60 protein-coding genes (2 of these 60 running past the window's edge) are annotated in these 53,798 nt (G+C 72.2%); 37 read left to right on the top strand and 23 right to left on the bottom strand.

The window, feature by feature from the left end; all coding sequences use genetic code 11:
• A protein-coding gene (locus RLT58_RS16265) for a response regulator transcription factor (RefSeq protein ID WP_311311106.1) crosses the window boundary here: on the bottom strand, positions 1-697 show its 5' portion. The gene continues 107 nt to the left of window position 1, outside the view; only the first 697 of its 804 coding nucleotides appear in the window; its start codon is at positions 695-697; its stop codon lies off the left edge, out of view.
• A gap of 301 nt (positions 698-998) precedes the next feature.
• Between RLT58_RS16265 and RLT58_RS16260 the strand changes: the two genes are divergently transcribed.
• From RLT58_RS16260 to RLT58_RS16230, 7 genes are all read left to right on the top strand, one after another.
• The gene (locus RLT58_RS16260) at positions 999-1,904 is read left to right on the top strand and encodes an alpha/beta hydrolase (protein ID WP_311311105.1); all 906 of its coding nucleotides are present in this window, start codon (positions 999-1,001) and stop codon (positions 1,902-1,904) included.
• Positions 1,905-1,957: 53 nt separating this feature from the next.
• On the top strand, positions 1,958-2,212 hold the full coding sequence (locus RLT58_RS16255; protein ID WP_311311104.1) for a MoaD/ThiS family protein: 255 nt from the start codon (positions 1,958-1,960) through the stop codon (positions 2,210-2,212).
• A 10-nt stretch (positions 2,213-2,222) separates the two neighbouring features.
• The gene (locus RLT58_RS16250; protein WP_311311103.1) at positions 2,223-3,494 is read left to right on the top strand and encodes a hypothetical protein; all 1,272 of its coding nucleotides are present in this window, start codon (positions 2,223-2,225) and stop codon (positions 3,492-3,494) included.
• A gap of 161 nt (positions 3,495-3,655) precedes the next feature.
• On the top strand, positions 3,656-4,345 hold the full coding sequence (locus RLT58_RS16245; protein WP_311311102.1) for an LmeA family phospholipid-binding protein: 690 nt from the start codon (positions 3,656-3,658) through the stop codon (positions 4,343-4,345).
• 533 nt (positions 4,346-4,878) lie between these two features.
• On the top strand, positions 4,879-5,724 hold the full coding sequence (locus RLT58_RS16240; protein ID WP_311311101.1) for a sulfurtransferase: 846 nt from the start codon (positions 4,879-4,881) through the stop codon (positions 5,722-5,724).
• Positions 5,725-5,774: 50 nt separating this feature from the next.
• On the top strand, positions 5,775-6,062 hold the full coding sequence (locus RLT58_RS16235) for a DUF1416 domain-containing protein (RefSeq protein ID WP_311311100.1): 288 nt from the start codon (positions 5,775-5,777) through the stop codon (positions 6,060-6,062).
• A gap of 132 nt (positions 6,063-6,194) precedes the next feature.
• Positions 6,195-6,515: a DUF3099 domain-containing protein gene (locus tag RLT58_RS16230; protein ID WP_311311099.1), complete on the top strand. Its 321-nt coding sequence runs from the start codon at positions 6,195-6,197 to the stop codon at positions 6,513-6,515.
• A gap of 28 nt (positions 6,516-6,543) precedes the next feature.
• Here RLT58_RS16230 and RLT58_RS16225 read toward each other — a convergent pair whose 3' ends face one another.
• On the bottom strand, positions 6,544-6,906 hold the full coding sequence (locus tag RLT58_RS16225; RefSeq protein WP_311311098.1) for a DsrE family protein: 363 nt from the start codon (positions 6,904-6,906) through the stop codon (positions 6,544-6,546).
• Between the two features lie 284 nt (positions 6,907-7,190).
• On the opposite strand from RLT58_RS16225, the gene RLT58_RS16220 reads away from it, so the two are divergent.
• From RLT58_RS16220 to RLT58_RS16210, 3 genes are all read left to right on the top strand, one after another.
• Positions 7,191-7,766: a heme-binding beta-barrel domain-containing protein gene (locus RLT58_RS16220; protein ID WP_311311097.1), complete on the top strand. Its 576-nt coding sequence runs from the start codon at positions 7,191-7,193 to the stop codon at positions 7,764-7,766.
• An 86-nt stretch (positions 7,767-7,852) separates the two neighbouring features.
• A complete protein-coding gene (locus tag RLT58_RS16215) occupies positions 7,853-8,317 on the top strand; it encodes a Fur family transcriptional regulator (protein WP_311311096.1) in 465 nt (154 codons plus the stop codon).
• A gap of 43 nt (positions 8,318-8,360) precedes the next feature.
• Positions 8,361-9,326, top strand: coding sequence for a CAF17-like 4Fe-4S cluster assembly/insertion protein YgfZ (locus RLT58_RS16210; protein WP_311311095.1), 966 nt, complete (start codon positions 8,361-8,363; stop codon positions 9,324-9,326).
• 15 nt (positions 9,327-9,341) lie between these two features.
• Here the strand turns inward: RLT58_RS16210 and dtd are convergent, their stop codons facing one another.
• Positions 9,342-9,791, bottom strand: coding sequence for a D-aminoacyl-tRNA deacylase (gene dtd / locus RLT58_RS16205; RefSeq protein ID WP_311311094.1), 450 nt, complete (start codon positions 9,789-9,791; stop codon positions 9,342-9,344).
• Positions 9,792-9,908: 117 nt separating this feature from the next.
• Here dtd and RLT58_RS16200 point away from each other — a divergent pair, with 117 nt between their 5' ends.
• From RLT58_RS16200 to RLT58_RS16190, 3 genes are all read left to right on the top strand, one after another.
• Entirely contained in the window at positions 9,909-10,541 is a 633-nt protein-coding gene (locus RLT58_RS16200) for an RsiG family protein (protein ID WP_311311093.1), read from the top strand.
• Between the two features lie 101 nt (positions 10,542-10,642).
• Entirely contained in the window at positions 10,643-11,626 is a 984-nt protein-coding gene (locus RLT58_RS16195) for an asparaginase (protein ID WP_311311092.1), read from the top strand.
• A gap of 85 nt (positions 11,627-11,711) precedes the next feature.
• The gene (locus RLT58_RS16190) at positions 11,712-12,965 is read left to right on the top strand and encodes a GNAT family N-acetyltransferase (RefSeq protein ID WP_311311091.1); all 1,254 of its coding nucleotides are present in this window, start codon (positions 11,712-11,714) and stop codon (positions 12,963-12,965) included.
• A 36-nt stretch (positions 12,966-13,001) separates the two neighbouring features.
• Here RLT58_RS16190 and RLT58_RS16185 read toward each other — a convergent pair whose 3' ends face one another.
• Positions 13,002-13,169, bottom strand: a complete 168-nt coding sequence (locus RLT58_RS16185; protein WP_311311090.1) for a hypothetical protein — start codon at positions 13,167-13,169, stop codon at positions 13,002-13,004.
• A 258-nt stretch (positions 13,170-13,427) separates the two neighbouring features.
• Here RLT58_RS16185 and RLT58_RS16180 point away from each other — a divergent pair, with 258 nt between their 5' ends.
• The 4 genes from RLT58_RS16180 to RLT58_RS16165 all read left to right on the top strand — a co-directional run bounded on the left by RLT58_RS16180 (position 13,428) and on the right by RLT58_RS16165 (position 16,798).
• Complete coding sequence (locus RLT58_RS16180) at positions 13,428-14,390, top strand: winged helix-turn-helix domain-containing protein (RefSeq protein ID WP_311311089.1); 963 nt, start codon at positions 13,428-13,430, stop codon at positions 14,388-14,390.
• A 14-nt stretch (positions 14,391-14,404) separates the two neighbouring features.
• Positions 14,405-15,181, top strand: coding sequence for an HAD family hydrolase (locus tag RLT58_RS16175; protein ID WP_311311088.1), 777 nt, complete (start codon positions 14,405-14,407; stop codon positions 15,179-15,181).
• Positions 15,182-15,246: 65 nt separating this feature from the next.
• Positions 15,247-16,086 (top strand): TetR/AcrR family transcriptional regulator, encoded by an 840-nt coding sequence (locus RLT58_RS16170; RefSeq protein WP_311314538.1) that lies wholly within the window; start codon positions 15,247-15,249, stop codon positions 16,084-16,086.
• A gap of 19 nt (positions 16,087-16,105) precedes the next feature.
• Positions 16,106-16,798 carry a TetR/AcrR family transcriptional regulator gene (locus tag RLT58_RS16165; RefSeq protein WP_311314537.1) on the top strand — a complete coding sequence of 231 codons (693 nt, stop codon included), beginning with the start codon at positions 16,106-16,108 and terminating at the stop codon, positions 16,796-16,798.
• 63 nt (positions 16,799-16,861) lie between these two features.
• Here the strand turns inward: RLT58_RS16165 and RLT58_RS16160 are convergent, their stop codons facing one another.
• From RLT58_RS16160 to RLT58_RS16150, 3 genes are all read right to left on the bottom strand, one after another.
• A complete protein-coding gene (locus tag RLT58_RS16160; protein ID WP_311311087.1) occupies positions 16,862-17,344 on the bottom strand; it encodes a TIGR03618 family F420-dependent PPOX class oxidoreductase in 483 nt (160 codons plus the stop codon).
• A gap of 95 nt (positions 17,345-17,439) precedes the next feature.
• The gene (locus RLT58_RS16155) at positions 17,440-18,912 is read right to left on the bottom strand and encodes an MFS transporter (protein WP_311311086.1); all 1,473 of its coding nucleotides are present in this window, start codon (positions 18,910-18,912) and stop codon (positions 17,440-17,442) included.
• A 132-nt stretch (positions 18,913-19,044) separates the two neighbouring features.
• A complete protein-coding gene (locus tag RLT58_RS16150) occupies positions 19,045-19,533 on the bottom strand; it encodes a MarR family winged helix-turn-helix transcriptional regulator (protein ID WP_311311085.1) in 489 nt (162 codons plus the stop codon).
• Positions 19,534-19,733: 200 nt separating this feature from the next.
• Between RLT58_RS16150 and RLT58_RS16145 the strand changes: the two genes are divergently transcribed.
• Positions 19,734-20,849 carry a DUF4037 domain-containing protein gene (locus RLT58_RS16145; protein WP_311314536.1) on the top strand — a complete coding sequence of 372 codons (1,116 nt, stop codon included), beginning with the start codon at positions 19,734-19,736 and terminating at the stop codon, positions 20,847-20,849.
• Positions 20,850-20,921: 72 nt separating this feature from the next.
• Here RLT58_RS16145 and RLT58_RS16140 read toward each other — a convergent pair whose 3' ends face one another.
• Positions 20,922-21,527 carry a sigma-70 family RNA polymerase sigma factor gene (locus RLT58_RS16140; RefSeq protein ID WP_311311084.1) on the bottom strand — a complete coding sequence of 202 codons (606 nt, stop codon included), beginning with the start codon at positions 21,525-21,527 and terminating at the stop codon, positions 20,922-20,924.
• A gap of 74 nt (positions 21,528-21,601) precedes the next feature.
• Here RLT58_RS16140 and RLT58_RS16135 point away from each other — a divergent pair, with 74 nt between their 5' ends.
• A complete protein-coding gene (locus RLT58_RS16135) occupies positions 21,602-22,444 on the top strand; it encodes an alpha/beta fold hydrolase (RefSeq protein WP_311311083.1) in 843 nt (280 codons plus the stop codon).
• A gap of 45 nt (positions 22,445-22,489) precedes the next feature.
• On the opposite strand, the gene RLT58_RS16130 is transcribed toward RLT58_RS16135, so the two are convergent.
• The gene (locus RLT58_RS16130; protein WP_311311082.1) at positions 22,490-23,191 is read right to left on the bottom strand and encodes a class I SAM-dependent methyltransferase; all 702 of its coding nucleotides are present in this window, start codon (positions 23,189-23,191) and stop codon (positions 22,490-22,492) included.
• 55 nt (positions 23,192-23,246) lie between these two features.
• Positions 23,247-24,080, bottom strand: a complete 834-nt coding sequence (locus tag RLT58_RS16125) for an NAD(P)H-binding protein (RefSeq protein WP_311311081.1) — start codon at positions 24,078-24,080, stop codon at positions 23,247-23,249.
• A 155-nt stretch (positions 24,081-24,235) separates the two neighbouring features.
• Between RLT58_RS16125 and RLT58_RS16120 the strand changes: the two genes are divergently transcribed.
• The 4 genes from RLT58_RS16120 to RLT58_RS16105 all read left to right on the top strand — a co-directional run bounded on the left by RLT58_RS16120 (position 24,236) and on the right by RLT58_RS16105 (position 26,724).
• Positions 24,236-25,036, top strand: coding sequence for an aminoglycoside phosphotransferase family protein (locus tag RLT58_RS16120; protein ID WP_311311080.1), 801 nt, complete (start codon positions 24,236-24,238; stop codon positions 25,034-25,036).
• A gap of 92 nt (positions 25,037-25,128) precedes the next feature.
• Positions 25,129-25,560: a helix-turn-helix domain-containing protein gene (locus RLT58_RS16115; protein ID WP_311311079.1), complete on the top strand. Its 432-nt coding sequence runs from the start codon at positions 25,129-25,131 to the stop codon at positions 25,558-25,560.
• Between the two features lie 70 nt (positions 25,561-25,630).
• The gene (locus tag RLT58_RS16110) at positions 25,631-26,272 is read left to right on the top strand and encodes a hypothetical protein (RefSeq protein WP_311311078.1); all 642 of its coding nucleotides are present in this window, start codon (positions 25,631-25,633) and stop codon (positions 26,270-26,272) included.
• A gap of 119 nt (positions 26,273-26,391) precedes the next feature.
• Positions 26,392-26,724 carry a DUF2516 family protein gene (locus RLT58_RS16105; protein WP_311311077.1) on the top strand — a complete coding sequence of 111 codons (333 nt, stop codon included), beginning with the start codon at positions 26,392-26,394 and terminating at the stop codon, positions 26,722-26,724.
• Here RLT58_RS16105 and RLT58_RS16100 read toward each other — a convergent pair.
• The 3 genes from RLT58_RS16100 to RLT58_RS16090 all read right to left on the bottom strand — a co-directional run bounded on the left by RLT58_RS16100 (position 26,706) and on the right by RLT58_RS16090 (position 30,369).
• On the bottom strand, positions 26,706-28,028 hold the full coding sequence (locus RLT58_RS16100) for a PP2C family protein-serine/threonine phosphatase (protein ID WP_311311076.1): 1,323 nt from the start codon (positions 28,026-28,028) through the stop codon (positions 26,706-26,708). The genes RLT58_RS16105 and RLT58_RS16100 overlap by 19 nt on opposite strands.
• A gap of 269 nt (positions 28,029-28,297) precedes the next feature.
• Positions 28,298-29,362: a C40 family peptidase gene (locus RLT58_RS16095; protein WP_311311075.1), complete on the bottom strand. Its 1,065-nt coding sequence runs from the start codon at positions 29,360-29,362 to the stop codon at positions 28,298-28,300.
• 230 nt (positions 29,363-29,592) lie between these two features.
• Entirely contained in the window at positions 29,593-30,369 is a 777-nt protein-coding gene (locus RLT58_RS16090; protein WP_311311074.1) for a class I SAM-dependent methyltransferase, read from the bottom strand.
• 203 nt (positions 30,370-30,572) lie between these two features.
• On the opposite strand from RLT58_RS16090, the gene mshA reads away from it, so the two are divergent.
• The 3 genes from mshA to RLT58_RS16075 all read left to right on the top strand — a co-directional run bounded on the left by mshA (position 30,573) and on the right by RLT58_RS16075 (position 34,415).
• Complete coding sequence (gene mshA, locus RLT58_RS16085) at positions 30,573-31,937, top strand: D-inositol-3-phosphate glycosyltransferase (protein ID WP_311311073.1); 1,365 nt, start codon at positions 30,573-30,575, stop codon at positions 31,935-31,937.
• A gap of 86 nt (positions 31,938-32,023) precedes the next feature.
• Positions 32,024-32,551: a type III secretion system chaperone family protein gene (locus RLT58_RS16080; RefSeq protein WP_311311072.1), complete on the top strand. Its 528-nt coding sequence runs from the start codon at positions 32,024-32,026 to the stop codon at positions 32,549-32,551.
• Positions 32,552-32,699: 148 nt separating this feature from the next.
• Positions 32,700-34,415 (top strand): glycosyl hydrolase family 28-related protein, encoded by a 1,716-nt coding sequence (locus tag RLT58_RS16075; RefSeq protein WP_311311071.1) that lies wholly within the window; start codon positions 32,700-32,702, stop codon positions 34,413-34,415.
• Between the two features lie 42 nt (positions 34,416-34,457).
• On the opposite strand, the gene RLT58_RS16070 is transcribed toward RLT58_RS16075, so the two are convergent.
• Positions 34,458-35,474 carry a phosphotransferase family protein gene (locus tag RLT58_RS16070; RefSeq protein WP_311311070.1) on the bottom strand — a complete coding sequence of 339 codons (1,017 nt, stop codon included), beginning with the start codon at positions 35,472-35,474 and terminating at the stop codon, positions 34,458-34,460.
• A gap of 184 nt (positions 35,475-35,658) precedes the next feature.
• Between RLT58_RS16070 and RLT58_RS16065 the strand changes: the two genes are divergently transcribed.
• The gene (locus tag RLT58_RS16065) at positions 35,659-36,453 is read left to right on the top strand and encodes a hypothetical protein (protein WP_311311069.1); all 795 of its coding nucleotides are present in this window, start codon (positions 35,659-35,661) and stop codon (positions 36,451-36,453) included.
• Between the two features lie 13 nt (positions 36,454-36,466).
• On the opposite strand, the gene RLT58_RS16060 is transcribed toward RLT58_RS16065, so the two are convergent.
• From RLT58_RS16060 to RLT58_RS16045, 4 genes are all read right to left on the bottom strand, one after another.
• The gene (locus tag RLT58_RS16060; protein ID WP_311311068.1) at positions 36,467-36,709 is read right to left on the bottom strand and encodes a hypothetical protein; all 243 of its coding nucleotides are present in this window, start codon (positions 36,707-36,709) and stop codon (positions 36,467-36,469) included.
• Positions 36,706-36,954 carry a hypothetical protein gene (locus RLT58_RS16055; RefSeq protein ID WP_311311067.1) on the bottom strand — a complete coding sequence of 83 codons (249 nt, stop codon included), beginning with the start codon at positions 36,952-36,954 and terminating at the stop codon, positions 36,706-36,708. The genes RLT58_RS16060 and RLT58_RS16055 overlap by 4 nt, the downstream gene beginning before the upstream one ends.
• 57 nt (positions 36,955-37,011) lie before the next feature.
• Positions 37,012-37,794 (bottom strand): hypothetical protein, encoded by a 783-nt coding sequence (locus RLT58_RS16050; protein WP_311311066.1) that lies wholly within the window; start codon positions 37,792-37,794, stop codon positions 37,012-37,014.
• 101 nt (positions 37,795-37,895) lie between these two features.
• The gene (locus RLT58_RS16045) at positions 37,896-38,654 is read right to left on the bottom strand and encodes a phosphoglyceromutase (RefSeq protein ID WP_311311065.1); all 759 of its coding nucleotides are present in this window, start codon (positions 38,652-38,654) and stop codon (positions 37,896-37,898) included.
• A gap of 205 nt (positions 38,655-38,859) precedes the next feature.
• Between RLT58_RS16045 and RLT58_RS16040 the strand changes: the two genes are divergently transcribed.
• Positions 38,860-40,173, top strand: coding sequence for an MDR family MFS transporter (locus RLT58_RS16040; protein WP_311311064.1), 1,314 nt, complete (start codon positions 38,860-38,862; stop codon positions 40,171-40,173).
• 421 nt (positions 40,174-40,594) lie between these two features.
• Here the strand turns inward: RLT58_RS16040 and phoU are convergent, their stop codons facing one another.
• On the bottom strand, positions 40,595-41,272 hold the full coding sequence (gene phoU, locus RLT58_RS16035) for a phosphate signaling complex protein PhoU (protein WP_311311063.1): 678 nt from the start codon (positions 41,270-41,272) through the stop codon (positions 40,595-40,597).
• A 198-nt stretch (positions 41,273-41,470) separates the two neighbouring features.
• Between phoU and RLT58_RS16030 the strand changes: the two genes are divergently transcribed.
• On the top strand, positions 41,471-42,745 hold the full coding sequence (locus tag RLT58_RS16030; protein WP_311311062.1) for a two-component system sensor histidine kinase PhoR: 1,275 nt from the start codon (positions 41,471-41,473) through the stop codon (positions 42,743-42,745).
• A complete protein-coding gene (locus tag RLT58_RS16025) occupies positions 42,742-43,422 on the top strand; it encodes a two-component system response regulator PhoP (protein WP_136201434.1) in 681 nt (226 codons plus the stop codon). The genes RLT58_RS16030 and RLT58_RS16025 overlap by 4 nt, the downstream gene beginning before the upstream one ends.
• Before the next feature lie 98 nt (positions 43,423-43,520).
• Here RLT58_RS16025 and RLT58_RS16020 read toward each other — a convergent pair whose 3' ends face one another.
• Entirely contained in the window at positions 43,521-44,192 is a 672-nt protein-coding gene (locus tag RLT58_RS16020) for a copper chaperone PCu(A)C domain-containing protein (RefSeq protein ID WP_311311061.1), read from the bottom strand.
• A gap of 629 nt (positions 44,193-44,821) precedes the next feature.
• On the opposite strand from RLT58_RS16020, the gene RLT58_RS16015 reads away from it, so the two are divergent.
• The 7 genes from RLT58_RS16015 (at position 44,822) to RLT58_RS15985 (ending at position 51,808) form a co-directional block, all read left to right on the top strand.
• Positions 44,822-45,304: a CarD family transcriptional regulator gene (locus tag RLT58_RS16015; protein WP_006380568.1), complete on the top strand. Its 483-nt coding sequence runs from the start codon at positions 44,822-44,824 to the stop codon at positions 45,302-45,304.
• Between the two features lie 340 nt (positions 45,305-45,644).
• Positions 45,645-46,391, top strand: a complete 747-nt coding sequence (gene ispD / locus RLT58_RS16010; protein ID WP_311311060.1) for a 2-C-methyl-D-erythritol 4-phosphate cytidylyltransferase — start codon at positions 45,645-45,647, stop codon at positions 46,389-46,391.
• The gene (ispF, locus tag RLT58_RS16005) at positions 46,381-46,893 is read left to right on the top strand and encodes a 2-C-methyl-D-erythritol 2,4-cyclodiphosphate synthase (protein ID WP_311311059.1); all 513 of its coding nucleotides are present in this window, start codon (positions 46,381-46,383) and stop codon (positions 46,891-46,893) included. The genes ispD and ispF overlap by 11 nt, the downstream gene beginning before the upstream one ends.
• A gap of 125 nt (positions 46,894-47,018) precedes the next feature.
• Positions 47,019-47,423 carry a PPOX class F420-dependent oxidoreductase gene (locus RLT58_RS16000; RefSeq protein WP_311311058.1) on the top strand — a complete coding sequence of 135 codons (405 nt, stop codon included), beginning with the start codon at positions 47,019-47,021 and terminating at the stop codon, positions 47,421-47,423.
• Between the two features lie 102 nt (positions 47,424-47,525).
• Positions 47,526-48,929: a cysteine--tRNA ligase gene (gene cysS / locus RLT58_RS15995; protein ID WP_311311057.1), complete on the top strand. Its 1,404-nt coding sequence runs from the start codon at positions 47,526-47,528 to the stop codon at positions 48,927-48,929.
• A gap of 82 nt (positions 48,930-49,011) precedes the next feature.
• A complete protein-coding gene (gene rlmB / locus RLT58_RS15990) occupies positions 49,012-49,968 on the top strand; it encodes a 23S rRNA (guanosine(2251)-2'-O)-methyltransferase RlmB (RefSeq protein ID WP_311311056.1) in 957 nt (318 codons plus the stop codon).
• 250 nt (positions 49,969-50,218) lie between these two features.
• Complete coding sequence (locus RLT58_RS15985; RefSeq protein WP_311314535.1) at positions 50,219-51,808, top strand: DoxX family membrane protein; 1,590 nt, start codon at positions 50,219-50,221, stop codon at positions 51,806-51,808.
• Between the two features lie 76 nt (positions 51,809-51,884).
• On the opposite strand, the gene RLT58_RS15980 is transcribed toward RLT58_RS15985, so the two are convergent.
• From RLT58_RS15980 to RLT58_RS15970, 3 genes are all read right to left on the bottom strand, one after another.
• Positions 51,885-52,595 carry a nucleotidyltransferase family protein gene (locus RLT58_RS15980; protein ID WP_311311055.1) on the bottom strand — a complete coding sequence of 237 codons (711 nt, stop codon included), beginning with the start codon at positions 52,593-52,595 and terminating at the stop codon, positions 51,885-51,887.
• Between the two features lie 35 nt (positions 52,596-52,630).
• Positions 52,631-53,044 carry a hypothetical protein gene (locus tag RLT58_RS15975; protein WP_311311054.1) on the bottom strand — a complete coding sequence of 138 codons (414 nt, stop codon included), beginning with the start codon at positions 53,042-53,044 and terminating at the stop codon, positions 52,631-52,633.
• A 206-nt stretch (positions 53,045-53,250) separates the two neighbouring features.
• Positions 53,251-53,798, bottom strand: partial view of an ABC transporter ATP-binding protein gene (locus tag RLT58_RS15970; protein WP_311311053.1) — the 3' portion only. It continues 589 nt past the right edge of the window; the window shows 548 of its 1,137 coding nt (coding positions 590-1,137); its start codon lies off the right edge, out of view — the gene reads right to left on this strand; its stop codon occupies positions 53,251-53,253.

Genomic DNA, 53,798 nt, shown 5'->3' with positions numbered 1-53,798 from the left:
CCTCCTCGGCGGCGGCCCGCTCCACCTTCTCCGGCGCCACGAAGCGGTAGCCCACGTTGCGTACGGTGCCGATGAGCGACTCGTGCTCGGGGCCGAGCTTGGCGCGCAGCCGCCGGACATGGACGTCGACCGTCCGCGTACCGCCGAAGTAGTCGTAGCCCCAGACCTCCTGGAGCAGCTGGGCGCGGGTGAAGACCCGGCCGGGGTGCTGCGCCAGATACTTGAGCAGTTCGAATTCCTTGAAGGTCAGGTCCAGGACCCGGCCCTTCAGTTTCGCGCTGTAGGTCGCCTCGTCGACCGACAGGTCGCCGTTGCGGATCTCCATCGGGGAGTCGTCGGAGGTGATCTGCTGCCGGCCGGTGGCCAGCCGCAGCCGCGCCTCGACCTCGGCGGGGCCCGCCGTGTCGAGCAGCACGTCGTCGATGCCCCAGTCGGCGGTGACGGCCGCGAGGCCGCCCTCCGTGACGACGAGTATCAGCGGACAGCCGGGTCCGGTGGACCGCAGCAGCTGACAGAGCGAGCGGACCTGGGGCAGGTCGCGGCGCCCGTCGATGAGGATGACGTCGGCACCGGGGGTGTCGACGAGAGCGGGGCCTTCGGCGGGTGCCACCCGCACGCTGTGCAGCAGGAGGCCGAGGGCGGGAAGCACCTCCGTCGACGGTTGGAGGGCATTCGTCAGGAGCAGCAGTGAACTCATCGCCGCCCACCTGCCTGGGTCGTCGGTCGATGATCGTGCACGGTTGGCTCGCCCATTACGTCGGTCCTCCTCGTTCCCTGCGAGAGGGGCACTCCCGGGCGGGGCCCGGGGGAGTATGCGGCACTGCTTCGTACGCTGGTTCGTGCGTGTCGTACGACGTTTTGTCATACGGGTTTTACCGGTGCGGCCCCGCGCCCAGGACCGCTGAGCTTGTCGAAACGTCGTCGTAACAACGCGCGGAAAGCACAAAAGGACCCGGGGGCTGCTTTGCCCGGATCCTCTTCACAGGAGAATAGCCCACATGAGTTCTGTGTCCGAGGGGCGAATTCCGAGTTCCTCTGTTCGCTTGATCACGCAGGGGCCGCTGCGGACCACATTGCGGACCGATGACGGGGTGATGATCGAGGCGGTGTACGACCCGTGTACGGCGGATGAAGGCGCCGGCCGCGACGCGGGCGGCCCCGGCACCGCGATCGTCGTCGCGCACGGATTCACCGGTTCGGCCGACCGCCCGGCGGTACGGCGTGCCGTGGGGGTGTTCTCCCAGCGTGCGGCCGTGATCACGTTCTCCTTCCGGGGGCACGGACGGTCCGGAGGGCGGTCCACGGTGGGCGATCTCGAGGTGCTCGACCTGGCGGCCGCGGTGGCCTGGGCGCGGTCGCTCGGGCATCAACGCGTCGTTACGGTCGGGTTCTCGATGGGCGGGTCCGTGGTGCTCCGGCACGGTGCGCTGTATACGGCTCCGGACGAGACGGGCGCGGAGGGTTCGAACGCTCCGGCCGTTGCGGAGCGCAGGGGGCGCACGGAAGCGCACAAGGGGGCGCACGCCGACGCGGTGGTGTCCGTGAGCGCCCCGGCGCGCTGGTACTACCGGGGGACGGCCCCCATGCGGCGCCTGCACTGGATGGTCACCCGGCCCACCGGCCGACTGGTCGGCCGCTACGGCTTCCGCACCCGGATCGTCCCCGGGGCCTGGGACCCGGTCCCGCTCTCCCCGGTCGCCGCCGCAGGCCTGATCGCCCCGGCGCCCCTCCTGATCGTGCACGGCGACCGGGACCCGTACTTCCCGCTCGACCACCCGCGCATGCTGGCCGAAGCGGCGGGCGACGCGGCGGAGCTGTGGCTGGAGCGCGGCATGGGCCACGCCGAGAACGCGGCGGACGAGACCTTGCTCACCCGCATCGCCGACTGGGCGGCGACGCGGTGAACCATGATGGACAGCCGATACCTGAACCGAGACGGGACGAGAGGAGTGCCGCCATGCCTGCGGGAACGATCCGTTACTGGGCGGCCGCCAAGGCCGCAGCCGGGACCGCGGAGGAGCCGTACGCCGCCGGGACGCTCAAGGAGGCGCTCGACGGGGTGCGCGAGCGGCACCCCGGTGAGCTGAGCCGCGTACTGCAAAGGTGTTCGTTCCTCATCGACGGTGACCCCGTCGGGACCCGGAGCCATGAGACCGTACGCCTTGCCGAGGGCGGCACGGTCGAGGTGCTCCCGCCGTTCGCAGGAGGGTGAACCGCAGAACATGAGCAGCAGCGATCAGCAGCAGCCGTACCCGCAGCAGCCGCAGTACCCGTACGGCCAGGAGCCCCAGCCGTATCCGGACGCGCGGCAGTACGCCTACGGGCAGGAGCCCCAGCAGTACGCGTACGGCCAGGAGCCGCAGCAGCCCTACGGCGACCCCGCGTACGGGCAGGACCCGCGGCAGCAGCCCCACGGCGACCCCGCGTACGGGCAGCAGGCGCCCTACGCGGGTGACGCGGCGCCGTACGGGGCCCCGGGCGCCCCGGGAGCCCACGACCCCTACCAGGGCGTCACACAGACGTGGGAGGGCCAGACCTGGGACACCCAGTACCAGCCGGTCGTCCGGCCTGCCGCGCAGCCCGCACCCCAGCAGGCGCCGCCGGCGAGGACCCCGTCCGGCTCGTACCCCCTGCCCCCGGAGGTCCGGGCCGAGCCCGCCGCCTCCGAACCCGCCCCGGCGCCCGCCGCCGCGGCCGACGACGGCTACAGCGCGCCCACCACGCTGGGCAACGCCCGCATCACCGACGCCCAGCGCGCCCGCGCCGAGGGCCGGTCGCCGATCATCGCGCCCGGGATGCAGCCCGCCGCGATCACCGCGGGGCTCGGGCTGCTGCTCGCGCTCGGCGCGGCCGCCGGACCGTACGCCCTGGCCGTCCCGCTGGTCCTGCTCCAGGCGGTGACGGCGGCCGGCTGGTTCCGGCTCAACGGCATGTGGCCGGCCCGCCAGGGCATCGCGCTCGCCTTCGCCGGCGGCCTGGTGGCCGACATCGCCCTGCTGGCGGCGGGCCGGGAGAACGGCCCCGCCGCGATCCTCGGCACCCTCGGCGTCTGGGTGCTGCTCACCGTCGTCCTCCAGCTGCGCAGCCGGGCGGGCGCCGACGAGCGGATGCAGGGGCTGATGGCCACGGTCGCCTCGGCCGCCCTCGCGGTCCTCGCCGCCGGGCACCTCGCGGCCGTCCCGGACGCCGTGACCGTCGGCGCGGTCGCCGTCGCGTTCGCCGTGCCCGTACGGGCGCTGCCGCTGCCGGGACCCGCGTCGGTCGTGGCGGCGCTGGTCGTCGCGGCGGGTGCGGGCGCCGCCGCCGGCACCCTCACCGACCTGGGCGCGAAGGGCGCGCTGCTCGGCCTCGCCGCCGGGGTGTGCGCGCTGATCGGCCTGCGGGTGGCCAGCTATGACTACCCGTCACGCTTTGTGCACATGACCGCGGGGGTGGCCCTGCCGCTCACCGCTGCCGCGCCCGCCGTCTATCTGATCGGCCGGGTGCTCGCGTAACCGGCGGCCGTGGCCCGGCACATGACACAGGCACAGGGAAGCCCTCCGCGGGGAACCGTCGGGGGGCTTCCGCTCGTCGATCACCCGGGGCGTGACGTGCGGCCGCAGTAGGCTCACGGGCGCCAGGGGTCCGGACGGACGCGGGGCGGGGGAGGACAGGCATGCGTGCACTGCGAATACTGCTGGTCGTCGTGGTGGTTCTGGCCGGTGTGTTCATCGTGGTGGACCGCGCGGCGGTGTATTTCGCGGAGTCGCAGGCGGAGGACCGGGTGGCGGTCCCGGGGGCGCGGATCAGCTCCACCGAGGTCTCCATCAAGGGCTTCCCGTTCCTGACCCAGCTCGCCGGATCGGAGCTCGACGAGGTCGACGTGAAGATCACCGGCCTGGAGACGAGCGCCGCCGGCCGCACGCTGCGGATCAGCCGGATGAACGCCGAGCTGCGCCGGGTGCATCTGTCCGACGGCTTCTCCGGCGCCACCGCCGCCCGCGCCACGGGGACGGCCGTCATCTCCTACGAGGACCTGACCAAGGCGGCCAGCGAGGACGTCGTCGTGGAGTACGGCGGCAAGAACAAGGTGAAGGTGACCGGCGCGGTCAACATCCTGGGCCGCACGATCTCGCGCAGCGTCCTGTCCACCGTCACCCTGGTCGACGGCCACACCGTCCGTGTGCACGCGGACAAGGTGCCGGGTGAGGGCATCCCCGGCCTGGAGAAGCTGGTCCGCGAGAAGACCGACTTCGAGCGCGAGGTCGGCGGGCTGCCGAACGGCCTGAAGCTGGAGCGGATCCAGCCGACCGAGGCGGGCCTGGAGATCTCGGTGACGGGCACCGACGTACGCCTCGACGGCTAGTCCCGTACGGACGGCCCCGGCCGGCCGGATAACCGGGACCGCGGCCGGGTAGGGGGTCCTGGTGGCTGCGGAGGGCCCCGCTCCGGTCCGTCACCCACATGCTGAGACGGTCGCGTCCGCTCCGCAGATGCCCGACCGGCCCCGCGCCCCCGGGAGCTGCCCCGGAGCCGCCGCACCCTCTCTCGCATCCCACATCGCGGACGATCGTGTCTCAGAATACGACACAACGGTGACATGTCCGCCCGGACGTCCCTACGATCGACCCATGCAGTGCTCTATTAGCGGCCTTCCCCAGGGTGGCCGGGCGGACCTCACGAAGCGGCGGGCAGTGGACCTGTGCCGCGTCGCCGCCATGCTCTGTCGCACTGTCTGAGCGGGATACGCCGACCTCCCGCCTTCCAGGCCCCTCGACCGCTCGTCGGGGCCGCCCGCCTGTCGCCGTACCCGCGCCCCGGCGCCCCGTACATCCGCGACACGCGGCCTCTCGCACCACTCGCACCATCTCGCCGCAGACTGCCCCGGAGGAGAACACAATGAGCCGCGCAGACGTCCTGGTAGACGCCGACTGGGTCGAGGCCCACATCGAAGACCCGCAGGTCGCCATCGTCGAGGTCGACGAGGACACCTCCGCGTACGAGAAGAACCACATCAAGAACGCGATCCGGATCGACTGGACCAAGGACCTCCAGGACCCGGTCCGCCGCGACTTCATCGACCAGGCCGGTTTCGAGAAGCTGCTGTCCGAGAAGGGCATCGGCAACGACACCACGGTGGTCCTGTACGGCGGCAACAACAACTGGTTCGCGTCCTACGCGTTCTGGTACTTCAAGCTCTACGGCCACCAGGACGTCCGCCTGCTCGACGGCGGCCGCAAGAAGTGGGAGCTCGACTCGCGCGACCTGGTCGACGGCGACCAGGTCCCGTCCCGCCCGGCCACCCAGTACAAGGCCAAGCCGCAGGACGAGTCGATCCGCGCCTACCGCGACGACGTCGTGAAGGCCATCGGCACCCAGAACCTGGTCGACGTGCGCTCGCCCGACGAGTTCAGCGGCAAGCTGCTCGCCCCGGCCCACCTCCCGCAGGAGCAGTCGCAGCGTCCGGGCCACGTGCCGAGCGCCCGCAACATCCCGTGGTCGAAGAACGCCAACGACGACGGCACCTTCAAGTCCGACGAAGAGCTCAAGGCGCTCTACGAGGACGAGCAGGTCGACCTGTCGAAGGACACCATCGCCTACTGCCGCATCGGCGAGCGCTCCGCGCTCACCTGGTTCGTGCTGCACCAGCTGCTCGGCCAGGAGAACGTCAAGAACTACGACGGCTCGTGGACCGAGTACGGCTCCCTCGTGGGCGTGCCGATCGAGCTCGGCGCCAACAAGTAACTCCGCACCACCCGGACCAGCACGACCCCCGACCAGAAGGACAGAACGCCATGTGTGGAGCAAAGGCCGGCGGCCCCGACGCTTCGACGATCAAGCCCGGTGAGACCACCATCCAGGGCAGCGTGACCCGTGACGGCGAGCCCGTCACCGGCTACGTCCGCCTGCTGGACTCGACCGGTGAGTTCACCGCCGAGGTCCCGACCTCGGCGACCGGACAGTTCCGCTTCTACGCGGCCGAGGGCACCTGGACGCTCCGCGCACTGGTCCCCGGCGGCAGCGCCGACCGCACGGTCGTGGCCCGCACCGGCGGTCTGTCCGAGGTGGCCATCGCGGTCTAGCACCACCGTCGCGGCGCAGCCGACGACCGGCCGAAGGGCCGTACCCCTGGGGGTTGGACGCTTCCAGAGACGGGGTACGGCCCTTCGAGCCGTCCGGGCGCCGGGCGGCCGGATCGGGCCTACGCTGGACTCATGTACCGCCGACGCCGGCGCGCCTACTTCCTGATGATGGGCGGGTGCCTCGTCCTCTTCGTGTCGGCCTGGGCCTTCGTGAGGCTCTGGTCGATGCCGGCCGCCATCGCGATGTGCGTGATCGCGATGGTGATTCCGCCCGTCGCGGCGATGACGGCCAACCGGAAGGGCCCGGAGGACCGCTGGTGGGACGATCCCGCGCCGCCGCCACCGCCCGACGAACGGCGCAAGGAGCCGCCCAAGGGCGGCGCCGGCCCCACCGGCGATCCGGAGTCGGACGCCTGGTGGGACGAGCTGGACGGCAGGAAGCGCCGCCCGTGAAGAACGCGCCGCCCGTGAAGGAAGCGCCTCAGTAGACGAGCGCCTGGACGCCGTCCGCCATGATCTCGCTGACGAAGACCTGGGCCCCCGCGATCCGTACACCCTCCAGGACGTCCTGTTCGGTGATGTCGCGCCGGGCCGCGCACTGCGTGCACAGTGTGATCCGGCCGCCCGCCTGAATGGACTCGATCAGGTCCGGCAGCGGCGCGGAGTGCGGGAGTTCGAACTCGGCCGCACGCCCCGGCAGCGCGAACCAGGCGGACTCCCCGGTCAGCCAGAGCGAGACCTCCACCCCGCTGGCGACGGCGACCGCCGCCACGGTGAACGCCTGGGAGCAGCGCTCGGCGGAGTCGGCACCTGCGGTCACCTTGATCACGAGCTTCTTCGGCATGGGCAGCACTGTAATCCCGGCGCCCCGCCGCAAACCCCGGACCGGCGGGGCCGCTGCCCACCCATTAGGCTGGGAACCGGCCCCGTACTGCCGTCATACCGCTCGTTCAAGGAGCTCCCGTGCTTGAGGCATTCTTCTCCGCCCTGCTGGTCCTCGTCTGTGTCGGCGTTCTCGCCTTCGCCGGTGTGACCGTGAAGAAGCTGTACCAGGGCCAGCGCTGATCCCGGCCTCCCCACCGTTCCCGGCGTCCCCGCCTCCCGCCTCACAGATCGACTGAGCCGCTCATGATCGAGATTCCGTCCGACCTTCACCCGGACCTCGTCCCGCTGGCCTTCCTCCTGGGCAACTGGGCGGGCGCGGGCGTGTCCGACTTCCCCGGTGCCGAGAAGTGCAACTTCGGCCAGGAGGTCACCTTCAGCCACGACGGCCGGGACTTCCTGGAGTACGTCTCGCACTCCTGGATCCTCGACGCCGACGGCAACAAGGTGGGCCCGCTGGAGTCCGAGACCGGGTACTGGCGCATCGACAAGGACCGCAAGGTCGAGGTCGTCATGGCCCGCGACCAGGGCGTCATCGAGATCTGGTACGGCGAGCTGGCCGACCAGAAGCCGCAGATCGACCTGGTCACCGACGCGGTGGCCCGGACGGCGGCCTCCGGCCCGTACAGCGGGGGCAAGCGGCTCTACGGCTATGTGAAGAGCGACCTCATGTGGGTCGGCGAGAAGGCCACCCCCGAGGTCGAGCTGCGGCCGTACATGTCGGCGCACCTGAAGAAGGTCGTCACCCCGGAAGAGGTCGAGGCCATGGCGAAGAGCCTCGGCGACGACCTGCCGGACGACGGCATCGCGTTCTTCAAGTAGTCCCGGCAGCCCGGCCTCGGCCGGCGAGCGGTCCGGCTTCGAGCAGTCCGGGGAACCCGGTCCCGCCCGGTCCTACACTGGAGCCTGTGGTGAGCACCGACTGGAAGGCCGATCTTCGGCAGCGTGGTTACCGGCTGACGCCGCAGCGTCAGCTCGTCCTGGAGGCCGTCGACACGCTGGAGCACGCGACGCCCGACGACATCCTGTCCGAGGTGCGCCGGACCGCGTCCGGGGTGAACATCTCGACGGTCTACCGGACCCTGGAGCTCCTGGAGGAGCTGGAGCTGGTCAGCCACGCCCATCTGGGCCACGGCGCCCCGACGTACCACCTGGCCGACCGGCACCACCACATCCACCTGGTCTGCCGGGACTGCACGAACGTGATCGAGGCCGACGTCGGGGTCGTCGCCGAGTTCACCGAGAAGCTGCGCGAGACGTTCGGCTTCGAGACGGATATGAAGCACTTCGCGATCTTCGGCCGCTGCGCCGACTGCACGGCGAAGGCGGCGGGGACCAAGGGGACCACGGGGACTGCGGCGGGTACGTCCTAGCGGTCACGTCTGCGATCGGGAAATCGAGTCGTACGCTGGTCGCATGAAGAGCCCCCTGCTGTCCCTGCCCGGCGCCGTCCCCGCCGAGGGCCGCGACGAAGGCGTCGCCGCGCACTACGGCGACCTGTTCCGCGAGCAGCGTGCCCTCGCCGACGGTTCCGGTCTCGTCGATCTGTCGCACCGAGGCGTCGTCACCGTCACCGGCGGCGACCGGCTGGCCTGGCTGCACCTCCTGATCACCCAGCACGTCAGCGAACTCGCCCCGAACCAGGCCACCGAGGCCCTGATCCTCACCGCGAACGGGCACATCGAGCACGCCCTGTACCTCGTCGACGACGGCGAGACGGTGTGGATGCACGTCGAGCCGGAGACCCAGAGCAAGCTGATCGCCTATCTGGAGTCGATGAAGTTCTTCTACCGGGTCGAGGTCGCCGACCGCACCGATGAGTTCGCCGTCGTGCATCTGCCGGCCGGCTCCATCGCCCCGGTGCCGGACGGGACCGCCGTACGGGAGACCCCGTACGGCCGCGACCTGTTCCTGCCCCGGGCCTCTCTGGAGGAGTACGCGGCGCAGAACGGGCCGGCCGTCGGGGTGCTGGCCCACGAGGCGCTGCGCGTCGAGGGCCAGCGGCCGCGCCTCGGCTTCGAGACCGACCACCGCACCATTCCGCACGAGCTGGGCTGGATCGGCACCGCCGTCCACCTCCAGAAGGGCTGCTACCGGGGCCAGGAGACCGTGGCCCGGGTGCAGAACCTCGGCAAGCCGCCCCGCCGCCTGGTCTTCCTGCACCTGGACGGCAGCGAGGTGCTGCTGCCCGGCCACGGCACCCCGGTCCGGCTCGCCGCGGACGGCGCCGAGGGGCGCCAGCTGGGCTTCATCACCAGTTCCGCCCGCCACCACGAGCTGGGCCCGATCGCCCTGGCGCTGGTGAAGCGGAACGTGGCGGTGGACGCGGAGCTGCTGGCCGGGGACACGGCGGCGGCCCAGGAGACGGTCGTCGAGCCGTAGCGGGTCCCGCCCGGATCAGACGTCGATGACGAGGGTGAACGGGCCGTGGTTCGTGAGCGAGACGCGCATGTCCGCACCGAACCGGCCCGTCTCCACGCGCGCGCCCAGCGCCCGCAGCCGCGCCACGACCTCGTCGACCAGGGGCTCCGCGACCTCACCGGGCGCGGCGGCGTTCCACGTGGGTCTGCGGCCCTTCCGGGCGTCCCCGTAGAGAGTGAACTGCGAAATCACCAGAAGCGGTGCATTCACGTCGGAGCAGGACTTCTCGCCCTCCAGAATGCGGACCGACCAGAGCTTGCGGGCCAGCTGCGCCGCCTTCTCCGGGGTGTCCTCGTGGGTGACTCCCACCAGCACACACAGTCCCTCGCCGACTATTTCGCCGACCACGGAGGAACCGCCGTTCCCGTCCCCCGCGTCGGCCACCGTGACGGCCGCGCCGTCCACCCTCTGTACCACTGCACGCATACAGACCAACCTATCTTGGGCTGAACGGGTACAGAGCAACTCCATGGAGACCCTCGGAGTGGCACCATGCACGGGAGGCGGTGTGCCGACGCACCGGTCGAGGGGATGGACACAAGCATGAGCACGCATGGAACCGGGCAGTCCCCGGGCGCAGTGCCGGTCGCGCGCCCCGGCGTCGACAGCAGTGCCGGTACGAGTACGAGTACGAGCACCATGCGCCCACCCGTGCAGCGGACCGGACAGGACGGCGAGGACGGTCCCGACGGGCCCGCCCGGCCCGACCTGGGCACGCTGCGCCTGCCCGAGCTGCGCACCCTGCGCCGGGACTCGCAGCGCGACGAGGCCGACCTCAGCTATGTGCGGCGGCTCGTGCAGGGCCGGATCGACATCCTGCGCGCCGAGCTGGCGCGGCGCCGCGACCCGGAGTCCCCGGTGGTGGACCGGCTCTCGGAGATCCTCGCCGACGCGCCGTCGCTGCACCGCTCCTCCGCCCGGCACGTCACGCTGAGCACGCCGCGCAGCGACGAGTACCGCCGGCTGGCGGCCGAGACGCTGGCCGAGGTCGAGCTCTCCGACCTCGACGCCCGGACGGACGAAGAGCTGCACACCGCGATGGGGCGCCTGGTCCGCTACGAGCAGCAGGTCTCCCGCCGCCGGCACCGCCTCCAGCGGACGGCCGACGATTGCAGCGCGGAGATCGCCCGCAGGTACCGTGACGGGGAAGCACAAGTAGACGACCTGCTCGCCTGAGGCAATCCTCAGGGGCTGGCGTCGAACTGCCGTCCGCCGCGCGACGCCAGTTCGTCGACAGGCCCTGGGGGGCGGGTCCCGCCCGTCCCCGGAAGGCCACCATGACCTCCAGCGCCGCCCCGTCCGCCATATCCGACCCGGCCCCCGGCCTGCCCGTGCTGGCCGAGGTCGTCCGGTCCGGTTTCACCGAGGGCCACCACCGGGGCTCGCTGGTCGTGCTGGCCGCCGACGGCAGCGTGGAGCTGGCCCTGGGCGAGCCGGCGGCGCCGGTCTTCCCGCGCTCCTCCAACAAGCCGATGCAGGCGGCCGCCGTGCTGCGGGCCGGTCTCGACCTGTCGGGTGAGCGGCTGGCGCTGGCCGCCGCGAGCCACTCCGGCGAGGGCTTCCACCTCGATCTCGTACGCAGGATGCTCGGCGAGCACGGACTGTCGCCCGACGATCTGCAGACCCCGGCCGATCTGCCGCTGGACCCGGTGGAGGCGGAGACGTATCTCGCCGCCGGGGGCGTGCGGGAGCGGATCACGATGAACTGCTCGGGCAAGCACGCGGCGATGCTCGCGGTCTGTGTGCGCAACGGCTGGGACCCGGCCACCTATCTCGACCCGGCGCACCCGCTCCAGCAGCTGGTCCACCGGGTCGTCGAGGAGGCGGCGGGCGAGCCGGTCGCGGCGGTCGGCACGGACGGCTGCGGGGCGCCGCTGATGGCGATCTCGCTGGTGGGCCTGGCGCGCGCGTTCCGTACGTTCGTCACGGCGGAGCAGGGCAGCGCCGAGCGCCGGGTGGCGGACGCGATGCGCGCGCATCCCGAGTACGTGGCGGGGACGCGGCGCCCCGACACCTGGCTGATGCGCGAGGTGCCCGGCACGCTGTCCAAGATGGGCGCGGAGGCGGTCCAGGCGGTGGCGCTGGCGGACGGCCGGGCCCTGGCCTTCAAGATCGACGACGGCTCGACGCGGGCGCTCGGCCCGGTCCTGGCCCGCGCGCTGGGGCTGCTGGGCGTCGACGAGCCGGTGGTGGCGCGGATCGGCCGGGCGCCGCTGCTGGGCGGGAGCGCGGAGGTCGGCGAGATCCGGGCGGCGTTCTGACCGGCGCGGCGACCGCCCGCACGCCCGTGAGAGCACCCGGGAAAACCGGGCGACAACCGTATCCTCCCTGCCTAGCGTGGAGCGTATGACCAGCCTCGATGTCCGTACCGTCGCCGAATCCGAGCTCCACGACTGGCTCCGCGCCCTGAACACCGGTTTCCTGCGGGCGCCGACGCCGTCGGACGAGGAGGTGGCGGGCCGGCTGCCGTATCTGGACCTGGCGCGTGTGCAGGGGGTGTTCGACGCGGGGCGGTGCGTGGCGACGTTCCGTTCGTTCGCGCAGGAGCTGACGGTCGTCGGCGGCGCCACGATCCCCACGGACGCGGTCACCAACGTGACGGTCTCGCCCACCCACCGCCGGCGCGGGCTGCTCTCGCGGATGATGGCCACGGACCTGGCGGCGGCCAAGGAGCGCGGCGACGTGGCCGCCACGCTGATCGCGGCGGAGTACCCGATCTACGGGCGGTACGGCTTCGGCCCGGCGGCCTGGACCACGGAGTGGGAGATCGACGTCCCGCGCGCGGGCCTGGACCCGCACCGGCCGGTCCCTTCGGCCGAGGACGGCGGCCGGATCGACCTGGTGGACGCCGCGGAGGTACGCAAGCTGGGCCCGGCGCTCCACGACCGGCTGCGCGCCCGGCAGCACGGGGCGGTGAGCCGCGGCCAACGCTGGTGGGACCTCACCACCGGCGAGGTGGCCTTCCCGAACGACCACTGGACCGAGCCCTTCTACGCAGTCCACCGCAGCGCCGACGGCACTGTGGACGGGATGCTCGTCTACCGCGCCGACGACCACTGGGGCGACGCCAAGCAGCCGCTGAACCGGGCGACGGTCCGCAGCCTGATCGCGGTGACCCCGGCAGCGGAGCGGGCACTGTGGCACTTCCTGTGCTCGGTCGACTGGATCACCACGATCCGCACCGGCCACCGCGCCCCCGACGACCTGCTCCCCCTGCTCCTCCCGGACCCGCGCGCGGCCCGCGTGGTGACCCAGGCGGACTTCCTGTGGGTCCGTGTCCTGGACGTCGTCCGGGCCCTGGAGGCCCGCACCTACGCGGTCCCCGGCTCCCTGGTCCTGGACATCCACGACCGGGCGGGCCTGGCGTCGGGCCGCTTCCACCTGGACGCCACCCCGGACGGCGCCACCTGCACCCCCACGACCCGCTCGCCCGATCTCGCCCTGGACATCAGGGAGCTGGGCACGCTCTACCTCGGCGACGAGCCGGCGAGCCGGCTGGCCGCCCTGGACCGCGTCGAGGAACTGACCCCGGGCGCGGCAGAGTCGGCGGACGCGGTGTTCCGGGCGGGACGCAGGGCCTGGTGCCCGGATGTGTTCTGAGGGGGCGTGGCCGAGGGCGCGTGAGTGTTTCGGCGGTCAGTCGTCGCCCGGGACGAGGAGCAGGGCCAGGATCAGGGCACCGGCGCAGACGCAGTTGTGGCTGCCCGCCTTCAGGCCGAACGACAGCAGAGTGAAGCCCACCGCCCCCATCAGCCCGTACTTCCACTGCACGAGCTGCTCGATCCCCAGCGCGACGAATGGCATGACGATCACTCCTCCGGTGGTGAAGGGGCGTCGGTGCTCGCACTCCGTTGTGCCGAGAGGGACGCTGCCTGTCTGCTCCTAACAACCGATCAACTTCTTCGATTTGACTGGTTGGCTTGACTGTAGGTTTCCCTACGGATGAGTAGTCGTAAACTTGTATGGTTGCATGGGGTGGGCTAAGTGCAGTGAAGATTATGTGATTTACCTGGTTGCCTACTCCAAAGTCAGCTGTATGGCGACAAGTTGTATGGTTGTCATGTGACGAATAGTGAGCATGGCTCGCCCGATGGTGACTTCGCCTACCAGCGCGTCGCGGACGAGCTGCGCAAGGACATCAACCGCGAGGAGTGGGGTCCCGGCGACCGCCTCCCGACGCGGGCCCGGCTCGCCGACCGCTTCGGCGTCTCTCTCGCCACGATCAACGAGGCGCTGAAGAGGCTGCGCAGGGACGGACTCATCGTCACCCGGCAGGGCAGCGGGACCTTTGTGCGGGGAGGCACGCAGGACGGCCCGCTCGGGCCCCGGGGCACGGGCTCCGCCGAGGGCGAGGGCGAGGGGGCGGGCGGCGACGCCGACGACACCTGGGCGGTGGAGTCGGAGGGTGTCACGCCGGTGATGCTCAAGCCCTATCTGGCCGAGGCGTTCGAAGCACCCGAAGTGACCCTCGACGTCTTCTCGATGACCACGGAGTCCCTGGCCAAGCGGGTGTCGGACCTCAAGGACGGGATCCTGGAGGGCAGGATCCCGCCGCCCCGCAGCATCAAGGCCCGGCTGATGCTGCCGGACTGCGACGCACCAGGTCTGGCGATACCCCGCCGGATCGACGGCGTCGACGAACCCCGGGTCCGCCGGCGGCTCAAGGCGATCCTGCAGAGCCACGCGACGATGCTCAGGGAAGCGCTGTTCGAACTGCGGCGCTGCAGCCCTCCACCGGAAGTCGAGGTGGAGGTGCGAGTGGTGCCGTTCGCGCCCCAGGTGAAGCTGTACATTCTGAACCGCCGACTGGCACTGCAGGGCTTCTACGTACCGGACGTGGGCACCATCCAGCTCCCGCCGGACGGAGAGGAAGTCGGGATCTACGACGCGTACGGCACGGGAGCCACCCTCTTCCCGTACCGGGCCTCGGCGGACAGGGCCGAGGCGGGACGCGGTGTCGTGCAGCAGTGCCAGGCGTTCTTCGACTCGAACTGGAAGTACCTGGCCACGAGGGTGGATCTCTGATCGTGTTGTATCCGGTGACGGCCCCCGCACATCCCGAATCCGCAGCCGTCCGGCGTGCGGTGGACCTGCTCGCGCGTGCGCGGTGCCTCGTGTGGGACTTCGACGGGCCCATGGCCCAGCTCTTCGTCGGCGAGGACGGGGCGGGGGAGAACGAGGCTCCCCTGATCGCCGAGGAACTGCTCGGCATTGCGGCGCAGCACGGTCCCGTACCGGTGGAGGCGCGCGACAGCCCCGATCCGCACGCCGTGTTCAGGCTGTACGCGCACCGGGCGAGTGCACCTGGCGCCTCGGACCGACTGCGGGCCGCCGTGGCGGAGATGCGTCACGCGCTGACCGCCCGCGAGCTGAAGGCCGCTGAGCACGCGACGCCGACCCCCGGCGCGGATCGCCTGATCAGGGCCTGGCACGGACGGGGCCGCGGGCTCGCCGTCGCCTCCAACAACCACGCGGACGCGGTGCGCAGATACCTGGAACGCGCCTCGCTGGAGCGGTACTTCGCGGGCCGGCCCGTGATCGGGCGGTGCGATGCGGAGGTACGGCGCATGAAGCCGGACCCGTGGGCCCTGAACGAGGTCGTCACCGGTACGGGGACCGACGTCACCGGCCATGTGCTGATCGGTGACTCCCTGGCCGACCTCGGTGCGGCGGACGCGGCCGGCATGCCGTTCATCGGCTATCACCGGGAGCCGTGGGGGCGGAAGACCCTGACGGACGCCGGTGCCTGGCCCGTGGTGGACTCCATCGAAGCCCTGGCCGACGAGGTCGAGGCGTCGGCGTCCGGTCCGGCCTGAGGCCGGCCGCGTCCCCTCACCCGGCGCGTCACCGCGCACGCCCTCCGCATCCCTAGGATGGCCGCCTGGGGAAGGCGGGTTCAGGTGGCGCGGGACAACGGTTCGCCGGGGGGGGGGGTACGGGCCTGCCGGCCAGTATCGAGGCCGCGTGGGGGCTGCGGGCGCGGTCGGCCAAGGGGCCCAGGCCCGGGCTGAGTCTGGAGCGGATCGTGGACGCCGCCGTGGCGGTGGCCGCGGCCGAGGGGCTCGGCGCGGTGTCGATGGGGCGGGTGGCCAAGGACCTCGGGGCGTCGACCATGTCCCTCTACCGGTATGTGGCCGCCAAGGACGAGCTCTTCGTGCTGATGCGGGAGGCGGCCATGGGGCCGCCGCCCCCGCCGGCCGCCCTGGCGGACGGGGCCGGCTGGCGCGAGGCGCTCGGGGAGTGGGCCTGGGCGCAGCGGCGGGTGCTGCACCGCCATCTGTGGATGCTCCGCATCCCCCTCGCCGGGCCACCCGTGAGTCCGAACTCCGTCGCGTGGTGGGAGCAGGGCCTCCAGGCACTCGAAGGCGCCGGTCTCGACCCGGGGGAGCAGGTCTCCGTCATCCTTCTGGTCAGCGGTTTCGTCCGCAACGAGGCACTGGTGACCGGCGACATCGACGCGGCGGTCGCGGCACGCGGCATCCCGGTCCAGCAGGTCATGGAGGGCTACGCCCATACGCTGAGCCGGCTGGTCGACCCCGTGCGCCACCCCACGCTCTCCCGGCTCGTGGCCCATGAGCCGGTGTGGTCGGCGGACGCGCCCGAGCACGAGTTCCGGTTCGGTCTGGAACGGGTGCTGGACGGGATCGACGCGCTGATCCGGGCGCGGGGGCAGATCGGCGGGACGGAGCGGGCTTCCGGCGGAGCGCTCAAGTCCGGTTGAGATCATGGGCGTACGCTTCATGGTCATGAGCGCAGAGAAGGCCAGGTCCGGCGGGTCGGCGGACGAGGAGGCGGCCCGTGGGCCGCACGCGCCGATGAGCCTGCGGGAGCGGAAGAAACAGCTGACCTATCAGGCGGTCTCCGACGCGGCGATCGCCCTCTTCCTGGAGCGCGGCTTCGACAAGGTGTCGGTGGCCGAGATCGCGGCCGCGGCGGACATCTCCAAGCCGACGCTGTTCCGGTACTTCCCGGCCAAGGAGGACCTGGCCCTGCACCGGTTCGCCGACCACGAGGACGAGGCCGCCCGGGTCGTCGCCGGCCGCGCCGAGGGCACATCCCCGCTGGACGCGCTGCGGCGCCACTTCCTGACCGGTCTGGAGCGGCGCGACCCGGTCACCGGGCTGTGCGACGTGCCGGAGGTACTGGCCTTCCACCGGCTGCTGTACGGGACCCCGTCCCTGGTCGCGCGCCTCTACGCGTACCAGAGCCGTTCCGAGGACGCGCTCGCCCGCGCCCTCGGCGGCCGGGCCCCCGACCGGCTGGCGGCGGGCCAGATCGTCGCGGTCCTGCGCATCCTCGCCCTGGACAACTGGCGGCGGATCAGCGAGGGCAGCAGCGCGGACCAGGTGTACGGGGACGCGGTCGCGGCGGCCGAACTCGGCTTCGTACAGCTGCGGTCGGGTCTTGAGGGCGGCGACGGCGGCGGCCGGTAGGGCTGCGGGCACCCCGGTGGACAGGAGCCGGGGCCGCCTTCGGGGTGCGGCCCCGGGGTCCCTTCAGTCCGCGGCCGGGATGTCCAGCGCCGTTCCGTACAGCCGGGAGACGCGGAGTCTGATCACCACGCGCCGGTCCGCGACGACCTGGGCCAGGAAGGCCGCCGTGTCGGCCGGGTCCGCGAACCCCGGGGTCAGCGACAGCAGTTCCCGGCCCACCGCGTCCCCCGCGACCGCCGCCGGCTCCGACACCTCCGCCTCCCCCTCGGCGACCGCGAACGAGAACACGTCCGGTCCGTTCACATGCAGCGCGGCCCGCGGATCGGCGCGCAACTGGCGCGGCTTGAGGCGGTCGGCCGTGCTGGAGACGCGGACCACGCGCTCCTCGGCGTCCCAGGAGTAGGTCACCGTCGTCAGATGCGGATGCCCGGTGCCGCGCACGCTCGCCAGGACCCCGAACTGCTGCTCCGCGAGCAGCCGGGACAGTTCGGCGTCGGTGAGCACGCGCGGGGCGGGGCCGGTGCCGGGGGTGGGTCGCGTACTCATGGCGGTTCTCCAGGTGGTGGGTTCTCGGTGGTCCGGCGGTGGGGCCAGGACGGTGGGGCCGGGCAGTGAAGAAGGGTGGTGGGGCCGGGCGGTGGTCAGGGGGCCGGCGCGGCCTTCGCGGCCTTCGCGCGGCCCGGGCGGGCGAGCACCAGGAGGGCGACGAGGAACGCCGCCACGAGCAGGCCGGTGCCGACCGCGAAGGCCAGGTGGTAGCCGCCCGTCAGCGCCTCGGCCCGGCCGTGGCCCCCGGCGAGCAGGGTCTCGGTGCGGGAGGCCGCCAGCGTCGACAGGACGGCGACGCCGAGGGCCATCCCGATCTGCTGGGTCGTGTTGAACAGGCCGGAGGCGAGACCGGCGTCCCGCTCGCCCGCCCCCGACATCCCGAGCGTGGTCAGCGCGGGGAGCGCGAGGCCGAAGCCGGCGGCCAGCAGCATCACCGGAAGAAGATCCGTGGCGTAGTGCGCGTGGACCGGCACCCGGGTGAGCAGGCCCAGCAGGCTCATCAGCAGGACCAGCCCGAGCAGCAGCACGTTCCGCTCACCGAACCGCGTGCTCAGCCGGGCGGAGATCCCGAGCGAGACCGCGCCGATCACGGTGGCGGCGGGCAGCATCGCGATCCCGGTGGCGGTGGCACCGTAGGCGAGCACCTGCTGCAGATACAGCGCCACGAGGATCTGGAACGAGAACAGCGCGGCCACCATGAGGAGTTGGATCAGATTCGCGCCCGCCACACTGCGCGAGCGCAGGATCCGCAGCGGCAGGAGCGGGGCGGCGGCCGTGGCCTGCCGTACGACGAACAGGGCGAGCAGGACCAGTGCGAGGGCGCCTGGGCCGAGCGTGTGGAGCGACACCCAGCCGTACGACTCGACCTCGACGACGGAGTAGATGCCCACCATCAGCCCCGAGGTGACCAGGAGCGCGCCCGTCGCGTCGGCGCCGCCCGCGAGGCCGGGCCCCCGGTCCGAGGGCAGGACGCGCATGGCGACGAGCAGGGCCGCGAGCCCGATCGGCAGATTGATGAAGAAGATCCAGTGCCAGCCGAGGGCGTCGGTGAGCAGCCCGCCGAGCACCTGGCCGATCGAGGCCCCCGCCGCGCCGGTGAAGCTGAACACGGCTATGGCCCGGGCCCGTTCGCGGCTCTCGGTGAAGAGGGTGACCAGGATGCCCAGGCCGACGGCGGACGCCATGGCGCTGCCTGCGCCCTGGAGGAAGCGTGCGGCGATCAGCAGCGCAGGGGCCCCGGCCGCGCCCGCCAGCAGCGAGGCGGCGGTGAAGACGGCGGTGCCGGTCAGGAACATCCGCTTGCGGCCGATGAGGTCACCGAGCCGTCCGGAGAGCAGCAGCAGACCGCCGAAGGCGATCAGGTAGGCGTTGACGACCCAGCTGAGCCCGGCGGGTGTGAAGCCGAGATCGTCCTGGATGGCGGGCATCGCCACGGTCACGATCGAGCCGTCGAGCACGGTCATCAGCAGACCGGTGGCGATCACCCCGAGCGCGAGCCGGCGCGCTCGGGGAGCGGCTGCCGGGACGGGTGCGGGTGCGGGTGCGGTGGGAGCAGGGGCGGACATCGGGCTCTCCTGTCGGTCGGGTCGACAAGAGAGAACGTAGCAGATGGTTTTGTTGCAGACTATTTCTTTCGGTTCTTGTTTCCGTGAATGGCGCGGTGCGGGTGCGAGGTCGCGGGTGCGAGGTCGGGGCGGCTACTTCTGGCTCTGGCGGGCCCGGCGGACCGGGCGCGGGTTCTCGGCGGGGGTGGCCAGATGCTCGCTCACCAGCTGGTTCAGCGCACGCGTGAGCGTCTCCCGGTCCGTGCGCGAGAGGCTGCCCAGCGCGTCCGTGTGCACCCGGTCCACGATCTCCTGGCTCCGCGCGGCCAGCGCGGCACCCTTCTCGGTGACGGCGATGATCCGGGCCCGGCGGTCCCGGCTGGAGGGGCGGCGCTCGGCGAGCCCGGCGCTCTCCAGGGCGTCCACCGTCACCACCATCGTGGTCTTGTCCATGTCGCCGATCTCGGCGAGCTGGATCTGGGTGCGCTCCTCCTCCAGGGCGTGGACCAGGACGCAGTGCATCCGTGCGGTGAGTCCGATCTCGGCGAGCGCCGCCGACATCTGGGTCCGCAGGACGTGACTGGTGTGGTCCAGCAGGTAGGAGAGGTCGGGTGCGGTGCGGGTGGGTGCCATGGCCGTCATGTCCGTCAGCGTAACAATTCGGTCTGTGGCAGATCGTCCGCAAGTGGATGTTTCGGGGTCGGGCCGGGGCCGTGGCCGGAGTCAGGGCCGGGGCCCGTTGGCGCGGGCGGCGTAAAGGGCTGGCCGCAGGCGCCCGCGCCCCGCACAGTGACCGCATGCCCGACGACCCCATGCCCGACGACCCCATGCCAGGCCACCGTGTGCCCGGCCCCGGACCCGCCTTCCTGCCCGGTCTGGAGCTCTCCCGGATCCTGTACGAGGAGGAGGTGCGCCCGCTCCTCGACGAGGCCTTCCCCGGTCTGCCGTACGCCGCCGCGCGGATCGGCCCCGGCTCGGAGGTGCTCGGCTTCGACAGCGCGCGGTCGGCCGACCACGACTGGGGCCCGCGCCTCGACCTCTTCCTCGCGCCCCGGGACGCGGCGGCGCACGGCGAGGCGATCCGGCGGCTGCTCGCGGACCGGCTGCCCAAGCAGGTCCGGGGCTGGCCCACGCACTTCGTCGCCGCCGACGATCCGCTCGACGCGGTCGGGCACATGGCCGTGACCGACGGGCCCGTCGACCACCGCGTCCTCCCGCACGACATCGGCGCCTGGCTGACCAGGGAGGCGGGCTTCGACGCCACCGCCCGCGAACCGGCCGTCCGGGACTGGCTCGCGATGCCGCAGCAGCGGCTGGCCGGGATCACGGCCGGGGCGGTGTTCCACGACGGACCCGGCCTCCTCGCCACCGCCCGCCGCAGGCTGGCCCGCTACCCCGAACAGGTCTGGCGCTACGTCCTGGCCTGCCAGTGGCAGCGCGTCTCCCAGGAGGAGGCCTTCGTCGGGCGCTGCGCCGAGGCGGGTGATGCCCTCGGCTCCGCCGTCGTCGCCGCCCGGCTGGTCCGCGACCTCATGCGGCTGAGCCTCCTGCTGGAGCGCCGCTATGTCCCGTACGGCAAGTGGCTGGGCAGCGCCTTCGCCCGGCTGGACGCGGCCGACGCGCTGGCGCCCTCGTTGCGGGGTGCGCTGGCCGCGACGGACCACCCCACGCGGGAGCGCCATCTGTGCGCGGCGTACGAGGCGTTGGCGGTCCGGCAGAACGAGACGGGGCTCGTCGACCCGGTGGACCCGGCGCCCCGCCCGTACCACGGCCGCCCGTTCCTGGTCCTGCACGCGGAACGCCTCGCCCGCCTGCTGGCCGCCTCGATCACCGACCCGGACCTGCGCGGCCTGCCGCTGACCGGGGTCGTCGACCAGTGGGCGGACAGCACGGATCTGCTGATGGGGGGCGGCGGGGAGGTGCTGCGGGCGGCGAGCGCGGCGGTGGCGGTGCGGTGACGGGCCCCGGGCGTCTCGACGCCCGCGCCGACACCGGCGGTGAGGCGATCGGTGCCCGGCCGGCGGCCCGGGTCAGGCGAGGCCCCCGAGCCGGTCGCGCTGGATCCGGTGGGCGAGGGTGCGGCGTACGGAGGGCGAGCCGGCCGGGGTGGCGGCGGACCGGGAGGGCAGGTCCAGACCCCGGGCGATCTCGTCGTACGCGGCCCGGTGGGCGGGCAGCTCCTCGCCGTACCGCCGCAGATCGTCCTCGACGAGCCGTCGCAGCGCGTCGACGTTCTCGGGCGTGAAGTGCTTCCTGCCGCGCGTGAGCGCGTCGACGCAGGGGGTGCAGCGGGCGGAGGCGGCGTACGTCTCCGCGATGTCCTCGGCCAGGGCCCACAACCGTCCCTCCAGCCAGGGGCGGTCGCCCTGGCCGAGCGCGAGGTCCACCGGGGGCGGCGGGCCGTCGCTCCGGTGCTTCATCACCTGCTTGGACACGGCGGGCTGACTCATGTCGGTGAGCCGGGCGATGCGGTCCTGGGTCCAGCCGAAACCGACGAACACCTTGATCATCTCGGCGCGGAGCCTGCGCATCTCCTCGCCCGCGCGGATGACGTCGTTCATGCCGGCGAGCATCCGCGCGGCCTGTTCCTCGGTCAGCGTCCCGGGGTCCTGCTGGGTGTTCTCTCCGCCTGCCACGGTTCAGTTATACCGCGAACAGCACGCTCCATAACCTGGTTGTACAACCAGGTTATGGGTGTCACGCTGCCCCCATGACGACCTTCTGCGCAGCGCCCGACGGAACCCGGCTCGCCCACCGCGTGTACGGGGAGGAGCGGCCCGGCGACCCGCTGATCTGCGTCCCGGGAGGGCCCGCCGACTCCCGCTACCTGGGTGAACTCGGCGGCCTGTCCGCCCATCGCCGTCTGATCGTTCCCGACCTGCGCGGCACGGGCCGGTCCGAGGTCCCCGAGGACCCCGCCACTTACCGCTGCGACCGTCTCGTCGACGACATCGAGGCGCTGCGCCGCCACCTGGGCCTCGCCCGCACGGATCTGCTCGGCCACTCCGCCGGGGCGAACATCGCCGCCCAGTACGCCGCCCGGTACCCGGACCGGGTCGGCAGGCTCGTCCTGGTCACCCCGGGCACCCGGGCCGTGGGCATCGAGATCACGGGGGAGGAGCGCCGGGAACTCGCCGGGCTGCGGAGCGGCGAACCGTGGTTCCCGGCCGCGTACGCCGCGCTGGAGGCGCTCACCCGCGGCGAGGGCGCGGACTGGGAGGCGGTGGACCCGTTCTTCTGCGGCCGCTGGGACGAGGCCGCCCGCCGGCACCGCGCGGAGAGCCGGCCCGCCAACCCGCAGGCCGTCGCGCACTTCGGCGCCGAGGGGGCCTTCGACCCGCCCTCGGCCCGCCGTGCGCTCGCGGAGTTCGCGGGCCCCGCCCTGCTGCTGGCCGGCGAGTTCGACCTGAACAGCCCGCCGCGCGCGGTGGCCGAGTTCGCCGCACTGTTCCCCGCCGCCGCGTTCGTGGTGCAGCCGGGCGCGGGGCACCATCCGTGGCTGGACGACGCCGAGGCGTTCACGTCGGCCGTCGCGGGGTTCCTGGCACGGTGAGCGGTGCCGGGCGCCGCGCCGGCGCTCACGCCACCGCGCCGGCCCTCACGCCGGTACGGGCTTGTGGGCGAGGAAGAAGGCCTGCGGCCCCTGCCGCCCCCGCTCGCTCTCGTCGGGTTCGCGGATCAGCCGGGCGGTGACGACGAGCCCGGCGTCCTCCAGCAGCCCGGCGATCCGCTCGGGAGGCATCCAGTACACGTCGAGCGAGAGGGCGTGTCCGTACGCCCGGTCCAGATGCCGGAGCCGGTCCCCGGCCTTGAACGCCAGGAGCATCTGCCGCCCGGGCGCCAGCACCCGGTGGCACTCGGCGAACACGGCGGGCAGCAGCTCCGGGGGCGTGTGCACGGTCGAGTACCAGGCGACGACCCCGCCGAGACTGTCGTCGGCCGGCTCCAGGGCGGTCATGGACCCCACCTCGAACCGCAGCCCCGGGTGCGTCCGGCGGGCGACCTCGACCATCCCGGGCGACAGATCGACCCCGAACGCGTCCACGCCCAGGGCGTCGAGGTGCGCGGTCACCCGCCCGGGCCCGCACCCGAGATCGGCGACCGGCCCGGCCCCGCGCGCCCCTTCCGCGAACGCGGCGAGCACGGCCCGCTCCAGCGGCTTGCCGGCCAACTCGTCGCGCAGGAGCAGTTCGTAGTCGGAGGCGACGGTGTCGTACGAGTCCCGGGTGGCCCGCAGGTACGCGGCACGGGCCAGGGACCCGTCCGGCTCGGCGGCGGCTCGGTCTTCGGCTGCGGTCATGACGGCAGACGGTAGCGGTACGGGTGAACGCGCCCAGGGCCGGTGCCCGGGCGGCTCAGCGGAACGCGGCGGTGTTCTCCTCGGCCCACTGCCGGAACCGCCGGGCCGGGCGCCCCGTGACCCGCGCGACCGTGTCGCGCACCGCCAGCAGCTCGTCGTTGACGTCCCCGCCCATGACGTCGAGCACCGCGTCCGCGTCCTCGGCCCCGACGACCGCGACCATCTGCGCGTGGGCCTCCTGGCGGCCGATCTCGGTGAACGCCACCTCCCGGCCCAGCGCGGCGGCGATGGCCTCGACCTGCCGGCGGGGCGACACCGGCTCGGGGCCGGTCAAGGTGTACGTCCGTCCCCGGTGGCCGGGCTCGGTGAGCGCCACCCGTGCCACCGACGCGATGTCCGCGGGGTGAACGGCCGGCAGCCCCGCGTCGGCGAACGGCGCGCGGACGGCCCGGTGTTCACGGACGGAGGCGGCCCACAGCAGGGCGTTGGAGGCGAACTGCGTCGGCCGCAGGATCGTCCAGGCCATCCCGCTGTCCTTCACCAGTTGCTCCACCGCCAGGTTCTCGACGGCGGGGCCCAGGTGCGGGTGTGTCAGTGCGGTGATCGACGAGACCAGCACCACATGCTCCACCCCGGCCTGCCGGGCGGCCTCGATGATGTCGGCGTCCGGGCCGATCCGCGACACGAGGAACACCGAACGCACGCCCTCCAGCGCGGACTTCACTGACGCCGGATCCGTGAAGTCGCCCTCCGCGGCCGCGACCCCCTCGGGGAAGGAGGCCCGCGCGGCATCACGGGTGAGCCCTCTCAGCGGCCCGGCCCCGCATGCGTGCAACTCCTTCAGCAGTGCACTGCCGATGTTTCCGGTGGCTCCGGTCACAAGGATCATGGGTGCCTTCTCCTGTCGTCTGATGAGCAACTGGGCAACTGAGCGACTACGGGGCACGCTAGGAGCTCAAGCACCCTTCAGGTCAAGGGAGCGGCGCGGCGCCGGCCGCCCCGGCCCTCGGTGAACTCCGGCTCCGGGGCGATAGCGTGACCGGCATGACGGCTGAGGGCGAGGCACTGGTCGGCGGCATGGCGAACGCGGGGGCGGTCTTCCGCCGGGGCGCGCTGGTCGACCGCCCGGCGCCGCGCAACGCCCGCGCCCTGCACGCCCACCTCCGGGCGCTGAAGGAGCACGGCTTCGACGCGGCGCCGACCCCGGTCGCTCTCACCGGGGACGGCCGCGAACAGCTGACCTTCGTCCCCGGCGACGTGGCTCTGCCGCCGTTCGCGGACTGGGCGATGACGCGGACCGCCCTGGAATCGGTGGGGAGCCTGCTGCGGCGCCTGCACGAGACCAGTGCGGCCGTCGGGGTCGACACCCGGGCCGCGTGGCCGGGGGAGCTGGCCGACCCGGAGGGCGGAACGATGCTGTGCCACAACGACGTGTGCCCGGACAACGTGGTCTTCCGCGAGGGCCGCGCCGCCGCCCTGATCGACTTCGACCAGGCGGCCCCGGGCCGCCCCCTCTGGGACGTCGCCATGACCGCCCGCTACTGGGTCCCCCTGGCCGACCCCGCGTCCGCGGCGGCGTTCTACCCCCCGGGGCTGGACGCGCCCGCGCGGCTGCGCATCCTGGCCGACAGCTACGGCCTCACGCCACAGGCCCGCGCCGAGCTGCCCCACGTCGTCGAGCAGGCCACGGAGGTCTGCCGGTCCTTCGTCACCCGCCGCGTGGCCGACGGCGACCCCGTCTACCTCCAGGCGCTGGCCGAACGCGGCGGATGGTCCCGCTGGGACCGCCTCCAGACCTGGCTGACGGAGCACCGCGAGGTGTTCAGGGCGGCCCTGCTGGACTGAACTGCCCGGCCCGCACCCCCGAACGAGTGGTCCTGAACACTTTTGCAAGCGGGTGCTTGCAAAAGTTAGCAGCGGGGGTCCAGTATCGAGGCATGGCATCACTCAACGTCGGCAATCTCGGTGAGTACCTGCGCGAGCAGCGCCGTACCGCGCAGCTCTCGCTGCGGCAGCTCGCCGATGCCGCCGGGGTGTCCAATCCCTATCTCAGCCAGATCGAGCGCGGGCTGCGCAAGCCCAGCGCCGAGGTGTTGCAGCAGGTCGCCAAGGCGCTGCGGATCTCTGCCGAGACCCTGTACGTGCGGGCCGGGATTCTGGACGAGCGGGAGCGGGAGGAGCTGGAGACGCGGGCGGTGATTCTCGCCGATCCGTCGATCAACGAGCGGCAGAAGAGCGTGCTGCTCCAGATCTACGCCTCCTTCCGCAAGGAGAACGGGTTCGAGGACGAGCCCGTGGACGGGGAGGGGCGCGCGTCCGGTGCGGATGCGCCCTTCAACGACGACGGCCCTGCTGCCGATACAGCTTGAGAAGCCCGCAACACGCTCCACAGCCTCAATACCCTCATACACCGTCTGATGATCCGGGAGGACCACAGTCATGGCCATCACCGATGACCTGCGCAAGACCCTCACCGACCCGACCCCCCTCTACTTCGCGGCCGGCACGGCCGATCTCGCCGTGCAGCAGGCGCGCAAGGTTCCGGCGCTGATCGAGCAGCTGCGGGCCGAGGCGCCGGAGCGCATCGAGGCCGTGCGCAACACCGACCCCAAGGCCGTCCAGGAGAAGGTCGCCGGGCAGGCCAAGGAGGCCCAGGCCACGCTGCAGGCCAAGGTCACCGAGGTGATCGGCGCTTTCGACACCGACCTGAAGAAGCTCGGGGAGAGCGCCCAGGACCTGGCCCTGCGGGGCGTGGGCGTGGCCGCGGAGTACGCGGTACGGGCCCGTGAGACGTACGAGAAGGTCGCCGAGCGCGGCGAGCAGACCGTGCGGACCTGGCGTGGTGAGACCGCCGAGGAGATCGTCGAGATCGCCGTCGTCGTCGAGCCGCGCAAGGAGTCCAAGCCGGCCGCCACGACCACCAAGGCCGAGCCGAAGCCCGCCGCCGGGCCCGCCCCGGCCAAGCCCGCGCCGGCGCCCAAGAGCGTCAAGGCCGAGGCCAAGCCCGCCGCCGCGCCCGCCAAGAAGGCGCCCGCGCGCAAGCCCGCCGCGAAGAAGGCCACGCCGCCCTCCGCCAAGTAGCGGTCGCGATGTCCGGCAGGTGTGCCGGGACGACGGGCGGGCACCTTTCGGGGTGCCCCGGTCGTTGTCCCGGTACCTTGGCCGCGAGGCGCTCATCCACTCACTAGGCGGTGCACATCATGTTGCTCGAAGGCTTCCAGTCGTTCCTCGGGCTGATCTACACGGCCATGCTCGTCCTCGCAGTGGTCGCGCTGGTCATGGCCGCGGTCGCCCGCGAGGACGCCTACCGCGCCGCGGACAAGCAGAAGAAGTCCTTCTGGCTGATCATCCTGGGCGTCGCGGTGGCGGTGAACCTCTGGGTGCCGTTCCTCTTCGTGCAGCTCGCCGGCCTGGTCGCGTCCATCGTCTTCTTCGTGGACGTACGCCCCGCGCTCAAGGCCGTCTCCGGCGGCGGCCGTCGCGGCGGCTCCAGCAGCGACGGCCCGTACGGCCCCTACAACGGCGGGCGTTGAGCCCCTGCGGCCGACACGTGTCCGGGGCGCGGGCGGGGGATGCGCGCGCGCCGGCGCGGGGTGTCCTGGTCGCGGTCGAGCAGCAGGACCGCGACGTCGTCGGTCAGCTCGCCGCCGTTCAGCTCCCGCACCTGGGCGACCGCGGCCTCCAGCAGGTCCTCGCCGGTCAGCCCCTCGCCCAGCTGGCGGTTGATCATCGCGACCATGCCGTCCTGGCCGAGCCGCTGCGTGCCGTTGCCGACACGGCCCTCGATCAGCCCGTCCGTGTACATCATCAGGCTCCAGGAGCCGCCCAGCTCCACCTGCCGGCGCGGCCACCGAGCACGCGGCAGCAGGCCGAGGGCCGGGCCGCCGTCCTCGTACGGAAGCAGCTGCGCCGCCCGTCCGTGGCGGGCGATCAGCGGTGCGGGGTGGCCCGCCAGGCACAGGCCCGCGCGGCGGCCGTCCGGGGCGATGTCCACCGTGCACAGCGTCGCGAAGATCTCCTCGCTCTCCCGCTCGTGCTCCAGGACCTGCTGGAGGGTGGAGAGCAGTTGGTCGCCGCAGAGTCCGGCCAGGGTCAGCGCCCGCCAGGCGATGCGCAGTTCGACGCCGAGCGCCGCTTCGTCCGGGCCGTGCCCGCAGACGTCGCCGATCATCGCGTGGACCGTGCCGTCGGGCGTACGGACCGTGTCGTAGAAGTCCCCGCCGAGCAGCGCCCGGCTGCGGCCGGGGCGGTAGCGGGCCGCGAAGCGCAGGTCGGAGCCCTCCAGCAGCGGGGTGGGGAGCAGGCCGCGTTCCAGCCGGGCGTTCTCCTGGGCGCGCAGCCGGGACTCGGTGAGCTGGTGGTGCGCCACGTCCGCGCGCTTGCGCTCGACGGCGTAGCGGATGGCGCGGCTGAGCAGCCTGCCGTCCAGTTCGCCGCGGAAGAGGTAGTCCTGCGCGCCCACCCGGACCGCCTCGGCGGCCAGCTCGGCGTCGTCCTCCGCCGTGAGGGCGAGGACGGCGTGGCGGGGCGCGATCCGCAGCACGTGCTTGAGCGTGGCGAGTTCGTCCGCCTCGTCCTCCCCGCCGGCGCGCGTCTCGGCGTCCGACGGCAGGGCCAGGTCCAGCAGGATGCAGTCCACGTCGTCGGTGAGCAGCCGGCCCGCCTCGGTGAGGTTGCGGGCGGCGCGGATGCGGACCCGGGCGCCGGCCGCCGCCGACAGTTCGGGGACGGTGATGGTGCCCGCCGGGTCGTCCTCGATCACCAGGAGGGTGAGGTCGGCGCCATTGCTGGTCTCCGCAGCGGGCTCGGAACGCTGCTGCGGTACGGGTACGGGCATCGGTTCGGGTTTCCTTCCCTCCCCCCGAGGGCGCGGCGGAGCGACGATCGACGACCCGCCAGACGGGGACCATAGCGGTACGGGACGCGGGAACGGAATGGCGCACCGCACGTGGCCTCCGGCATATGCACCGCCATAAGCCGCGTCAGGTCACGGATCCGGCGCGCCGGTCCCGCTTCCGGGTGCCGGGGAGGGCATGACAAAGGTCACGCCTGCCGCCGGGGGCGGAGTGGCGCCGCTCACGCGGACCGCCGGACCGCTGCCGCCCCCTACTTGTCCGGGCGGACGACGCCGAGTATCTCCATGGAGCCCGCACCCGCGAGGGTGACGTTGCGGCCGGGGCGCGGGGCGTGCACGATCGCGCCGTCGCCGATGTACATCCCGACGTGCGTGGCGTCGCTGTGGTAGATGATCAGGTCGCCGGGGCGCATGTCCTGGATCGCGATGTGCGGGAGCAGGCGCCACTGCTCCTGCGAGGTGCGCGGGATCGGCCGTCCGGCCGCCGCCCAGGCCTGGGACGTCAGCCCGGAGCAGTCGTACGACTTGGGGCCCTCGGCCCCCCATACGTACGGCTTGCCGATCTGGGCGGTCGCGAAGGCCACCGCCTTCTTGCCGCTGGGGCTGGCCTCGCGGTTGATCTCCTTGAGCGCGCCGGAGCCGAGCCACGCGGTCTGCGACTTGTACGCCTCCTCCTGTTCGAGCGCGAGGAGGCGGGCCTTCTCCTTCTTCTCCAGGTGGGACTCCAGCTTCTTGGCCGCCGCGATCTGCGCGTTGATCTTCTTCTTGGCCTTGGCCTGCTTCACGCGGTTGGCTTCGAGCTTGGTCCAGTTGGTGCTGGCGTCCTGGGTGTACGTCTCCAAGTCCTCCTGGGTCCTGTTCAGTTCGCCCAGAAGCCCCTTGGCGGCCTGCTGGCCCTGGCGGGCCCGGCTCACGCCGTCGAGGAAGAGCTGCGGGTCGCCGCTGAGCATCAGCCGGGCGCCCGGCGGCAGTCCGGCGTTGCGGTACTCCTCGCGGGCCTGTGCGCCGGCTCTGCTCTTGAGCTCGGCGATCCTCGCCTGGCCCTCGACTATGGCCTGCGCCAGTTTGACGATCTCGCTCGACTGCTTCTTCGCCTTCTCCTCGGCGAGGTTGTACGCGTCCGTCGCGGCCCCCGCGGCCCGGTACAGCCCGTCGATTTCCTGGCGGACCTCCTCCAGGCTCTTCTTCGGCTCCGGCTCCGGCGGTGCGGTGGGGGAGGGCGGCGCGGGCGCGGCGAGGGCCGGGACCGGCGCGGCGAGTACGGCGAGCGCGCAGACCAGGGTGATGGCAGCGGCGGCACAGTGACGTCGGTACACGGGCTCCCCCTCCGAGCAGATCCGGCCGGGCCGAAGAGGTCCGGTCGACCTGATTAACCGTCAGTAACTTAAGGCACCGACGAGATCGTGCCATGCCGTACCGAAAAGCAACAGAGGCAGACACACCCCCGCCGTCCTCCGTCGTCCGCACGGCCCCACTTCTCCGACGATCAATACCCCGCAGGCGTTCCCGGGGCCGGGGGATTTCCCCCTGTTTCCCTCCCGTTGTGCTACCGCTCGGGCCGCAGCGCGCTCCACTTCACCGTCACTTCGCCCTGCCGCCACCTCCGTACCCCGTCGGTCAGCGGCCAGTCGTCCGCCAGGGCCCGGACGGCGGTGATCCAGCGCTGCCGGGCGCCGAGCGAGGCGTACGGGGCCGCCGCCGCCCACGCCCGGTCGAAGTCGCGCAGGAACGCGTGCACCGGCTCGCCCGGCACATTGCGGTGGATGAGCGCCTTCGGCAGCCGCTCCGCGAGATCGGATGGCCGGCCCAGCGAGCCGAGCCGGGTCGCGAAGGTCACCGTGCGCGGGCCCTCCGGCCCCAGCGCCACCCAGACATGGCGGCGCCCGATCTCGTCGCAGGTGCCCTCCACCAGCAGCCCGCCCGGCGCCAGCCGCCCGCACAGCCGCTCCCAGACCGCGGCGACCTCCTCCTCGTCGTACTGGCGCAGCACGTTCGCCGCCCGGATCAGCGCCGGGCGGCCGGGCAGCGGGATCTCGAAGCCGCCGTGCCGGAAGGTGAGGCCCTCACGCTCGTACGGCCGGGCCGCCTCGACCCGCTCCGGGGAAATCTCGATGCCGACCACCGCGGTGCGCGGCTCGGCGGTGCGCAGCCGGGCCAGCAGCTCCACGGCGGTCCAGGGGGCCGCGCCGTACCCGAGGTCGACCGCCACGGGGGCGTCGGCGCGGCGCAGGGCGGGGCCGTGGGTGGCGGCGATCCAGCGGTCCATGCGGCGCAGCCGGTTCGGGTTGGTGGTCCCGCGGGTCGCGGTGCCGATCGGGCGCATGACACAGAGCGTAACGATCCCGGTGGGTACGGGCGCCCGGCGGCCGTCGCGGCGACGCGCCGGAGCCCCACCGTAATGATTTGGCAAAGCGGAAATGAAAGGAGGGGTTCCGCTGTTCCAGACCTTCGAAGGGGCCGTGCGCCCCTTCGGTGCCATGCCGTGAGTCCGTCGGCACCAGGGCCCAGCGAGGAGGACCGGACGACGTGAGCCAGTACGTCTCTCGGCGCGGCAGCAGCCGTGTCGCACCGCGTCTCAGGTTCCCCGCCGGCTTCACCGGATCCTTTCCCGGCGGCCACCGCAAGCCGCGCCGGATCGCGATGCTCTCCGTGCACACCTCCCCGCTCCACCAGCCGGGGACGGGCGACGCGGGCGGCATGAACGTGTACATCGTGGAGCTGGCGAAGCGCCTGGCCGCGATCAACATCGAGGTGGAGATCTTCACCCGCTCCACCACCGGCGCCCTGCCGCCGGCCGTCGAGCTGTCGCCCGGCGTCCTGGTCCGGCACGTCGACGCCGGACCGTACGAGGGCCTGGCCAAGGAGGAGCTGCCCGCCCAGCTCTGTGCCTTCACGCACGGCGTGATGCAGGCGTGGGCCGGCCAGCGCCCCGGCTACTACGACCTGGTGCACTCGCACTACTGGCTCTCCGGCCACGTCGGCTGGCTCGCCGCCCAGCGCTGGGGCGTCCCCCTCGTCCACGCCATGCACACCATGGCCAAGGTCAAGAACGCCTCGCTCGCCGAGGGCGACACCCCCGAACCCGCCGCCCGGGTCATCGGTGAGACCCAGATCGTCAGCGCGGCCGACCGGCTGATCGCGAACACGGCCGAGGAGGCGGACGAGCTGGTCCGCTTCTACGAGGCCGATCCGCAGGCCGTCGCGGTCGTCCACCCGGGCGTCAACCTGGACCGCTTCCGCGTCGCCGACGGCCGCGCCGCCGCCCGCGCCCGCCTGGGGCTTCCGCAAGACGCCCTGATCCCGCTCTTCGCGGGCCGCATTCAGCCGCTGAAGGCCCCGGACGTGCTGCTGCGCGCCGTCGCCGCCCTGCTGGACCGGGACCCCTCGCTGCGGTCGCGGATCCTCGTACCGGTCGTCGGCGGCCCCAGCGGCAGCGGGCTCGCCAAGCCGGAGGGGCTGCAGAAGCTGGCGGCCCGGCTCGGCATCGCGGACGTCGTGCGGTTCCATCCGCCGGTCGGGCAGGACCAGCTCGCCGACTGGTTCCGGGCCGCGTCCGTGCTGGTCATGCCCTCGTACAGCGAGTCCTTCGGCCTGGTCGCCATAGAGGCCCAGGCGGCGGGCACCCCGGTCGTCGCGGCGGCCGTGGGCGGCCTTCCGGTGGCGGTACGGGACGGGGTCAGCGGTTTCCTGATCCCCGGACACGACCCGGTGGCGTACGCGCGTGCGCTGGAACGGTTCGTGCGGACGCCGGAGCTGGTCGGCAGGATGGGCGACGCGGCGGCCGAGCACGCCCAGCGGTTCGGCTGGGACACGGCGGCCGCGGCGACGGCGGACGTGTACACGGCGGCGATGCAGGAACACCGGCGGCGGGTGCGGTCGCACCACGGCTGAGCCGAGGCGGCGGGCCCCGCCGGGCCGGCCGTACGCGGCCCCTCGCCGGCCGTACGGGCGCCTGGCCGCTGACGTACGCTCGGACCATGGCTGACGTACCCGACGAAGCGGCAACGACCCAGGTCACGCAGGTGGCGCAGGTCATCGAGGCGACGTTCGACGACGCCGGGCTCGACTGGGAGAGCCCCGCACCCGGCAACTACGTCGTCCAGCTGCCCGGCACCCGCAAGCTCTCCACCACCTGCTCGCTGCTGGTCGGCACGCACGCGCTCTCCCTCAACGCCTTCGTCATCCGGCACCCCGACGAGAACGAACCGGCGGTGCACCGCTGGCTGCTGGAGCACAACCTCCGTCTCTTCGGCGTGAGTTACGCGATCGACCCGCTCGGGGACATCTATCTCGTCGGCAAGCTGCCGCTCTCCGTGGTCACGCCCGAGGAGCTGGACCGGCTGCTCGGTGTGGTCCTGGAGGCCGCCGACGGCGCCTTCAACTCCCTGCTGGAGCTGGGGTTCGCGGACGCGATCCGCAAGGAGTACGCGTGGCGGGTGTCGCGCGGCGAGTCCACGCGGAACCTGGACGCGTTCACGCATCTGACCCGTCGCCCCGCCAACTGACCGCAGCCTCCCGGCTGTTCCCCGCTCGAAGATTCCCCGGTGCGCGACTCTTCCGCCGCGCCCGGGACTCGTGGCATGCTCACCGCCGACGCACATATGAACATCGTTCACATCCTTGAAATCGCGGCAAGGAAGGCGGATCGGGCTCATGGCGACCGACGGGAACCTCAGCAGGCGTGGACTGCTCGGCAGCGCGGTGGCGGTCGCCGCCGTCGCGGCCACCGGCACGCTCGGCGGCGGGACGGCCTCCGCCACGAGCCGCGGCACGGCCGCCACCGGGGCCGGCGGCAGACCGGGACTCACCCCGCTCTGGCGGGAGTTCACCGCGCGTCCCTACGCCCACCCGCAGATCCCCTTCATCGGCCGGGCCGGCTACCGGGCGGGCTCCGACCTGCCCCGCCGCCGCGCCGGCCACGGCTTCACCGCCGATGTCCTGCACTACGGCGCCGCGCCGGACGGCTCCGCCGACGCCGCCCCCGCGATCAACCGCGCCATCGCCGCCACCGGGAAGCGCGGCGGCGGCACGGTCCTCATCCCCGAGGGCACGTACCGCATCGACGACATCATCCGCATCGGCCACAGCGACGTGGTGGTGCGCGGCGCGGGCAGCGGGCGCACCACGCTGTACGCGACGAAGAACCTCACCGAGCTGATCGGCGTGTACGGCAGCCGCTACGGCGGCGACAAGTCCAGCTGGTCCTGGGCCGGCGGGCTCATCTGGCTCTGTCCCGAAGCCCGTTGGACCTCGCTCACCGACGCGATCAAGGCGAAGGACTGGCCCTTCGAGGGCTGGAGCGGCAACAGGCGCGACGAGTGGCGCACCCTGGCCGCCGTCGCGCCAGCCCGCCTTGGCGACCGTACGGTCACCGTCGACGACGCCCGGAAGCTGAAGCCGGGCGCGCTCGTCCTGCTCCGGCTCGCCGACGACCCGGGGCACACGCTCCTGGAGCACATGGCGGGCGGCGGCGCGGGCCCCCGGGCGTACTCCTGGGACGACAAGACCAAGCTGACCTCGTACGTTCCCTACGAATGGCCGGTCCGCGTCACCGCCGTGCACGGCCGCCGGGTCACCCTGGAGCGGCCCCTGCCGCTCGACGTGCGGCCCGAGTGGGACCCCCGCCTCACCACCCTGGCCACCCCGCTCACCGGCTCCGGTGTCGAGGGGCTGACCCTGGAGGCGGTCGAGACCCCGCAGTCGCCGCACCTGCTCGACAAGGGGTACAACGGCGTCGCCTTCCAGTGCGCGTACGACTGCTGGGCCGACGACATCACCGTCCGCCACGTCGACAACGGCTTCGGGCTCATCGGCGCCTCCGCCTGCACCCTGCGCCGCACGAAGGTCGCGGGGCGCGGCTCGCACCACCCGTACTACTGCCGTGAGGGCTCGCACGACAACCTGGTCGAGGACTTCACCATCGAGCAGCGCACCGTCCCGGCGCCCGCCGGGACCCAGCTGCACGGGATCAACGTCGAGGGGCTGTCCAGCTACAACGTCTGGTCGCACGGCGTGATGGAGATGGGCACCTTCGACTCGCACCGGGGGATGCCGTTCGCCGACGTGCGCACCGACATCACCGTGAACAACAACGGCCGGCACGGCGGCGACGCGAGCGCCGGACCGCTGTTCGGCGCCCGCTTCACCCACTGGAACATCCGGGTCACCAACGGCCGGGCCGGTCTGATGCGCATCGACGGACTGGCGCCGTACAGCGCGACCGTGGGGGTGAGCGAGGTGACGGAGTTCGGCCAGATCGACGTCCCGGACTTCACCGGCGAGCTGCACACCCGCCTGGAGGCGTACGGCACACCGGAGGCCGTCCGCCCGCAGAACCTGTACGAGGCCCAGCGGGCCCTGGCGCGCTGACGCCGCGCGCGTCCGGGCCGTCGGCGCTGCGGGGGCAGGGGCTCAGCCCTTCCCCCGCAGCGCCGACTCCACTTCTCCCAGGGCGGCTTCGAGCCGGGGCGCGACCTCGTTCCACGTCCACTCCAGCCGCTCCCCGGCCGTTTCGCGCGGCACCGTCTCGACGAGCATGATCAGGTAGAGGTAGGAGCGGTAGAGCGCCAGCCGCAGCCGCAGCGAGGCGTCGAACTCCACCGGTCCGCCCGGCGCCGACTCCCCGTACCCCGCGAGAAAGTCCTTGTCCCGCTCCATGTCCCCGAACAGGGCGAGCGAGACGAAGTCGGCGGCCGGGTCGCCCCAGAACATCCGCTCACCGTCGACGATCCCGCCGATCCGCCGCGCGCCCGGCTCGCCGGCGACCAGGATGTTGCCCTGCCACAGATCGAAGTGGACCGGCGCGGGCCGGGTGACATCGTCCAGGACGTACGAGGCCGCGCCGAGCACCTCGCCGATGTCCGCCGCCGTACGGGGCAGCCGCGCCGCGTACCGTCGCGCGTCGGCCAGCACCGCCCCGGTCATCGTCGTGAACGCCTGCCGCCAGGTGGGCGCGAGCGGCCCCAGCGCCCCGGACGGATAGCCGAAGCCGCCGGGCCCGGCAACGCCGTGCAGACGGCCGACGATCCGCCCGAGTTCGCCGCGCAGCCGGGGCTCCTCGCCGTCGGCCATGGCGCCGGTGAACGTGTGCCAGGGCAGTCCGGGGCAGGCCGTCATGACCACGTACGCGCCCTCGGGGGCGGCCGGGTCGAGCCCGCTGTGCACGACGCGGGGGACGGCGGTCGCCCCGGCGGCGTCGGCCGCGGCGGTGTAGAAGGTGACCTCGTTGACCAGCAGATCGCGCTCGTAGGCGAGATGGTCCCCGGCGGCCGGCGGAGGAGTCTTCACGACCCACACGCGGCCGTCGCTCAGCGCGACGCGGGTGACGGCGTTGTACGTGCCGCCGGCCAGCGGTGTGCACGAGGCGACCAGGCCGGGCGGCACGCCGACGGAACCGAGCACGGCGGACAGAACGGGATCGATCGTCACTGCGGCCCCCAGGGAGAGGTGATCACGACGTAATCACGATCACGTGCGATGCCCAAGGTAAAGGATTGCCAAACCCCGGCGCACTCATAGAGTTGGATCACCCCCACGACCCCCTCCGGCCGCGCCGAACCCGGCGACGGCTGTTCTCGTGCGGGCGAAACATCTTGAGACAGAAGGACGGGCCATGCGACCCACTGCCATACGCCGTACCGCCGTTGCCGCCACCGTGATCTCCCTGGCCCTCCTCACCGCGGCCTGCGGTGCGGACGGCGACGACAAGGACAACGGCAAGGCGGGCGGCACGGCTTCGGCCCAGCCGTCGGACAAGGGCGCGGACCAGCCCGCGGCGAAGGTGCTGACCGAGGCCGAGCTGGAGAAGGTCTCGCTGGCCCAGGGGGACGTCAAGGCCCACAAGATCTCCAAGGCGGGCCCCGCCGACGCCGTCTCGGGCAAGGACGTGACGGCGGACAAGGCGGCGTGCGACGTCTTCGCCGACGTGCTGATGGGTGCCAAGGCCGGCACGCCCGCCGCGTCCACCCAGCGCAAGGTGGTCAGCGAGCCGAAGAAGGGCGCCGACCAGGACACCGCGGACCCCGAGGAGGCGTTCAAGGCCGCGTTCGACATCACGACGACGCTCACCACGCTCACCTCGTACGAGGGCAAGGGCGCCGAGGAGACGCTGGCGTCGCTGCGGACCGCCGCGACCGACTGCGCGTCCGGCTTCACGCTGACCGCCGCCGGGGAGAAGCAGAAGATCGTCAGGATCGCGGAGGAGAAGGTCAAGGGCGGCGAGGACGCGGTCGCGTGGACGGTGACGGTCGAGGCCGAGGGCGAGAAGAGCGCGATGAAGCTGGTGGAGGTCCGCCAGGGCGCCACGGTCGCCTCGTTCACCGCGCTGAACCTGGCCGCCTCCGGCGCGGGCGGCGACTTCGACCTGCCGACCGCGGTGGTCGACGCCCAGGTCGCGAAGCTGGCCTGAGGCCCGGCCCGGGTCAGGGCAGCGGGACGAGCCGGACCACGGTGACGGTCAGGACCGACCCGGAGACGTAATAGAGCACGATCGCCCCGGCGACGGTCGCCTCGCGGCGATCGTGCTCACCCTTGACGGCGGACGACCCGTGTCCGTACGGGTCGCGCCCCAGCGTGCCCGCCATCCCGTCCCGGAAGGCGTCGCCGTCCCGCATCTTGGCCAGGGTGTCGTCGGCGGGCGGCGCGTAGGAGATCCGGAAGCTCAAGCGACGCTCCGCCTCTCGGCCTCGTCCCGCGCCAGCCGGTCCAGAATCCGCTCGGCCTCCGGATCGGGAACGGCCTCCAGCATCCAGTGCCGCATCACGGCCTGGATCTCGTGCACCCCGGCGTCGTTGATGGCGCTGTCGAACTCCTCACGCCTCGCCTCGGGCAGGGCGTCCCGAATGGCCGGAATGCTGTTGGGCACCTCGACCTCGGCACCACCGACAAAGGTCTTCAGGGGCTCACCCATGGCTGCTCTCCCGATCTCCCCACATGCGCCACAGGGTACGACGCGGGGTGAGCGGCGTCACACCCGCTTGCGCCACCAGCGGGAGCGGGGTGCTTCGGGGGCCGGCCGCTCCTCGGGCAGCGCCCGCACTCCGGCCCGGATCCGGTCGAAGCCGGCCACGGGATGCCGGTCCCCTTCGCCGGGCAACAGCACCCCCAGACAGACCAGCCTGAACCGCAGCCCCTCCAGCCGGAGCCCGGCGAACACGGGTGCCCCGACACATCCCCGGGGTACGGGCACCGTCCACACGAACCCCCGCCCGTCGCCGCCCCGCACCACCTCCCCGACGACCACGGCCTGTTCGCGCTGCGTCCGGTCGGGCCCCACGTCGTGCCCCAGCACATACGCCGGCACGGGCCCGTCCCCCAGCAGCGCCAGATCCTCGGCCTTCGCGGCCACCCCGTCGGTGATCTCGTCGGTCGCCCAGGCCCACCCCTTGCGGCGGGCGAGGGCGTGCAGCACACCGGCGGGCAGCGCGGAGACCCCGGAGTCCCCGAGCGGAATCCAGCCCTCCTGGAACCGCGTCATCATGAGGCCGTTCGCACTCATGGCGGAGTCGGACAACTCGGGCCGCAGCCGGATCTCGGCCAGGTCGTACCGGGTCAACGCCCCGGCGGTCACCAGGAACTGACGGTAGACCTCGCCCCCGTCCGCGCTCTCCCCGACGACGAGATCGTTGAACCAGAACGCCGTCCCGAAGACATCACCCCGGTGGGCCTGCTGAAACGGCAACGTGGCCCGGCGGCTGCTGCTGAGAAGGGCATCGATGAGTGAGCCGTGATCGGCCGTCTGTTCGGACACGGCGTGAACTTAGCGGAGGGCGGGACGTCCGGAACCACGCAAAGGCCCCCGTCCTGTGGACGAACCACAGGACGGGGGCCCGGAGAGCGCGGGGCGGGCAGCTACTTCTTGCCCTGGTTCTTCACGGCCTCGATGGCCGCCTTCGCCGCGTCCGGGTCGAGGTAGGTGCCGCCCGGCTTCAACGGGCGGAAGTCCTCGTCCAGTTCGTAGGCGAGCGGGATGCCCGTCGGGATGTTCAGGCCCGCGATGTCGGCGTCCGAGATGCCGTCCAGGTGCTTGACCAGGGCGCGGAGGCTGTTGCCGTGGGCGGCGACCAGGACCGTGCGGCCCGTCAGGAGGTCCGGGACGATGCTGTCGAACCAGTACGGGAGCATCCGGACGACGACGTCCTTCAGGCACTCCGTGGCCGGACGCAGCTCCGGGGGGAGGGTCGCGTAGCGCGGGTCGTCGAACTGGGAGTACTCGGCGTCGCGGTCCAGCGGCGGCGGCGGGGTGTCGTACGAGCGGCGCCAGAGCATGAACTGCTCCTCGCCGAACTCGGCGAGCGTCTGCGCCTTGTCCTTGCCCTGGAGCGCACCGTAGTGGCGCTCGTTCAGACGCCAGGAGCGGCGGACCGGGATCCAGAGGCGGTCCGCGGATTCCAGCGCGAGCTGGGCGGTGCGGATGGCGCGCCTCTGGAGGGAGGTGTGCAGCACATCGGGGAGCAGGCCGGCGTCCTTGAGCAGCTCACCGCCGCGGACCGCCTCCTTCTCGCCCTTCTCGGTGAGGTTGACGTCCACCCATCCGGTGAACAGGTTCTTCGCGTTCCATTCGCTCTCGCCGTGGCGGAGGAGGATCAGCTTGTACGGTGCGTCGGCCATGAGTCCGAGCGTAATCGAACCCGTGCGGGCCGCGCGCGCCCGGCCACAGGGCGGACAGCCGGGCCGACAGGTGAGCGGGGGCGGCTTCGATTGACGGGCGGCGTCAATTCGGTGGCAGGCGGGAAGCCCGGATTCGTAAGGTTCCGGTGGTCGGCGGACCTCTTACCGTCGCTCTTCGACTCCGTACGTTCCGGGGGGAACCCACATGTCTGTCGCCGGTCTTCGCCGGGCCACCCGCGAGACGGTCTCCGGTCTCCCCAGGGAGTTCTGGTGGCTGTGGACCAGCACCCTGGTCAACCGGCTCGGGGGGTTCGTCGCCACCTTCATGGCGCTGTACCTGACCATGGAGCGGGGCTACTCCGCCTCGTACGCCGGTCTGGTCGCCGCCCTGCACGGGCTCGGCGGGGTCGTCTCCTCGCTCGGGGCCGGGGTGATGACGGACCGTCTCGGCCGCCGTCCGACCATGCTCGTCGCGCAGGTCTCGACCGCCGTGTCCGTGGCCGTGCTCGGCTTCATGGTCCATCCGGTGGCCATCGCCGGCGTCGCCTTCGTCGTCGGCATGGCGAGCAACGCCTCCCGGCCCGCGGTGCAGGCGATGATCGCCGACATCGTGCCCGCACAGGACCGGGTGCGGGCCTTCTCGCTCAACTACTGGGCCATCAACCTCGGATTCGCGGTCTCCTCGGCCGGTGCCGGGTTCATAGCCGAGTACAGCTATCGCGCGGGCTTCCTGGGCGAGGCCCTGATGACCCTGTTCTGCGCGGTCGTCGTCTTCATGAAGGTGCCGGAGTCCCGGCCGCAGAAGTCCCCGGGCGCCGTCGCGAACGCCTCGGCCGCCGACGACGTACGGCTGACCACCGTGCTGCGCGACGGGCGGTTCATGGCCGTCGTCGGCCTGTCCTTCGTCGTCGCGCTGATCTTCCAGCAGGGGTACGTGGGGCTGCCGGTGGCCATGGGGGCCGACGGGTTCAGCAGCTCCGACTTCGGTACGGCGATCGCCGTCAACGGCGTCCTGATCGTCGCGCTCCAGATCCCGGTCACCCGCTTCATCCGCAGCCGCGACCCGCGCCGGCTGCTCGTGGTGTCCGCGCTGCTCGCGGGGTACGGGTTCGGGCTGACCGCCTTCGCGGGCTCGGTCGCGCTCTACACGCTGACCGTCTGCGTCTGGACCGTCGCCGAGATCGTCAACGCGCCCGTGCAGAACGGCCTGGTCGTCCAGCTGTCACCGGCCCACGGCCGGGGCCGCTACCAGGGCATGTTCACCCTGTCCTGGGCGGCCGCCGCGCTCGTCGCCCCGCTGATGTCCGGCGCCGTCATCGACCACTTCGGCGCGGAGTGGCTGTGGGGCGCGTGCGCCGTGCTGGGGACCGCGGCGGCGTTCGGGTACGGGCTGCTGATGCGCGGCCTGCCGCAGCCGGGCGCCGCGGCGGAGAGCGGCCCGGTGGAAGCCGGCGGTCCCGTGGCGGGCGCCGGCCTCGGCGCCGATGCCGTCGGTCCCGCCGCCGAGCGGGCCGTCTGAGCCGCCCGTCGGCGAGTACGGGGGAGGCGCCCCGCGGGGAGAAGCCCTCCGCGCGGGGCGCCTGTCGCCGTCCGGCCCGTCAGCCGGAGCACCCACCGCACTGGCACGGCGCTCCGGACTGGCATCCGCACCCGCAGCCCGAGCCGCAGCCGCAGGCGCCGAGGACGGGGAGGTGCACCGCCTCGGCGGGTGTCTCCTGCTGGGTTCCGGTCGTGGGGGAATCGGCCATGGTTCCTCCTCAAGGCGTACGACAGGGCCGTACGCCCGCACGGGGCCCACGACCGGGGCGTACGGACAAGTCGTGCCGCCCCACCCCATTGCATGCCCACCCGGACGGGCGCATCAACGGCGCACACGCGCAGGAACACATGTACGGATTCCCGCACGCCGTACGCACGCCGTGCTGACCCCGTCCGTACGGCTATGCGCCCTCGACCGGGGACGGCTGCTGGATCTCGTCCGCGTGCTCGCCCGTCACCAGGTAGACGACGCGCTTGGCGACCGACACCGCGTGGTCGGCGAACCGCTCGTAGTAGCGGCCGAGCAGCGTCACGTCGACGGCCGTCTCGATGCCGTGCTTCCAGCGGTCGTCCATCAGGTGCTGGAAGAGCGTGCGGTGCAGCAGGTCCATCTCGTCGTCGTCCTGCTCCAGCTGGAGCGCCAGGTCGACGTCCTTGGTGATGATCACCTCGGCGGCCTTGGCCATCAGCCGCTGGGCCAGCTGGCCCATCTCCAGGATGGTGGCGTGCAGGTCGTGCGGCACGGCCGACTGCGGGAAACGCAGCCGGGCCAGCTTGGCGACGTGCTGGGCGAGGTCGCCCGAACGCTCCAGGTCCGCGCTCATCCGCAGGGAGGTGACCACGATCCGCAGATCGGTCGCCACCGGCTGCTGGCGCGCCAGCAGGGCGATGGCCCGGGCCTCCAGGTCGTGCTGGAGGTCGTCGACCTTCTGGTCCGCGGCGATCACCGTCTCCGCGAGCTTGAGATCGGCGTCGAGCATGGCGGTCGTCGCCCGGCCGATCGCCGACCCGACGAGCCGGGCCATCTCGACCAGCCCCTCGCCGATCGAGTCGAGTTCCTCGTGGTACGCGTCACGCATGGGATGTCCCTCTCCAGTCCTTAACCGAGGCCGGGGCCAGCTCTGAACCCCACGTTGCCACCGTGACGGCCGTACGCGTCGGGTTCCGACCGGCCAAGTGAACCGGCGCTTGCCCCTCGGTGAACTCTGGGCGACGAGTGTTCGGACAGGCACTCGGACGGCTGGGAGAGTGTCGTCCGGGCCGCATAACCTGGAGCCATGGACGTGAACGCGGCGGTCGCCGCAGCTGCAGCGATCGCCGGGGTCTGTACCGGTGTGATCGCCATGCTGGCGTTCCGCTGGAGCGAGCGCGACCAGAAGAAGCCCACGCGTACGTCCCTGCGGCCCGACAGCAATGCCCCCCTGCCCCCCGGGGTCGACACGGTCCTGTCCGTGCTCAGCTCCTCCGCCGTCGTGCTCGACGAGAGCGACAGCGTCGTCAAGGCCAGCTCCGCCGCGTATGCGCTGGGGCTGGTCCGGGGAGGGCGCCTCGCCGTCGAGCCCATGCTGAACATGGCCAGGGACACCCGCCGCGACGGGGAGATACGACAGGTCGAGCTGGACCTCCCCCGGCGCGGCACGGGCCGCGGCGAGGCCCTCGCGGTCTCCGCCCGGGTCGCCCCGCTGGGTTCCCGGCTGGTGCTGCTGCTGGTCGAGGACCTCACCGAGGCCCGCCGCATCGAGGCGGTGCGGCGCGACTTCGTCGCCAACGTCAGCCATGAGCTCAAGACCCCGACCGGGGCGCTGTCGCTGCTCTCGGAGGCCGTCATGGACGCCTCCGACGACCCGGAGGCGGTGGAGCGGTTCGCGGGCCGGATGCAGATCGAGGCGACCCGGCTCACCAATCTGGTCCAGGAGCTCATCGACCTCTCCCGGGTGCAGAACGACGACCCGCTGGAGGACGCCGAGCCGGTCCGGGTCGACGAGCTGGTCGCCGAGGCCATCGACCGCTGCCGGCAGCAGGCCGGCTCCAAGCAGATCACCATGGCCGCCGGCGGCACCGCCGAGCTCCGCATATGGGGCAACCGGGGCCAGCTCGCGGCCGCCCTCGGCAACCTCGTCGAGAACGCCGTCAACTACAGCCCCGCCCGCACCCGCGTCGGCATCGCCGCCCGCCGGGTCGCCGTACCCGGCGGGGACGAGATCGAGATCGCCGTGACCGACCAGGGCATCGGCATCTCGGAGAAGGACCGGGAACGGGTCTTCGAACGCTTCTACCGCGTCGACCCGGCCCGCTCGCGCGCCACCGGTGGTACGGGCCTCGGCCTCGCCATCGTCAAGCACGTGGCCGCCTCGCACGGCGGGGAGGTCACCGTCTGGAGCTCGGAGGGACAGGGCTCCACCTTCACCCTGCGGCTGCCCGAAGCGGGCTCCGTACGGGACCGGGACCGCACATCCGGCGGCCCGCTCATCGTCAACGGCGACGAGGCGTCCTACCCGGGCGCCGCACCCGACTCTTTTGACTCATTCCCTGCCCCGGAGGCTCTTCCGTGACCCGAGTGCTTGTCGTCGAGGATGAGGAATCCTTCAGCGACGTCCTGTCCTACATGCTCCGCAAGGAAGGCTTCGAGGTCGCGATCGCGGCCACGGGACCCGACGGCCTCGACGAGTTCGAGCGCAACGGCGCCGACCTCGTGCTCCTCGACCTGATGCTGCCCGGCCTGCCCGGCACCGAGGTGTGCCGGCAGCTGCGCAGCAGGTCCAACGTCCCCGTGATCATGGTCACGGCCAAGGACAGCGAGATCGACAAGGTCGTCGGCCTGGAAATAGGAGCCGACGACTATGTGACCAAGCCCTTCTCCTCGCGGGAGCTCGTCGCCCGCATCCGCGCGGTGCTGCGCCGCCGGGGCGAGCCGGAGGAGGTCACGCCGGCCGCCCTGGAGGCGGGCCCGGTCCGGATGGACGTGGACCGCCACGTCGTGACCGTCTCCGGCGGCAAGGTCGACCTGCCGCTCAAGGAGTTCGACCTGCTGGAGATGCTGCTGCGCAACGCCGGCCGGGTGCTGACCCGGATGCAGCTGATCGACCGGGTCTGGGGCGCGGACTACGTGGGCGACACCAAGACGCTCGACGTCCACGTGAAGCGGCTGCGCGCCAAGATCGAGCCGGATCCGGGCGCCCCGCGCTTCCTGGTGACGGTGCGCGGCCTCGGGTACAAGTTCGAGCCGTAGACCGCCACCGCCACCGCGCACGCGGACGGCATACGGCTGAGGCGCCTCCCGGAATCCGGGAGGCGCCTCAGCCGTATGTGCGTGCGTGCCGCGCGGGATCAGCCCGGCTGCGCCGAGTCGGAGGCGGCGTCGGTCGGGGTGACCGAGTTGCTCGCGGAGCCCGAGGGGGTCTCCGACGGCCCGCCCGGGGTCCCGGACGCGGAACCGGACGGGGTCGCCTCGGGCGACTCCGAGGGCAGCTTGGGCGGCTCGGGGAGCGAGCTGGGGCCGAAGCCCTCGAAGTAGTGCTTCGCGGGGACGACGGAGGCGCCCAGTGTGATGTCGCCGCTGCGGCTGAACTTGAAGACCAGCGGCTGCACGTTGCCGTTCTGCGCGGCCTCGCTGCCGTTGGCGATCACGGCGGCGGCGTTGCCCTTGCCGCCGAGGACCACACGCCCGCCGGCCGGGACGACGACCGGGCCGGAGCCCTCGGCCGGGTGCAGTTGCACGGAGCCGCTGCTGCCCGTCAGGGTGATGGAGTCCAGGGTCTCCGCCTTGGTGCCGTTGTTGAACAGCGTGGCGGCGACGACGGCCGGGCCCTTGGCACCGTCCTCGGGCTGCGTGATGACGTTGGCGTTCTGGATCTTGATCGCGCCGACCGAGGTGGCGGCGTTGTCAGGCCTGACTTCGAGCGTCTGCGCGTTGTTGCCCGCACCACATGCGGAAAGCGCGGCGATCGAGAACGCGATGGCAGTGGCGGCGAGGGCGCCGTGTCGAAGGCTGCGGCTCACGGCGGCGGCAACTCCTTGAACGAGCGGACGTACGGACGGGTGGGGCGAGCGGTGTAAAGCCGCCCTAAGGGTCTGTCAGCCGTCAGGTTACCGAGCCCCGTCCGCCGCCCCGCACCCGACCCGCCCCTTGGGCGGCGCGGGGATCGCACGCCGGATCGTGCGCGTTCTCCCGCGCGGTTCTTTCGCACGCCGTTCACATAACAGGCTTGATCAATTCCGTGGGCGTTCGTCCGGCTTCCGCGCTGTTCACGGGCCGTGGCGCATTCATTGCACTTAATCCCGGGGCCGGCCGTACGTTGATCAATTTCATTGGCCCCCGGCACTTACCGCCGCACTTACCGCCGTACGGGTGAGCGATCACCGAACGGAGTACGGAAAGTTCACCATCCTGAACCACGCAAAACGGGACGTTCGGCCACTTCGCAGCGGGTTCCGGTGCGTGTAACGTCCGCGTTTCTCCCTGCCCGTACAGCCGCTCCGACCTGCGAATACCGTCGTCCGCGAGCCTTCCGCAGCACGTCCGTGTCGCAGTTGTCAAGCCCCGAGATATGCCCTGACCTGCGAAAACGCCATTCAGGAGAAGCAGTTCTCGTGTTACGCTTGATAGCCACGGAAGGGGTACCTGTCACATGACGTTCAAGGTTGGCGACACCGTGGTCTATCCCCATCACGGGGCCGCGCTGATCGAGGCTATCGAAACTCGCCAGATCAAAGGCGTGGACAAGACCTACTTGGTGCTCAAGGTCGCTCAGGGCGACTTGACGGTGCGTGTACCGGCGGACAATGCGGAGTTCGTGGGTGTGCGCGACGTAGTCGGGCAGGAAGGGCTGGACCGGGTCTTCGAGGTGCTGCGCGCACCGTATGCCGAGGAGCCGACGAACTGGTCCCGGCGCTACAAGGCAAATCTCGAGAAGCTCGCCTCCGGCGATGTCATCAAGGTCGCCGAAGTGGTTCGTGACCTGTGGCGTCGCGAGCGTGAGCGCGGACTCTCCGCAGGTGAGAAGCGCATGCTCGCCAAGGCTCGCCAGATCCTGGTGAGTGAGCTCGCTCTCGCGGAGAACACGAACGAGGACAAGGCCGAGGCTCTCCTCGACGAGGTCCTCGCATCCTGAACCGGATCGCACCGGCCACTACGGCCGGATCGCACCGGCCGTAGATAATGTGCCGCGGTGCCTGCTGACCAGCCGTTATGCGCTGTGTCGTCGGGCGCTGCGGCATGTCCGGGCTGTGGCATGAACCCAGGACATGGTGCGTTGGCCCTACCGACGATCCCCCGGTACTTTGCTCGCGATCTTGTGAAGTCGACGATCCCGAGCGGCCGGGGCGGTCCCTGGTCTCGCCCGGGGTCACGGAAAGGGTCCCGGTCGAGTCATGGCGTAGCGCCCGGCTCGCTTGTGGCCATACCCACGTCGGCCGTGAAGACAAACATGCCGATGCTTCGGAGTGCAACCGATGTCTGATCAACCGCGTCCTCACCGCACGGCCGCCGTGATTCCCGCGGCCGGCCGCGGCGTACGGCTGGGCCCCGGCGCCCCCAAGGCGCTGCGCGCGCTGGGCGGGACGCCCATGCTCATCCACGCCGTACGGGCCATGGCGGCCTCCCGCCAGGTCTCCCTCGTCGTGGTCGTCGCACCGCCGGACGGGGCCCCCGGGGTCAGGACGCTGCTCGACGAGCACGCCCTGCCCGAACGCACCGAATTCCTCGTCGTGCCCGGCGGCGAGACCCGCCAGGAGTCGGTGGGGCTCGGCCTGGCCGCGCTCCCCGACGACATCTCCGTCGTCCTCGTGCACGACGCCGCGCGCCCGCTGGTGCCCGTCGACACCGTGGACGCCGTGATCGCGGCCGTACGCGACGGGGCGCCCGCCGTGGTCCCCGCACTGCCGCTCGCCGACACCGTCAAGGAGGTCGAGCCCGGTGCGCCGGGGGAGCCCGAGCCGGTGCTCTCCACTCCGGTACGGGCCAGGCTCCGGGCGGTGCAGACCCCGCAGGGCTTCGACCGCGACACCCTGGTCCGCGCGCACGAGCGGGTCGCCGTCAGCGGCGAGGGCGCCACCGACGACGCGGGCATGGTCGAACAGCTCGGCGCGCCCGTCGTGGTCGTCCCCGGCCACGAAGAGGCGTTCAAGGTGACCCGGCCGCTGGACCTGGTCCTGGCCGAGGCGGTTCTCGCACGCAGGAGGGCGAACGATGGCTTCTGACAGCTCAGGGGGGCCCGCGGCGCCCGTGATCCCGCTCGTCGGCATCGGCACCGACATCCACGCCTTCGAGGAGGGCCGCGAGCTGTGGTGCGCGGGTCTGCGCTGGGACGGCGAGGGCCCCGGTCTGGCCGGTCACTCGGACGCCGATGTCGTCGCGCACGCCGCGTGCAACGCGCTCTTCTCGGCCGCCGGCCTCGGCGACCTCGGGCAGCACTTCGGCACCGGGCGCCCCGAGTGGTCGGGCGCCGCCGGGGTCACGCTGCTGACCGAGGCGGCCCGGATCGTGCGGTCCGAGGGGTTCGAGATCGGCAACGTCGCCGTCCAGGTCGTCGGTGTACGCCCGAAGATCGGCAAGCGGCGCGAGGAGGCGCAGCAGGTGCTGTCCGCCGCCGTGGGCGCGCCGGTGTCGCTCTCCGCCGCCACCTCCGACGGGCTCGGCTTCACCGGCCGGGGCGAGGGCATCGCGGGCATCGCGACCGCGCTGGTCTACCGCACGGCCTGAGCTGCGGCCCGCGCCGGGCCGTCCGCGCTGACCCTTCCGGTGGGCACCGGCCGGAAACGGGGGAGTGGGCGGTGCCCCCGGGGTAGGCGTAGAGGCATCACCGATCCCTCAGGAGGACGTACGTCATGACCGCCGCACTCTCCCCGGAACTCAAGGCGCTTCTCGACACCCCGGTCTTCGTCACCGTGGCGACCATCCAGCCCGACGGCAGCCCGCAGGTGTCCCCGGTCTGGGTGAAGCGGGACGGCGACGACGTCCTCATCTCCACCACCACCGGCCGCCGCAAGGAACAGAACCTCGCCCGCGACCCCCGGGTCTCCGTCGTCGTCCAGCCCTTCGACGCCCCGTACACCTACGCCGAGATCCGCGGCACCGCCACCCTCAGCAGCGAGGGCGGCCAGGAGCTCATCGACGAGCTGTCCGTGAAGTACACGGGCAAGAAGTACGCCGACTTCAACCCCTCCTCCGGCGCCGACGACCCCCGTGTCGTCGTCCGAATCACCCCCCGGAAGGTCGTCGGGAGCATCTGACACCCCCCGCTCGCGCCCCCGGCGGCTCCGGAGGCGTAACAAGTGCCCCGCAATCCTTCAACGGGTCGCGGGGCACTGGTGCGGGGCCACTACCCTTGAGGGGTGACTATTCGCCTGTACGACACCAGCGCCCGGCAGATCCGTGACTTCGTCCCGCTCACCGCGGGCTGTGTCTCGATCTACCTCTGTGGCGCGACCGTCCAGGCCGCCCCGCACATCGGGCACATCAGGTCCGGACTGAACTTCGACATCATGCGCCGCTGGTTCGAGTACCGCGGCTACGACGTGACGTTCGTCCGGAACGTCACCGACATCGACGACAAGATCATCGCGAAGGCGGCCGAGCAGGGCCGCCCGTGGTGGGCGATCGGCTACGAGAACGAGCGCGCGTTCAACGCGGGCTACGACGCGCTCGGCTGCCTCCCGGTCACCTACGAGCCCCGTGCCACCGGGCACGTGCCCGAGATGATCGAGATGATGCGGGGCCTCATCGAGCGCGGCCACGCCTACGCCGCCGACGGCAACGTCTACTTCGACGTGCGCTCGTTCCCCGGCTACCTGGAGCTCTCCAACCAGGACCTGGACGACCTGCGCCAGCCCTCCGGCGACAACGAGACCGGCAAGCGCGACAAGCGCGACTTCGCCATGTGGAAGGCGTCCAAGCCCGGTGAGCCGAGCTGGGAGACGCCCTGGGGCCGCGGGCGTCCGGGCTGGCACCTGGAGTGCTCCGCGATGGCGCACAAGTACCTCGGCACCGCCTTCGACATCCACGGCGGCGGCATCGACCTGATCTTCCCGCACCACGAGAACGAGATCGCCCAGGCCAAGGCCTTCGGCGACGAGTTCGCGAAGTACTGGGTGCACAACGGCTGGGTCACCATGTCCGGCGAGAAGATGTCGAAGTCGCTGGGCAACTCGGTGCTCGTGAGCGAGATGGTCAAGGCCTGGCGCCCGATCGTGCTGCGCTACTACCTCGGCACCCCGCACTACCGGTCGATGATCGAGTACAGCGAGGAGGCCCTGCGCGAGGCCGAGTCCGCGTTCGCGCGGATCGAGGGCTTCGTCCAGCGCGTCACCGAGAAGGCCGGGGAGACCGTCGCCCCCGCCACCGAGGTGCCGCCGGCCTTCGCGGAGGCGATGGACGACGACCTGGGCGTCCCGCAGGCCCTCGCGATCGTCCACACCACCGTCCGCCAGGGCAACTCCGCCCTCGCCGCCGACGACAAGGAAGCGGCCGTCGCCCGCCTGGCCGAGGTCCGTGCCATGCTCGGCGTCCTCGGTCTCGACCCGCTCGACGAGCACTGGGCCGGCGAGAGCGACCGGGGCGACGACCTCCACGGCGTGGTCGACACGCTCGTACGGCTCGTCCTGGACCAGCGCCAGTCCGCCCGCGAGCGCAAGGACTGGACGTCCGCCGACGCGATCCGCGACCAGCTCAACCAGTCCGGTCTCGTCGTCGAGGACAGTCCGGCGGGACCACGATGGACACTCGGCCCGCGCCAGTAGTCCTCCATGTGCCGCCCGGCCCGCCGGGCGGCACACTTTCACTTATACGTCTGCACGTCTGAAGCAACGAAACAGGTAGGTCATGGCCGGGAACAGCCAGCGCAGGAACCGCCGCACGTCCAACAAGAAGGGCATGCAGGTCGGCAGCGGTGGCCAGCGTCGCCGTGGTCTCGAAGGCCGGGGACCGACGCCGCCCGCCGAGGCCCGCAAGAAGCACAAGAAGAACCGCATCGCGACCGCCAAGGCCAAGCAGGCCGCCAACCGCCGCCCCGCCCCCCGGCGCGGCGGCGTCAAGGGCACCTCCGAGATGGTCGTCGGCCGCAACCCGGTCTTCGAGGCCCTGCGCGACGGCGTGCCCGCCACCACGCTGTACGTCCAGCAGTACATCGACAACGACGAGCGCGTCCGCGAGGCCCTCCAGCTCGCCGGCGAGCGCGGCAACATCAACCTGATGGAAGCCCCGCGCCCCGAGCTGGACCGCATGACGAACGGGCTGAACCACCAGGGCCTCGTCCTCCAGGTCCCGCCGTACGAGTACGCGGACCCGCAGGACCTCACCGCCGCCGCGTACGACAACGGCGAGGACCCGCTGATCGTCGCCCTCGACGGCGTCACCGACCCCCGCAACCTCGGCGCGATCGTCCGCTCCGTCTCCGCCTTCGGCGGCCACGGCGTCGTCGTGCCCGAGCGCCGCGCGGCCGGCATGACCGCCGGGGCCTGGAAGTCCTCCGCCGGCACCGCCGCCCGTACGCCGGTCTCCCGGGTCACCAACCTGACCCGCGCGCTGGAGGCGTACAAGAAGGAGGGCATCGCCGTCGTCGGCCTCGCCGCCGACGGCGAGCACACCGTGGAGGACCTCGAGGCCCTCGGCGGTCCCGTCGTCATCGTCATCGGCAGCGAGGGCAAGGGCCTCGGCCGGCTCGTCGGCGAGACCTGCGACTACCGCGTGCGGATCTCCATGCCGGGCGGTGCCGAGTCGCTCAACGCCGGTGTCGCCGCCGGCATCGTGATGTACGAGGTCGCGCGCCGCCGCGCCTGATCAGCGGCCGGGACGGGCCGTTCGGCCCGTCCCCGCGGGACCACCCGCACGGGCGGCGGCCGACCGGGGCCCGGGGGAGTCCGCCGGGGGCGCGTCCGCACGTGCGCACGCCCCGGCGCGCCCCGCCACTCCCTGTTGACGGGCCTCGGACACTTCGGCACCGTCAAGGCAGTGTCCTAAACACACATCACTCGGTTAGATGAGTGTGGACACCAGAACGCCTCGGTTCGACGAACAACCCGCCCTGAGCATGACCAAGGTGGACTGCGACCCTGCGCAGGTCATCGTCAACCACGCCAGCTTCCGGGTGCAGCTCGCCCCCGGCCAGCGCGCACGGCTGCGCGGTGTGGCCCCCGCCGGTGCGCCCAGGATCCCCGCCATGAGCGGCACCGGAGCAGGACGCGGCCGCCGCGCCCCCGTCGTGTGGAGCGGCAGGTCCGCCCCCGGCGACCCGGGCGCCACCGGGCTCCTCCAGGCCGTACGGAACTCCACGGCGGGCCGCCCCGACGCCGCCTACGACCCGTACGAGCCCCACGCGTCCTACGAGTTCGACGGACGCGGGGCCGGCACCCAGGTCATCGACCGCCTGGAGGAGACGCAGCCCAACCCCGTCATCGGCGGGCCCCGCCCCGGCGGCCCCCTGCTGCCGCCCATGCGCCGGGCCGTCGGCGCGTACGACCCCGTCGAGACCGGGCCGTACGGCACCGACGGCGGTGACGACCGCGACGACGCCTTCGACGACGACGCCGAGGACATCACCGAGACCAGGGGACGCCGCCAGGGCGCCGACAGCGTCCGGCACGCGTACTACCCCGGCCGCCGGATGAACCTCGGGGTCGTCCTGCTCCCGATGCGGGTCTTCCTCGGCTTCATCTCCATCTACGCCGGAATGGGCAAGCTCTGCGACCCCGTCTACTTCGACGGCGGCGACCGCGGCTCCATGGTCAAGTGGCTGACCTCGCTGCACCCCTGGGGCCTCGCCGAGCCGCTGCGCGACTTCGCGCTCTCCCACCCCGTCGGCGCCGGGCTCACGATCGCCTTCCTCCAGGTCGTCGTCGGCGTCCTCACCGTCCTCGGGCTCTGGCAGCGCGTCGCCGCCTCCGTCGGCGCGCTGCTGTCCGCCGCGCTCCTGGTGACCGTCAGCTGGCGGACCGTCGCCGTCTACGACGCGCCCGACATCATCTACCTCGCCGCCTGGAGCCCGCTGATCATCGCGGGTGCGCCCGTCTACTCCGTCGACGGGCGCCTCGCCGGTGAGGCCTGGCGCAAGCTCGGGCCCCGCTCCGAGATCTGGGAGCTGCGCCGGCGCGTGCTGCGGCGCGGTGCCGTCGTCGCGAGCGTCGTCGTCGGCCTCACGCTGCTCATCGGCTCGATGCTCGGTGGCGCCGTCCGCTCATCCGAGGTCGTCACCGTCCCCGGCCCGAACGGCATCCCGACCAACCAGCTCCCCGGCTCCCCGCTCCCCGGCGAGTCCCGCGGCGGCAAGTCGTCCTCCAGCAGCAGCCCGGCGGGCCGGCAGCCGTCCCCGTCCCGCAGCACCGCCCCCCGTACCCCGTCCGCCGAGGCCTCCACGCCGTCCTCGGACACCGTCCGCGAGTCGGGCCAGGCGGCCGGTACGGGACAGCCCAGCCAGACCCAGGGCACCGGTCAGCAGCCTCCGCAGCAGACCACCCCGCAGCAGCCCCCGAGCACCACCAGCTCGGGCCCCAGCTCCTCCGGCCCCTCGGGCGACGGCGGCGGCTCCTCCACCGGCGGTTCGGAGCCCGACGCGGGATCCACCGGCGGCAGCGGCGACGGAAGCGGCGGCGGCCGCAACCCCATCGGCGGCCTCCTCGGCTGACCGCGTCACAGGCGAGGGGCGGGCCCCGGAGACAGTTCTCCGGGGCCCGCCCCTCGCCTGCGTCGGTCCGGGCGCTCTACTGCCCGTCCAGCTCCTTAGCCGCCTCCGTCAGGTCCTTCGCGGTGTCGATGGCCCGCCAGTACGCTCCGTGCGGCAACGGGTAGCCGGCCAGCCTGCGTTCGCGGGCCAGCCGGGGGAACGTGGTGCGCTCGTGGTCGCCCCGGTCCGGCAGCATCGCCGTGAAGGCGGGCGAGAACACGTACACCCCGGCATTGATCAGATAGGGGGAGGGGGGCGACTCGATGAAGTCGGTGATGTGCCCGAAGGCGTCCGTCTCCACGGCGCCCCAGGGGATGCGCGGACGGGCCAGTGCCAGCGTCGCGGTCGCGTCACGCTCCGCGTGGAAGGCCGCCATCTCGCGCAGGGAGAAACGGGTCCAGATGTCGCCGTTGGTCGCGTACCAGGGCTGCTCCGGATCCGGCAGCCGGGCCGCTGCGTACTTCAGTCCGCCGCCGCGTCCCAGGGGTTCGGACTCCACCACCGTCGTCACCCGCAGCGGCAGCACCGCCTCGGCCAGCCACTCCTGGAGCACCTCGGCGAGATGCCCGCACGACACGACGGCGTCGGTCACGCCCTCGGCCGCCAGCCAGGAAAGCTGATGGCCGATGATCGGCGTCCCGGTACCCGGGATCTCGACCATCGGCTTGGGGCGGTCATCGGTGTACGGGCGCAGCCGTGACCCCTGGCCACCCGCCAGGATCACGGCCTGCGTCGGAAACGTATGCATGCCAGGCACGATATGCGGTGCCCGGCCGGCATCGGTCAGCTGAACTGTGCGACACCCGAGGCGAACGACGTGTCGCAGACGGGGCGCGAGAAGCGGTGGGCCCGCGTCGGGCCGTACTGCTCGACGGCGGCCTTGCCGAGCGCCTTGGCGATCGACATGCAGTGCCGGGCGAGCGACGGGCGTCCCTCGACGGCACGCTGGAGATCCGTCAGCGCGACGCCCGGGTCCTTCTCCTGGAGCTCCTGAAGGAGCCGGTCGCGCAGGATGTCCTGCGGGGAGCGCGCCTTGGCGCGCTTGGAGACGGTCTGGGCCGACGCGGTGAGCATCGTCGAGTCGGAGTTGCTGGCTGCCCACGGCACGGCGGTGACCGCGAGGGTCCCGGACAGGACCATGACGACAGGCAGTACGAGAGCGAGAGTTCGGCCGATACGGCGCGCGGTGTGGGTCACGCAGCGAGCGTAGCGGCCGGTGATGATTTGGCGACATTACGTCACCCTGGCGGGGGACGGTTCGAGTGTGCTTTTCGAATAGCGTGTTGACGAACCGCAGTGAAATGACCGTTGTGCCGGGGAATTTGCTCCCGCCCGTCCAAACCCCCCAACGCGCGGTGGCCCCGCACGAAGATCGTGCGGGGCCACCGTACAGCGTGTGCGGATCAGTCGGTGAGACGCTCACCCGTCGAGGTCGCGAAGACGTGCAGCTCGTCCGGGCGGGGCACGACGTGGAGCTTGGTGCCCTTCTCCGGGACGGCACGGCCGCCGACGCGGACCACGAGGTCCTTGTGCTCGCCACCGACCTCGGCGGCACCGTAGACGAAGCCGTCGGCGCCGAGCTCCTCGACGACGTTGACGGAGACGGCCAGGCCGGCCGGGGCGTCGGCGGAGTCCTTGGTGAGGGACTTCGCGGCGGCGCCGCCGTGCTCGACGATGTCGAAGTGCTCGGGGCGGATGCCGACCGTGACGGTCGTGTCGCCGCGGTTCGCGGCGGCGGTGAGCGCCTCGCGGGAGACCGGGACGACGCTGTTGCCGAACTTCACGCCGCCGTCGGTGATCGGGACCTCGACCAGGTTCATGGCCGGGGAGCCGATGAAGCCGGCCACGAAGAGGTTCGCCGGGCGGTCGTACATGTTGCGCGGCGAGTCGACCTGCTGGAGGAGACCGTCCTTGAGGACCGCGACCCGGTCGCCCATGGTGAGGGCCTCGA

Source organism: Streptomyces sp. ITFR-16 (genome assembly GCF_031844705.1).
Classification (GTDB): Bacteria; Actinomycetota; Actinomycetes; order Streptomycetales; family Streptomycetaceae; genus Streptomyces.
This window is presented reverse-complemented; position numbering and strand designations above follow the sequence as displayed.

What these genes read in the sequence shown, in the direction of transcription:
- RLT58_RS16260 (WP_311311105.1), top strand. Translation starts at nt 999, where the DNA reads ATGAGTTCTGTGTCCGAGGGGCGAATTCCGAGTTCCTCTGTTCGCTTG.
- RLT58_RS16255 (WP_311311104.1), top strand. Translation starts at nt 1,958, where the DNA reads ATGCCTGCGGGAACGATCCGTTACTGGGCGGCCGCCAAGGCCGCAGCC.
- RLT58_RS16250 (WP_311311103.1), top strand. Translation starts at nt 2,223, where the DNA reads ATGAGCAGCAGCGATCAGCAGCAGCCGTACCCGCAGCAGCCGCAGTAC.
- RLT58_RS16245 (WP_311311102.1), top strand. Translation starts at nt 3,656, where the DNA reads ATGCGTGCACTGCGAATACTGCTGGTCGTCGTGGTGGTTCTGGCCGGT.
- RLT58_RS16240 (WP_311311101.1), top strand. Translation starts at nt 4,879, where the DNA reads ATGAGCCGCGCAGACGTCCTGGTAGACGCCGACTGGGTCGAGGCCCAC.
- RLT58_RS16235 (WP_311311100.1), top strand. Translation starts at nt 5,775, where the DNA reads ATGTGTGGAGCAAAGGCCGGCGGCCCCGACGCTTCGACGATCAAGCCC.
- RLT58_RS16230 (WP_311311099.1), top strand. Translation starts at nt 6,195, where the DNA reads ATGTACCGCCGACGCCGGCGCGCCTACTTCCTGATGATGGGCGGGTGC.
- RLT58_RS16225 (WP_311311098.1), bottom strand. Translation starts at nt 6,906, where the DNA reads ATGCCGAAGAAGCTCGTGATCAAGGTGACCGCAGGTGCCGACTCCGCC.
- RLT58_RS16220 (WP_311311097.1), top strand. Translation starts at nt 7,191, where the DNA reads ATGATCGAGATTCCGTCCGACCTTCACCCGGACCTCGTCCCGCTGGCC.
- RLT58_RS16210 (WP_311311095.1), top strand. Translation starts at nt 8,361, where the DNA reads ATGAAGAGCCCCCTGCTGTCCCTGCCCGGCGCCGTCCCCGCCGAGGGC.
- dtd (WP_311311094.1), bottom strand. Translation starts at nt 9,791, where the DNA reads ATGCGTGCAGTGGTACAGAGGGTGGACGGCGCGGCCGTCACGGTGGCC.
- RLT58_RS16200 (WP_311311093.1), top strand. Translation starts at nt 9,909, where the DNA reads ATGAGCACGCATGGAACCGGGCAGTCCCCGGGCGCAGTGCCGGTCGCG.
- RLT58_RS16195 (WP_311311092.1), top strand. Translation starts at nt 10,643, where the DNA reads ATGACCTCCAGCGCCGCCCCGTCCGCCATATCCGACCCGGCCCCCGGC.
- RLT58_RS16190 (WP_311311091.1), top strand. Translation starts at nt 11,712, where the DNA reads ATGACCAGCCTCGATGTCCGTACCGTCGCCGAATCCGAGCTCCACGAC.
- RLT58_RS16185 (WP_311311090.1), bottom strand. Translation starts at nt 13,169, where the DNA reads ATGCCATTCGTCGCGCTGGGGATCGAGCAGCTCGTGCAGTGGAAGTAC.
- RLT58_RS16165 (WP_311314537.1), top strand. Translation starts at nt 16,106, where the DNA reads ATGGTCATGAGCGCAGAGAAGGCCAGGTCCGGCGGGTCGGCGGACGAG.
- RLT58_RS16160 (WP_311311087.1), bottom strand. Translation starts at nt 17,344, where the DNA reads ATGAGTACGCGACCCACCCCCGGCACCGGCCCCGCCCCGCGCGTGCTC.
- RLT58_RS16155 (WP_311311086.1), bottom strand. Translation starts at nt 18,912, where the DNA reads ATGTCCGCCCCTGCTCCCACCGCACCCGCACCCGCACCCGTCCCGGCA.
- RLT58_RS16150 (WP_311311085.1), bottom strand. Translation starts at nt 19,533, where the DNA reads ATGACGGCCATGGCACCCACCCGCACCGCACCCGACCTCTCCTACCTG.
- RLT58_RS16135 (WP_311311083.1), top strand. Translation starts at nt 21,602, where the DNA reads ATGACGACCTTCTGCGCAGCGCCCGACGGAACCCGGCTCGCCCACCGC.
- RLT58_RS16130 (WP_311311082.1), bottom strand. Translation starts at nt 23,191, where the DNA reads ATGACCGCAGCCGAAGACCGAGCCGCCGCCGAGCCGGACGGGTCCCTG.
- RLT58_RS16125 (WP_311311081.1), bottom strand. Translation starts at nt 24,080, where the DNA reads ATGATCCTTGTGACCGGAGCCACCGGAAACATCGGCAGTGCACTGCTG.
- RLT58_RS16120 (WP_311311080.1), top strand. Translation starts at nt 24,236, where the DNA reads ATGACGGCTGAGGGCGAGGCACTGGTCGGCGGCATGGCGAACGCGGGG.
- RLT58_RS16115 (WP_311311079.1), top strand. Translation starts at nt 25,129, where the DNA reads ATGGCATCACTCAACGTCGGCAATCTCGGTGAGTACCTGCGCGAGCAG.
- RLT58_RS16110 (WP_311311078.1), top strand. Translation starts at nt 25,631, where the DNA reads ATGGCCATCACCGATGACCTGCGCAAGACCCTCACCGACCCGACCCCC.
- RLT58_RS16105 (WP_311311077.1), top strand. Translation starts at nt 26,392, where the DNA reads ATGTTGCTCGAAGGCTTCCAGTCGTTCCTCGGGCTGATCTACACGGCC.
- RLT58_RS16100 (WP_311311076.1), bottom strand. Translation starts at nt 28,028, where the DNA reads ATGCCCGTACCCGTACCGCAGCAGCGTTCCGAGCCCGCTGCGGAGACC.
- RLT58_RS16090 (WP_311311074.1), bottom strand. Translation starts at nt 30,369, where the DNA reads ATGCGCCCGATCGGCACCGCGACCCGCGGGACCACCAACCCGAACCGG.
- RLT58_RS16080 (WP_311311072.1), top strand. Translation starts at nt 32,024, where the DNA reads ATGGCTGACGTACCCGACGAAGCGGCAACGACCCAGGTCACGCAGGTG.
- RLT58_RS16075 (WP_311311071.1), top strand. Translation starts at nt 32,700, where the DNA reads ATGGCGACCGACGGGAACCTCAGCAGGCGTGGACTGCTCGGCAGCGCG.
- RLT58_RS16065 (WP_311311069.1), top strand. Translation starts at nt 35,659, where the DNA reads ATGCGACCCACTGCCATACGCCGTACCGCCGTTGCCGCCACCGTGATC.
- RLT58_RS16055 (WP_311311067.1), bottom strand. Translation starts at nt 36,954, where the DNA reads ATGGGTGAGCCCCTGAAGACCTTTGTCGGTGGTGCCGAGGTCGAGGTG.
- RLT58_RS16045 (WP_311311065.1), bottom strand. Translation starts at nt 38,654, where the DNA reads ATGGCCGACGCACCGTACAAGCTGATCCTCCTCCGCCACGGCGAGAGC.
- RLT58_RS16040 (WP_311311064.1), top strand. Translation starts at nt 38,860, where the DNA reads ATGTCTGTCGCCGGTCTTCGCCGGGCCACCCGCGAGACGGTCTCCGGT.
- phoU (WP_311311063.1), bottom strand. Translation starts at nt 41,272, where the DNA reads ATGCGTGACGCGTACCACGAGGAACTCGACTCGATCGGCGAGGGGCTG.
- RLT58_RS16030 (WP_311311062.1), top strand. Translation starts at nt 41,471, where the DNA reads ATGGACGTGAACGCGGCGGTCGCCGCAGCTGCAGCGATCGCCGGGGTC.
- RLT58_RS16015 (WP_006380568.1), top strand. Translation starts at nt 44,822, where the DNA reads ATGACGTTCAAGGTTGGCGACACCGTGGTCTATCCCCATCACGGGGCC.
- ispD (WP_311311060.1), top strand. Translation starts at nt 45,645, where the DNA reads ATGTCTGATCAACCGCGTCCTCACCGCACGGCCGCCGTGATTCCCGCG.
- ispF (WP_311311059.1), top strand. Translation starts at nt 46,381, where the DNA reads ATGGCTTCTGACAGCTCAGGGGGGCCCGCGGCGCCCGTGATCCCGCTC.
- RLT58_RS16000 (WP_311311058.1), top strand. Translation starts at nt 47,019, where the DNA reads ATGACCGCCGCACTCTCCCCGGAACTCAAGGCGCTTCTCGACACCCCG.
- rlmB (WP_311311056.1), top strand. Translation starts at nt 49,012, where the DNA reads ATGGCCGGGAACAGCCAGCGCAGGAACCGCCGCACGTCCAACAAGAAG.
- RLT58_RS15985 (WP_311314535.1), top strand. Translation starts at nt 50,219, where the DNA reads ATGACCAAGGTGGACTGCGACCCTGCGCAGGTCATCGTCAACCACGCC.
- RLT58_RS15980 (WP_311311055.1), bottom strand. Translation starts at nt 52,595, where the DNA reads ATGCATACGTTTCCGACGCAGGCCGTGATCCTGGCGGGTGGCCAGGGG.